Source organism: Pseudomonas sp. Z4-7 (genome assembly GCF_051131965.1).
In the GTDB taxonomy this organism is placed as follows: domain Bacteria; phylum Pseudomonadota; class Gammaproteobacteria; order Pseudomonadales; family Pseudomonadaceae; genus Aquipseudomonas.
On sequence record NZ_CP071642.1, the window covers coordinates 2,539,306 to 2,594,555 of the forward strand.

Genomic DNA, 55,250 nt, shown 5'->3' on the forward strand with positions numbered 1-55,250 from the left:
GTCTGAGATCATCTGGGTAAACGCCTTTTAAAAATAATGCGACCCCGGCCCTTGGTTGCGTTCAGCTTCCGTTTTTTCCTCGACCATTCTGCTAACGCTCTTGAATGCTGTCGTCAGGTCCAGTGTTTTGTCAGCATCCGTGGTGCTGGCCTCTTTACCTATCGGCTAAGCAACAATCGCCGCATCGTCGATTACCTTCGGTGTGCCCAACTGCTTGTCCTGCGCTCTGGCTCGCTCAACCTATGCCATCGTACGGGCTCGACGTTGGCCCGCTCCAATCTTTGCTGCAGCTGCAAGGCACGGTTAGCAGCGCCTTGCCTACTAATTGCCCGGTTTAAATCTCCGCTAGGCATTTCAGTGGCGCACGTAGTTTAGGCTGCTCTTCCGTCTCCTAGTAGCCGACGCCAAGGGAAACGGAGGTGGTATTTTCTCCTTACGGCTCCGATTGCCGCTGGCTTGATTGTTAAGATCGGCCTATATGGGAATGCCATCCGTTCGATTTGGAAAAACTTACACTAAGTAGGTTGCGGCCTCCTGAATCTAGGCTCTTGAATTACCAAGGCGCTCATTTTAGTTGGTTTGCAAATCGTTCTACTGCACTGACGACTTGCTTCGCTCCCTCTTGAATTTGCACAATCACTGAGCCAGCTTGGTTGGCAAGCGCTAAGCCCTGCTCTGCTTGTTGCTTGCCACCGGCCATATCCTGCACGGCTTTATTTACTAAATCTTGATTTCTGCTCACAACGCCAACAATTTCCTCCGTAGCAGCACTGGTGCGCCCCGCCAACTGCCGTACCTCATCCGCGACCACCGCAAAGCCACGTCCTTGCTCACCGGCCCTGGCTGCTTCAATTGCTGCATTCAGCGCTAGAAGATTGGTTTGTTGAGCGATGCTGCCTATTGTCTGCACCATTGAGCTGATCAGATGCGATTGCTTACCCAAGTCCTCAATGCTCAGGGATGCGGACTGCATCTCCACCGATATACGGCGCATAATATCAACCGTTTCCCGGACAACCGACGCGCCTTCTTGAGCGGTAGAATCCGTGTTTTGAGAGACTTCGTAAGCGATACTTGCCGCTTCGTTCACTTCGGACTCTCTATCTACTTGTTCCGTGATGACAGTGGCAAACTTAACGAATTTATATAACTTGTTTTGCTCATCATAAACTGGGTTGTAGGAAGCTTCGAGCCATATTGTGCGCCCGTGACTATCAACCCGCTTAAATCGTCCGGCGACAAACTCGCCCTTATTGAGAGTCTCCCAAAATGCGGCGTAGGCCGGTGACGACGCTTCATCGTGCCCGCAGAATATTCGGTGATGTTTACCTTTAATCTGATCTAGGGTGTAACCCACTGCTCGAAGAAAGGACTCATTCGCCGTGAGGATTATGCCGTTGGGGTCAAATTCAATTATTGCGGTAGATCGCGAAAGCGCCTTTATAAAGGCTTCGTTCTCTCGGGCGAGGTTCATTGAATCTGTTATATCTCTACCGAAAAATTTGATGCTTATTAACTTGCCGGCATCATTTTTTACCGGTTGCCATAATCCCCATAACCATACCAAGCTTCCGTCGGCGTGCAGGTAACGATAATTATCGCTGACCGAGTGCCCCTTGTCCACCGCCTCACGTAAATTTCGGTAGCAAGGTAAGTTCACAACATAACCGGGGACAATCTCTCTTAAAGGGCGTTTGATAGAGGAGCTTTCATACCCCAGCGCCTTTAGAAATTTTGAATTTGCGTCCATGATGTTAAAATTTTCATCAAGTGTGAGAGTTAATGTCTCTTCAGTCAAACCGGTGAGTAGCTGTTGAAGTACTGCTAGATGTTGCTTTGCTTCTTGCAATTCTTGCTTTAGATGATTGTTAAACATTTCAGGCTCCTGAGGATTCGCCGGTCGTTTCCAAGGTATCGGCCTCTGCGACGCTAGCTTGACTGAGGCTAGCCGTGGGGGGACAAATACAAGGGAGACTGAGGAAATTTTCCGATGAGTGGATAGACGGCTACCAATAACGTCTGTCCCGGGTGTGACAGGCAATACTCAACGAGGCTGAGCCAGTGGGTTTGGTCGCCTTTGGCTGAACAATTTCTCAGAGAGTCCAGGCATCCGCTTGTGCTCAGAGGTTAAAGGCTGGCCTGAGCGTTTAATCCCCAGCCCGTTCTATCCTGTATTTGCGATTAATTTCTATTCAAACTCAGCGAGGCGGTAGAAATATCAAGGTGCTTCGATGCGACAGTCCGGTTTTTGCGATTGGCAGCCGAACGCAAGAATCACTGAAATTGACGGTCGGAACTTTAATGCAGAGGTTTGTGGGTTTCTGGAATGGCCACACAATCGGAATGATCCTTCGCTTTTGTTTCGGTTAGCAAACCATTAAGCCTTTTGAAGATTACGCGAGCATCTTAATCGTGCCCCACAGGCGGAGCGATTCGATCAGGCCTTCATACTTTAGCCAAATCAAATGCTAATGGGCGAGTTTCTGGCTATGCGGATTTCGTTGGCAGCAACACGGCCTATCGCACACGGTATGGAATTGAAGACGTGCAATATTAGAAGGTGACGATAGTATATGGCGACGTCGAAGCCGCGTCGTGCTCGTACAGTGTAGCTGGGCTCTGCCACCAGTAATACTGGCGGCCCCAGGAGCGTACAGCGCTTATTAACTCAGAGACTCCCTTATGTTGCATTGCGCATCGGCCAGTCTTTATGGAAGGGCAGGACAAGACGTTTGTCGGCGACGTACACGAAGCGGTAATGCTTGCAAAGCTTTTGCCCAACCCTTCGGGGGAACCAATGAAATTTGTCGATATCAGCATGCCGGTACAGGATAAAGCCGGACGCTTTATCGGCGTACTGGCCACCCACCTTTCCTGGCAATGGCCCGCAGAAATAGGCCGAACCATGTTCGAGCCTCTGAAAAATAGCCTTCCGGGTTTAGAGTTTCTGGTTGTTAGCAAAGACGGGACTGTCCTGCTCGGCCCCAAGCACCTGATCGGCAAGCCAAGTGAGGCCGGCATAGCTCATAACAGTCAGACCCGATGGTCGGTGAATAAATGGCAGGATGGAAAAACCTATGTGGTGGGATCGGCTGAAAGCAAAGGACTTGATGGTTACCCTGGTTTGGGCTGGACTGTTTTAACGCGTCAGCCGGCAGAAGTCGCCTTTGCTGAGGCAAACGGACTCCGCGCAGAAATACTGCTTTGGGGGAGCATGTTGTCCATCGCTGTGATTGGATGGTTTGTGGCTAGTGTCATCACTGGACCGCTAAACCGAATAGCTGAGGCTGCTACGCTTCTCTCCGAAGGGGCCGATGTAGACATTCCGCTGGTGAAGGGGAGTATTGAAGTAGAGAAGCTGAGCATGGTCATTTCGACACTTGGTTGAAAGCCTGACGCAAAAGAAGGGGCAATTGGCGCTCATTAAGGGGGTAGCCTATCGCGATATGGTGACAGGTTTGCCTAATCGCGCCGCGTTGGAAAACTACGTCAAGAATATAGAAAGTGAGCCTGGTCAGCGTCCTGCTTTTGGCGTGTTATGCCTGGATCTGGATGGTTTCAAACCAGTGAACGATCGTTTTGGACATGCCGTTGGGGATGCCCTGCTTCATGCTGTTGGGCTACGGCTCTTAGCAACCGTGCGCGATGGCGACATTGCGGTACGCCACGGCGGTGACGAGTTCGTGCTGCTGCGGTTGAGGGCGGGCGAATCACTGGTAAACGTGCAGAGCGCAGCTCAACGCATCATTATAAAGCTCGCGGAACCGGTCCAGCTAGCAGGCGAGGTGATCAGGGTAGGCTGTAGCATCGGGGGAGCGCTGTGGACCGAGGGCGACCTCGCTGACGCATTGGGTAAGGCCGATGAAGCGTTGTATGGAGCTAAGCGGGTTGCAAATCCCAAGCGCAGTTTCATGAGTCCGCAGGATATAAAAATGCCTTAGCCAGCGAGACTGAGCTGTAAAGGTCTAAGGTAATAGTACTTCGCGTTCGACGATTGATTCCAAAAATACCGTGGCATCGTGAGCCAGATTTTAATGCGCACCTATCTGCCAGGCTTAATCCACAGCGTCCAGCAGTTAATCGTCCAAATCGATGTCTTGTGATAGGAGCTTCCCTACAATGACGACATTCAGTCAGCGTAGGTTCGCGATTAGCTCCCGTAGAACGGCGCTGTGTGAATTAAGCTCCTCTCTCGCAAGCTCGTATTCGTCCACCGCCTTGCTGCGCCCGTTGCATTTGCTGCGCTCCGCCAGCTGGTCCAGCAGCGTTTGCTTTTCATGAAGCGCTCGTATGGCCACCCAAAGAGCATCTTCCATTGTCTTGTTCTGGGATTGGAACAGCGCTGCAGCGGTGTAGCTATGACCGGTATGGCAACGATACCGCGGTGGCGAAGCCCCTATCTCCCACAGTGCGCCCCCGCATTCGGGGCAAGACATTCCTGATGCGGCGCCTACCTGAGATACGTAAGCGGGCGGTGAACACATCTTGCTTTTTATCGTCGTGAGTTGCGGCTCCGGGGTGGGCAAGCAGACCACTCTTCAGGCACGAGAAAATGCCTTAAGATCATCGAAGACTGTAATGGAATATCTCGACTAAAAGGACACGACATTTTATGGAAAACCCCCTTGCTCAAATCAGGGAGCGTTTGAACAATCGCCGATTTACGGTAGCGGGTAACGCCCACGGGCTATCCGGTGCCGGCACAGTATTTCACTACCGTGTCGAAGAAGATTCCATTTGGGGTACTTACCAAGGTGGCCGGATCCGCATGGGTCATCAAGTCGGACGCGTGACTAGCCCCGATACCATTGAGCTTCTTTATCATTGCTTAACTACGGATGGTGAAATTCTTGCTGGCTGGTCTCGTGGCACGGTAGGCGTTGATCACGCAGGACGTACCACTCTGTTGTTCGTATGGGGTTGGTTGTCGGGCGCGACTGGAGGTGGGGAGTCTAGCTACGTTGAGCTTGCCGCGTAGCGGTTAAGCTTTTTGATTACGCTCGCGTCCATCTGTGCGGTAGCAACTCGGAAATCTCACTGGCCTGCTGCGTCGGCAGGCGCGTGAGGACGTCCTTTAAATAGGCATACGGATCATGCCCGTTGAGCCGTGCCGACTGGATCAAGCTCATGAGCGCCGCAGCCCGTTTTCCGCTGCGTAGCGATCCGGCGAAGAGCCGGTTCTTGCGGCCAAGAGCCCATGGTCGGATCTGATTCTCTGCCCAATTATTATCAATGGGTACGGCCCCGTCATCGAGGTAGCGTGACAGCGCTGCCCAGCGTTTCAGGCTGTAATCGAGTGCTCTGCTGATAGCCGAACCTTTGGGCACAACATCACGCTGGGCGATCATCCAGGCATGCAGCCTATCCATCACGGGTACGGCTTTTTCTTGCCGTATTCGGCATCGTAAATCCGGCTCCAGATCGCGTAGTTCGCTCTCGATTTCGTATAGCAACTGGATATAACGCAGGGCCTGCTCGGCGAGCTGGCTTTTGTTCGTGGTGTGCAGTTCGAAGAACTTGCGTCGCGCATGGGCCATGCAGCCGATTTCGGTAACACCAAGTTCGAAACTGGCTTTTGTAGCCGCCAAAATCATCGCAGACCAACTTACCTTTCCAGCCTTGCAGGAAGTTGCGAGCATGCTCACCAGCGCGGCTGGGGCTGAAGACGTAGACGACAGCGGCTGTTTCGCAGAATTGGCTGGTGGCGTAAGCCCAAACATAACAACGGTGGGTTTTCTTCGAGCCAGGAGCAAGCATTTGTACGGGTGTTTCATCCGCGTGCACGACCTGCTGCCCGATCACTACGTCACGCAGGGCATCGACCAGGGGCTGCAACTGCAGGCCCGTAACGCCCACCCATTGAGCCAAAGTCGAGCGTGGAATCGCCAAGCCGGCGCGACCAAAAATCGATTCCTGACGGTAAAGCGGAAGATGATAAGCGAACTTCGCGGTCATGACGTGGGCAAGTAATCCGGCAGTCGGGATGCCCTTGTCGATGACCTACGCCGGTACGGGTGCCTGGATCAGCGTTTCGCAGTCATCGCAAACCCACTTGCCACGAATATGGCGTTCAACGGTAAACACGCCCGGCGTGTAGTCCAGCTTTTCGCTGACATCTTCACCGATGCGCTTGAGTGCGCAGCCGCATGGGCAGTGGGTGTTGTCCGGTTCGTGGTGGATCAGCGTGCGTGGGAACTCTGACGGCAATGCCGCGCGCTTGGGCTTTTGCTTTTTCTCGGTCGCTGCTGGCGCTATTTGCAAGGCTTGAAGCTCGGCCTCAATCGCCGCGATATCGGTATCGATCAGGTCATCCAGCAGGCTGGCCTGCTCAGGATTCATCTGCTCGCTGCGCTTGGCAAACTTCAAACGCTTGAGCTGTGCGATCTCGTGGGTCAGCTTCTCGATCACCGTTTGATCGCGGTTGATCTTCTTGCCCATGGTCTCGACTTGCGACAGCAACTGCGCAGCGAATGCACGCAGTTGGTCGGGAGTCATTTGGTCGAGATTGGGCGAGGACGTCATGCCGTGGATTTTACCAAAGCAGGCCACTTGCGACAGTCAGCCAAGACGCTAATTACAGTTTTTTAAAGCAGCGTAATTGCACCGCCGGCTCCAACACGTTGCCAAGGTAGCCCGAGCACTAAGGCCTGAAGTTGTTCGGTATCCAACTGCATTTCGCTGCCTTGTCGAAGGCTTGGCCAGTGAAACTTGCCCTGGTTCAAGCGACGTGCGGCCAACCAAACACCAATCCCATCGTGTACCAGCACTTTCATGCGATTGGCCCGGCGATTGGCAAACAAATAAGCGCAGTGCGGCTTCGCCGCACCGAAGACCGCAATCACCCTGGCCAGTGCGGTCTCAGTACCAGCGCGCATGTCCATGGGCTCGGTGGCGAGCCAGATGGAGTCGATGCGGATCATCGCAGCAGATCTCGCAGAAAGATGGCACAGGCATCGGCGCTTTCGGTCGGCCAGTTCACTTTCATGGTGCCGCGCGGGAGTGGGATTTCGAGGCAGATAGTCGATGACGCGGCTTGCGAATTTGCTCCGGCTAACTGCAAGGGCAGCGGAATGAAAGCAGATTGCAGTGCCATGGCTTTCTGCGTTTGCACTCGAATCCGTTTATGGACGAGGTTCGCGTTGAGGCTGTGGCTCAGCGCAACGCTGGCAATCGAGGCCCCGGGCTGGGAACAGTCTTGAATGACCTGGGCCTTGAAGGACTTGGAGTAAGAACGGCGTTGTGGCTGCATGAAAGACCCGCTTAAAAGGCTAGAAATGGTGTCCACTTAAAGGTGGACACCATCGCCTTTGGCGTCAGGGTCAGGAAGGTGTGTTGTAAGCGTCCTGGGAAGTCACATTGCGATGGCCTAGTTGCAACCCTTTTAGGGTGAGGTCACTGCCTCGTCCACACCATAGTCTGAACAGTAATATGCGGATGACTTTCCAATGGCTCCCATTCATCCAGGAAGACAAACCCCTGTTTCAAATAGAAGCTTGAGGCTCTAACGTTTTCAGGAGAGACATCCAGAAAAACGCTGTCAAAACCACTCTCAATGGATCGAGCCTTTACGATATCCACCAGTTCTTTTGCGATGCCAGACCCCCGAGCTGCGGGCTCAACCCACATCCCAATCAAATTGAAGCGCTCTGACTCACTGACTGCGGCACCGACCATCCCGACAGGCCTGCCTTCCTCGAACGCCAGCCAGAACTCGGTTCCCGTAGATGAGGCTCTTTGTTTCCACTGGTCGCAGTCATAGTCAGCAGCAGTCTTGTAACTGACGCCAAAGGCTGTTGGCGTATCCAGAAGCGCGGCAAGCCTGACGCGCTTGAGTAGCATCCAGTCGTTCTCGCTTGTTGCTCGAATTCGCATATCTGTCCTTAGTATCGTTTGTCCGTGAGGGTAATCGTCCAACTTTTGGGGTGCAGACCAAATTAGGTGGACACCATTGCCTCTGGCGTCGGGGTCAGCAAGGTGAGTTGGCCGGACGCTTACGGTGTGTTGGCCGGACGCATATAAAACATCCGGCTTCGGCTTGGTCATTGCTGGCGTCGGCGTGGTCTCCGGCGATATCGGTACCAGTGCTCTCTATATACTGAAAGAGGTCTTTTCCGGTCACTTTGGTATACAAGCTAATCACGGCGGGGTGCTGGGCATCGCTCAGAGCGTATTACTTAGTGTCCGGATGAGGTTGCGCGAGGCTTCGCGTTGCAGGTATTGGCTATGGAAACCTGGCACAGTGCAAAGGCGATTACAGATGCGATCGGCTACGACAGTTCTAGGGAGTCGCTCTGGTGGGCAGCGATCAGCTAGGAGCAATCGTCGCTGATCCCCCTGAGGGTGCTGATTGATTGCGTCACTCACGTGGTGCGAAAAAAGTCTGGGTCTAGTACAAGCTCGCGGAGCGGCTTCAAACGGTTTTCTGCGTCCTTGGCTTGGGAACGGGAACGCTCGGCATCTTTCTTAGAACCTTGCGCTTCTGCCAGGTCGCCCATTTGACGAAGCAGCATAATTCTTTCTTCAACCGCCCTGAGCGCGTCCCAGAGCCCGGTATCAATCGCGGCGTTAACTTCAGCGATTAGGGTCTTGATCGAAAACGCATGGCCCGTATGGCAGCGAAACCTGACAATCGATCCTTCTTCTATCTGCACCAAAACTCCATGACAATCGGGGCATGTATAGCTCGAAATATTCCCTATACTCATGACGCCAGCTTCCAAGCCGTTGCCATTTTCACTGATGCTCGTCTCGATCAGATGGCGCTCGTTTAAGGGCCTTGTGGCCAGTTGCTTGATCGGCAATCTAACCCGCGTTGCTATCTGATTCGCCAGCTCAGTGAGCGTGCCTACAAAGTCTGTTTCGACGTGCTCTATTGCACTACGGGGCATGGAATCATAAGTAGCTTCAGAAGGATCCTGCACGAGTGCCGTACCGTTTTTGTCCTTTATCGCCCAAAGTCCCGCTGTTCCGTCGTCCAGCGCTCCGGTCAGTATCACTCCGATCACCCTGGAGTCATAAGCCACCGACGCTGAGCGAAAGAGTACATCGATAGCCGGACGAACTCTGCATTCCTTCGGTCCGCGAGTAAGGCGGACCCCCTCCTTCGTCACAAGCAGATGGTGATCAGCGCTGGCGACGTAGACGGTTGAGGTTTTGAGCGGTTGATTGGCTTGGACCGAAATGACCTTCATGCTGGTTTCACGAGCAAGTATCCTGCCTAGCTCACTCGGCGAGTGCGGAGGAATATGTAGCACTACCAAAAAAGCCGCTGGCAAGTCAGAGGGTAAGGAGCGAAATAGACTCCTTAATGCTTCGACTCCACCGGCGGAAGCCCCAATAACGATAATATTCCGACAGTGGCTATCGAGTTGCATAGATACACACCTCCCTCTCTAAAAGCGAAACGCAAGATTACGAGCCGCACCATGATCAAAGGTTTAGCTCCTAACAAATGGGTGAGCGTTCGATTGACGCGCGACTAGCGATCAGTGTTTCTTCCGAAATACGGCCCTCGCCTGGTCCCAGGCTTTTTTGCCTTCAAGGCATTTCGCATCAGCTGCTGCGCGCGCGTTTTGAAACGCGATCATGGCTTCAGGCGAATCTGTGGCATGGGTTAGCAGTTCATAAGCGATCGCGTTGAGACGATCAGCCTCTCGAAACAGCTCGTTTGTGCGGTCGGTGGCTTCATGCCAAGCGGAAATAATGGCGTTATTTCTCATGATCGTCCTCGCGTGTCATCCGGTCTTTAAATGGAAAGAGAGGAGCGCCTTTTAGTTTTTTGGAGCTTACGTTTATGGACGCAATTTTTGCTTGGTGCAAATGAATTCGGATGGCGGCGGGCGTCAAGGTCGTGGGCGTGCTGCAAGTATTGACCGCCCCACGCATGATCGTGTCCCAATCGATGAGCGCGATCCCGACCATCGAGCTAGAGGACAACGCCGCTTGGGAGTTGCTGATCCAACTGGTTCAGAAGGGGGGCCATCCACTGATTGCCAAGCGCTTCGGCCATACCCTGGAACAGGAGGAAACGCACCTGGCCGGTGCGCAACTTCATCAAGCAAGATCTTCTTGCGTAAGTGAGCTGAGCCTTGCTTACCACATGGCGCCACCCTAGTTTATCCGGGGTGGGACCACTGGCTCGAACTTCTAAAGGACAACCGCCCGTGAGTGAAACCTACTTGAAAATGAACTGAAAACCTGGCGGCTGTTGCTCGAAGACGACGCCTATCGTCCGGAGTTTCCCGAGGATTACCACGCCAGATGATTCGGCGCGCCGATGAACGGCTGTTGCAGGAGTTCATCAGGCTGGACCGCTGTTTCGAGTTGCTCGCGGACATGACAGCGAAGGGGGGCGGGCGACACGACTTTGACGTCCGCGGCATTGCTCATCAGGAATAATCTCAGCTCCTGAGTGTCGGGCAATTCACACCGCAGCAACCATCTGTTTGTGTGTCGGTCATGGTCTTTCCCCTGGAGAGGACCCAGCATGAGGCCAACGGGCACAATACGCTCCGCCAATCTTGCTCTCTTGAGCGCCCCGTCCGGTCGTTATTTACCGGCCAGTGACAAGCCGTGCGTTACGTCTTGGCCGGCGAGTCGACCAGCCTCCAAGCCCCCAGGAAATAAAACACGCCACCGGCAACAATGAAGAGGGCGAGCATGTAGAAGATGCAGTGAGGCGGTTGCGTCGCCAATACCAGGCCACACAGCACCGGTCCGGAGGCGGCGCCGAGGTTGCCAAGATTTTGCGCAGCGTAGTACATGCCTCGCAAGTGGTCGGGCGCGATGTTGTCGATGAACATGTATTCAGCGGGGAGGACGATGATCTCTCCGAGCGTGAACACCGCCATGGCAATCACCCAGAGCACGAGGGTATCGGCCAGGGCAAAGCCGGCCAACCCAAGGATGAACAGACTCAGCCCCGCCGCCAGCCACAGGTTCAGATGATGTTGAGAGACTCTTCGGCCAATGGCGTATTCCAGGCTGATCACCATCAGCGCATTGGTCGTCACAATGGCGCTGATGGTGCGATAGGTGAACTCTGCTGATGTCGTGACCACCAGGTACTGTGAGAGATAGGCCGTGAACTGGCCGAAGACCACCGCGCTGAGCAGACCGCCGAGGGTGAAGCACACTAAGCGGTAATCCCGGAGCAGAAGCTTGCCTACGGCCAGGAAAGGCACAGGTTTGTAGCTCACATCAACGACCGTCAGGCCTCTGTCGCCCCAGACGAAATAGACCAGGCAGAATCCGGCGCCCAGCATGCCGGACAACAGGAATGGCAAGCTGATGTCCAGCTTGGCCATGCCCGCCCCCAGAAACGGCCCAACGGCATAACCGATGTTGGTCAGCGTGTATTTGATTGCGAACGCTTCGCTGCGCTCGGCGATTGCAAGCACGCTGCCAAACCTTGCCTTGACCGCGATGTCGATGACGGCATAAGCCAGGTTGACCAGTATCAGGCAACCATAGAACAGCCAGAGCTCGCGAGCCAGAAACGTCCCGAGAAACCCCACCGTGAACAGTGCGCTGCATCCCAGGATGAGTCGGTGGCTGGGCATGTTGTCCACCAGGAAGCCGCCGTAGAGGCTCAACAGGGAACCGATGATCAATGTGCTGCCTATCACCCGATGTCGGCGACGTTCAATCCAAAGCTGTCCGACAGGTAGATGACCAGATAGGGCAGCGTGATTGCCCGGGCCAGCGTCAAGATGAGTGACGCTGAAAGCAGCAAATTGACTGACGTGGGATAGCGTTTAAGGGTGGTGAGCATCCTTGCCTCATTCGAGCGGAATTTCATGCACAGCGTTTATTGCGCAGTGATTAGGCGGCTGCCAAGCTTACTGAGGATTTCAATTCTGATTTATGATGTTTTTTCTTGCATTGAGTGAATTAGGATCATGAATCAAGGATGTCCATGTTTTCCTCCGAACGATTGAAGGGCATCAATGTATTCGTCTGCGTCGCTGAATCCGGCAGCTTCAAGGCTGCTGCTGAACGGATGAGCCTCACGGGTTCTGCCATCAGTAAAAGCGTTGCTCGCCTGGAAAGCCGGCTCGGCGTCCGACTGTTCGACCGTACGACCCGACGTGTTTCGCTGACCGATGCAGGGGGGGCCCTTTTTCGCACATGCACAAGCGTGCTTGCCGACCTCGAAGAAGCCGAGCTGTCGCTACAGGCTGAAAACGCCGAGCCCCGTGGCAGGGGCCGGATCGACCTTCAGGAAGATGTGAACATCGCTATCCGTTTGGGCGGCGCAGAGGTATGGCCGGACACGTTGGGGCATCGGTACCTGGGTAGCGAATGGCATATTTTCTGCGCATCACCTGCGCATCTCGCCAGGCATGGCACGCCCCTGACGGACCTTGATCTGGAACAGCACCGGTGCATCGCCTACGGATGGCGGGATGGAAATGTCAGCCCTTGGAATTTCGCCGGGCGCCACAGGGGCGAAACGGCCAGGATGCAGGTGGCTCCAACGCCGGTGGTGGGCGATGGCGAGGGCTTGGTGGTTGCGGTGTTGGCGGGCTGCGGTATCGTCCAGTTGCCGTCCTGGTTGGTCCCACGGCAATTGGACGAAGGAACATTAGTTGAAGTACTGCCCCAGTTGGCAACTGATGGGATGGCGATCAATCTTGCCTGCAAAAAAAGCCGCGAGGCGCTGCCCAAGGTCGCTGTTTTATTGGACTTACTGACGGCCAATTTGACTCAGGCGGTAGGAGGGCGGGCGCAACGGTTATAAAGTCTTTTGCCCGTGGTGCCACGAACCAGTCGGCAACGAGTCATGACAGCAGACGCACAGCTTGTTGCCATCGAGATCTCGAAAGTAGGCACCGTGATAATTGGGATGGTGGTGGGATCTCAAGCCGGGTTCCCCCCTCACATGTCCCGCCCAATGCCACAGATTTCTCTCGATCATTTGCCTATAATCCGTTTTGTCTGCGAGAAGGTAGTTCGGGATTGTGTCGACGGATTGTGCCGTGCGGGGCGCCCCTTGGGTGGAACAGCGCATGCTGGCCCCGGCCCTTTAACCTCGTAGCGAGGCAGTACCTCGTCCAGCGTCTAAATCTGATGAGTGGTGCCTCAAGGATTCAATGGGAGCTTCTTAGCGCAAGCTCCTAGCTTCCCCGACACCTGGCGATAGCGGTTAGTTGCCTTATTATTGGGTGCCATAACCTGTTAACTGCCTCTGCCTCTTGCCGTTTTCTCTAGCATGTCGACATCATTGGCCCCCAAGAGCGTAATCGTTAATGCCTGATCGTAAAGCAAGCCTTCTCATCGCTACCGCTGCCGCGAGTATTGTTATGGCCGTCACCGCGGCCGTGGGCCCCGCCACGTTGTTCTGGACAAATGAGACGCGCCTGGAGCGTAACGTTGTCGAGGCGCAGATAGATCGTATCCGCAACGTTCAGAGCTTGTTGGTTGATGCTGAGACCGGTGAGCGCGGTTACGTGTTGACGGAAAAGGAAGTCTTTCTACAACCTTACTATATCGCCGTATCCCAACTGCCTCCGGCCCTCAAGAGCCTGCGCGCATCCTATCAAGGCGATCCAGCGGAAGAGGTTGGGCGCGTTGAAGAATTCATCCGCCACGCTGAGTTGAAAATGGCGCATTTGGATCGTGTGGTGAAGCTGGAAAGCCCCCACGGAAATGACGCGGCAGAGACGGAGATTGCCGCTGGCAGTGGTAAGGCCCTGATGGACACTGTGCGCACCATCAGTGCGGAACTAATCAGTGACGAAGCAGAGGAACTGGCGGCGCTCGAACGTCAACTTTTGAGCAACATCCGCTGGGCCGTCGCGATTTCCATCGTAAGTTTTATCGTGACCTTGGGCTTGGGTCGCTTTATCTATATATCCATGCGACGTAGCGTCCGACGTCAATCGGAGTCGGCCGCAGCGGCCATCCTCGTCAGCAATCAACTTAACCAGAGCCTGGAGCGGTTGGAACGGCGCAACGGGGAGATAGGCCTTCTCGCTGAAATGGCGAGATTGGTGCAGACGGAGTTGACTCAAACGGAAACGCTCCAACTAGCCAGCACGTACTGTCAGCGATTAATACCTGCGAGTGAAGGGGAGTTTTTTCTCTATCGCAACTCGGCGGATGTCCTTCAGCAAGCGGCGTCGTGGGGTCAAGCTGAAGGGAAGAATGCTGATGTCATGCTCAGCCCCAAGGATTGCTGGGCAATCCGGCGAGGGCGATGGCATTTGACTGAGCATCACCACGATCTTTCCTGTCGCCATTACCCACCGGCGTCGGGCACCGACCAAGTGACCGATTGCTGTTTGCCCTTAATGGCGTACGGCGAAATTCTCGGGCTGTTGCATATCCGTCAAGTTGGATTGCGGGACTTGTCCGAAGAGCGGTTACAGATTGCTGAGGCTGTGGCGGAACAAACGGCTCTGGCGTTGGCGAATGGCCGGATGCGCCAAGTATTGGAAACTCAGTCCATCAAGGATCCGCTGACAGGGTTGTATAACCGGCGCTTCATGGACGAGGCGCTAAAGCGCGAGCTGGCGCGCTCTGAGCGCAACGGGTCCCCCCTGAGTGTCGTCATGCTAGACCTCGATAACTTCAAGCATCTGAATGACTCCTACGGCCATCCCGCAGGCGACTCTGTGCTTCGTGCGGTTTCCGCTTTGCTTCTGCAATCGTTGAGATCCTCCGATATCGCGTGTCGATTTGGCGGAGAGGAACTGATTGTGATTCTTCCAGAATGTTCCTCAGAGAGCGCTACGTCACGTGCTGAGACCATACGAGCATCTCTTGAAGGGTTGAGTCTTACGGATCACGGTCAGACATTCACAGTGACTGCTTCGTTCGGGGTCGCTTCTACAGAAACCAGCGGGTTGGACCAAGGCTCTCTTTTGAAGGCGGCTGACTCAGCGCTTTACGCAGCCAAGCGGTTGGGGAAAAACAGAGTTGAATGCTGGCCTCTGGTGAAGCATGAGCGCTAGAAGTTTCGATGGGATGCAGCAGGCTGATCGCTGCTCGTCGCCCGATCAGAAGCACTAGCGATGACTGGTTGGCTGCCGCAGATATCGCAAAGGTGTCGCAGTTGAGTACCCGCAACCCGAGCGCCCGAAAACTCCAGGCAGATATGGACTACAACCCCCCCATTGAAGCCGCAAAAAACGAGTCGTCTTCAGTCGGTTGCGCCTGGACTTTCCCGAGGATTATCGCGACACGCTGATTCGGCGCGCCGATGAATTGGTGTTGCAACAATTTATCAGCCTGGAGGATTGGCAACTGCTCAAGGATGCGGCCGACCAGGCTTATCAACTGACGGTGGAAATGCTGGCGCGCAATCAGCGCGATTGTCTCAACCTAGCCTCGTTGTGCCTGCTTGGGAGGGGAGGGACGGGGGAGCGAAAGGAAAGCGTAGGGTCGTCTACCCTCGTTCAACGTATGAAAAAGTGAGCGGCTAAGGCTCGGTGTGAGGGGGCGTCGTGGGCGCCAATCAGGCGCAAATGTAACTGCTGATATGCATGGCATTAGCGGCGCGGACGATGCAATCGTGACCTCCGAGCTAGCCGGATTTCGCCGATGGGTTCTGGATCATTTGACAGGATGATTGTCCAGAGCCAAGGCACCCTTCCTATTGGCTATGGGTCGCATGAGTTGGCGCAGCCCGGCATCACTCCTCTTGGCCTTGATACTCCCCAAAAACAAGTCCAGAATTGAGTCTTTTCCTGCTTCGGCAAGAAAGGAAACCCCTTAGATTTCAATGGGTCGGACATCAGATACGAGTCTCGTTTCCCGCTCCAAGATTCAGAAAAAGCCACTCAGATGAGTGGCTTTTTTTTTTGTGCCTGAGAAATGTCTGCAAGCTGCTTTCGGCCAAAAGCTGCCGTTCGAGAAATGCAGCGTCTGACTCAATTACAGACATCGATTCACGGGCCACTGGAATAAATGAGCACAGCTATGAATGCTACGAATGGAGATAGCAAAATCAGTCCGCCGACGACAACTGCCCAGCCCCAGGCAAAACCACTCTCCCCCTTAAAGCGGCCGCCACTCAGCAAACCCAGCACAAAAACACCAATGCGATGAGCTATAAAATCGATAACGAAGTCCATTCCCCTTTCTCCTTGTCGGTTTTCTCAGGAACGTCAGAACGTCTTCTTCTGGCCGATAGCCCCATAATGACAGGCAGAGCTCGACCAAAAGAGCGCTAGCCCTCGAAGAAGCCTTCTAAAGGCTCCAACCGCTTACTCGTTTCCATGCGCACATTGCGCAGGCACGGTTTCCAAGTATGACGCGTACAGCGGCTCCGAAAGATAGCCGATCATAATCGAGCAACAGCGGGCGCCGTTTGAGCTAATCACTGCTGCTGCCCATAAGGATCCATCGTTGCTCCAAAGTATGGATATCGAACGCAAAATCCCAAAACACTGGGTAGGCTGGGTGCCCTTTTGCAAGCCAGAATGAGGTTACGTTTTCGGCCTGATTGAGATTCACTGATTGGAACAAGGCTTCGGCTAAAGAGATGATTTCCGAGCGATTAGTCAACAGATACAGTGGCCCATAACCGCCATCGCCCGCGTGAAGCAACAACTCCAGTGCCTGGCTTCTGGCATCCTCCACAGACACTGAGGTCGTATTACCAACGACACAGTCTTTGGAAACAGAACTACGAAGGGCCTCTTCGAGAGTTTGGTTTATACCAAGAGGGCCGTAGGTATTTATCCAGACGGTATAGTTGTATCCCTCCAAGAGATGTTCGAGCCTGAGAACATCATCTGGTCTGGTGTCTATCACTATTTTCATGCTGGAACCACAGGGGCGGCCTTGGGTGAGTACGCAGTTTACTGGGACCAATCCGGCGTGTTCGTGGTTGGTCTCTCCTGGGCCGAAAGCCGTCGTTTAAACGTTTGAGTTCAGCACCAAACAGGCTGCATGCCAAGTCTGGTATAGCCCCATACACGAGGCGTTTCGCCTTCGATCGAAAACGGGAGGTTGTGTTTTCTTAGCGTGGACAGCAACCAATCGAGCGAAACCGCTCTGAGTTCGATCCACTCGATTTCCGCTACCGGATGGATGTGGTAATGCCAATCGCCATCCCAGTCTGTGCAATAGCCACTCGGCGCTAAAACACTGTGCAGTCTGAATTCTGGTTGCATTTGCGGTGAGCGAAGCATTGCCTCGATCAGCTCGGCCCATTTGGTCTTATTCATCACTGACAAAATTGTGCCGGCAGCCAACAGCTTGTGAAGCTTCACTTTAGCAGCATCGTCGGGCTCGGGAAGTTGCTGCTTAAAATTCGTGCCCCTCATTGACTCGGCGGTTCCTTCTGCAGTTTGTCGAACGTCTCCAGCGCTGCGCGGAACTCCTCCAGGGAAAAGCTTACCGGCTGGTTTTCCGCGTTCCAGCGAGTAGAAATACCCACTTCCAGCTTGCCGGAAGCGCTCCAGCCGAAACGCCGCCAATGCACGGTGTCGCCGTCGATAACCTGTTCGACCATCAGCACGGTGCAGTCGAAGTCCATATCATCGCTGCACACCAGCAGTGGTACAAGGGTGGAGCTGCCGTCCTCGCCGGGAATGAAGCGACGCCTGGCGAGGGCATCTTCTTCCTCATCCATTAACCACATTAAGGAAAGCCCAAGCAGGGCGACACTGGCGTCATTCAGGTGGGAGGCCAACCATTGCTCGATGGCCACATCGTCAATGGTCAACCACGCGCAAGTGCTGCGGGAGAAGGCCGCTTGATGGTAAGCGGCGTGGATGCGGTGATGCATGAACGAATCCGTCTGTTAATAAAGGAAGCCTAGCGAGCTATTGTGCCTATTTTTAATGCGCTCATGGGTAGCAATAATTTGGTTTTGAGCAGCCGTTATTTGCCACAAGCGTCGGGCCAATCTCGCAGAGAGATCGGGGGCAGACCACGGTTATAAGATTGTGGTCTGGCCCCGATTTTCACAAAGTATTCGACCCAGAGGAACTGACATTATTTTTTACGGCAAAAGACTTTCGGCATTTGCCATGGCTGGACCTTGTTTGACGAGTGACCGCTTAGCATTAACCTTCTGAGAGGCAGCTTCTGGCCGATTCTGTTGAAAAAGTCGGTCCTTCCAGACTGACGGGCAGCAATTGGCCGATTGCTGTCTATTGGGACGGGCAAAAAACCAAAGCGGATATTGGGACGTGTGAGTGTTGGCCGGGACTGGCTCGGTTCCTAGTGAAGGCACATTCAGCGCATCCAAGCACGAAGAGCTTCGAACTCGGTTGGGTTCGGATGGCGTAGTCGGGCGGCTAACGATTCCTCTTCTTCTTGAGAGATGAAGGCTTTGACAATTTTCGACATGCCTCGAGGGCCAGCCTGGTAATTCATGGCGACACACTGTCGACTAAACAGGGCCCCAAGAAGCGCATAGTCTGCGGGTAGTAAAGCCGTTTCGATCAATGCCACTTCACTTTTCAGTGCGATACTGTAGTCCGTTTGAGGCGGTAGCCAAGATAGGTCCGCAGCGACGCGCACGTATTCCCTTGTCACGAACGACGAGATATCGGCATGGGCAAGTGGAGACGGCTGAGCAAAATGAAGTACCTGAGCGATCCCCGAAGTCCCGTTGTCCAATCGAACCAGGCAGTAGGGCTCACCGCCGCCTGTAGCCGCAAAGGGAAGAAAGGTTCGACCCTGCTGGTCATCAGGGTTAAGCCACTCATTGATTTCTCGTTCTGCTTCTTCGGCATCAAGCCAATGAAAATCTACAAGGCTACTCAGTGCAGCCTTTGAAGGGGGTGTATGCGCTATTCCCATGAGTGCTGCGAGGTGTTCTGGAAATTCAATGTCAATTCTGTGTGCAAGATTTTGAAAGGCTTCGACGACTGCAACAGCTTGTCCATAATCCAAAGTCGAAAAATCTCCATATCTGATAGCAGCGCAATCGAAGTCTGGAATTTAAATCATCGGCCTCGATTTCCAGGCTTGACCTACTGTTCATGTGAGCCGCTATTGTCGGTGCGCTCGCAGAATCCTACAAAGCTACAGCTAGAGGCGCAAGCACCCTAAATCCACTCGATATCTGGCTGTCGCGAGGGCCGTAATCGACCCAGAGCAGATGCCCAGACATTCAAACCAAACGAGTAGATAATCGACTGCTATTCCAGCCATTTCCAGTGCGTATGAACAACGAATCTTCCCAACGCGAATCTACCGGCAGTACAGCAAATAACCTTGCGCAGGCCCACGGTGTCCGGCCCCTGTCCGTTGATGGCTATCATCAAACGGTAGAACTGTGCGGTCGCGTCGCCTGCGGCTGGCTGTTCCGCTACAGAATCATTTGCAGCTTGGACATCCCAGCGCATGACCAAGAGTCATTCGCTGGCGCTGTAGGTTGCTTGGTTGCTGACGACGGAGAGATACGTGATCTCTCAGGTCCGATGTTCATGGACATGCTTAAAATGCTGGCATAGCTCGCGGGACCACGTTGGCCGACCTCTGCCCTTGATACGACTAGCGACATTAAGCACGATGGCCCGACCCAACTCCGCCGCCTCATGGCACCCGAAAACTTTCGAATCCGAAATAGAGATAGGCCGCACATAGAGGGTTCCCAGTGATGTGGAAACCGCCGCCTTCTCAGGCACTAGATCATCGAGCGAAAGCCGTCTAGGTCGCGCGCCAGTTGCAGCTTCAGCTTTATCTTTCGCTCCGAATTGAGTCTCATCAGCGATCCACTTAAAGGCCTCTGCTTCCTTGCAGCGTCCGCCCCATCCTCAGTTTGACGAATCCGCGGACGCTCTGGAAGCGTTCCATAGTGAAGGACTACAATCGGCCAAAAGCTACCGCCCAGAAAGCTGATGCTGAGCGGTCACTCGTCAAACAAGGTCCAGCCATGGCAAATGCCGACAAAGTCTTTTGCCGTAAAAAATAATGTTAGCTCCTCTGGGTCAAATTCTTTGTGGAGCCAATGCCTGGGAATTGGGCCTCTCGTTATCACGTATTCCAAGCGGTATTTTTGAACAGGGCCAAAACTGAAGGAGTGTGAATTCAACTCAAACCTGTCACCTCTGTTGAGCGCCCACAGCTTTTTAACGAGGCAGCCATCAAGCAACACCTCTCCTGCTATCTCAATGAGATACCTTGAATGAAGTTTCTTTTGAAGCCTAACGCTTCTGGCCATACATCAACCTATCTATGAGCAGCTGGGACATCAGCATGATAATACTGGAACATGATGAGGACCGCTTCGGGTTGGTTCCGGTATTTCGGGACCGGCTACAATCAAATTAAATCTCGGACGCGGCTTTTACAGCGCCGACATAGGACGCTGAGCTGAATGTAAATGGCCCAACGTTAAGTATTATGCGAGGTTCTTCATATCCATTTTCGTAAGCAAATTCCTCCCAAATAATCTCGCTACGACACCTGCGAATTTGCACTGAGTAGGCTCCGCATCCGATGTCGCCACACTCTGGGCAGATGTAAATCAACACCCGATATGGCTCCACCTCTGACTGACCGCATCGAAGGAGGCTATCGGAAAAAAGGAGATTTTGTTCTGAAAAACCCGATACGAAACCGCTCATGAAGTCAGAGTGGCCACCATCAGCGGTCGCTAGAATTTCTAATAAAGAACTGTCGTCAATTCGAAAATCGGAAAAGCAACGCTCAACAGTGGTACAGCCGTTTGATGAACCTCCAAGGCGAACTGTGCTTTTAGACGTCAGAGTGCTGAGCTGCATGGTGTGTTCCTTGCGAAAAAAATCACGATTAGACACATTGGGCGTGAACCAGGCAATACCAGAGGTCACCAGCGAATGTCTGCTCATGGCCGTGAATGACCGCTTACGAACGGCCGCTTTTGGCCGATTGTAGCCATTCACTACCAATAGCCAGCCCATCGCAGCAAGTCCTCAATAAGCCGTCTAGACTCCATGCGCACTCATTCACTCTCAACCCAGCGCAGGTCGCCGAAGCCTCCTGCCTTGAAGGAGTCCGCCATGCGATATCGCATTTTCGGCAATACCGGCCTGCGGGTCTCTTCGCTCGCGCTGGGTACTGGCAATTTCGGTAAAGGATGGGGTTACGGGGCCGAGGTGGACGAGGCCCGTAAAATCTACGACGGTTACCGTGAGGCTGGGGGCAATTTCATCGATACGGCCGATCAATACCAATTTGGCCAATCGGAATCCATGCTCGGCGATTTCATGGCGACCGAGCGCGATGAAGTGGTGCTGGCTACCAAGTTCTCGCTGGGTGATTCAGCCGGTGCCGGCGTCCTGCGCGCCGGCAACAGCCGCAAAGCCATGCGCAGCTCGGTGGAAGCCAGCCTCAAGCGTCTCAAGACGGATCACATTGATCTTTTGTGGGTGCACATGCCCGATGGCGTAACGCCTATCGACGAAATTGTGCGGGGGCTGGACGACCTGATCCGCTCTGGCAAAGTGCTCTACAGCGGACTGTCGAACTTCCCGGCTTGGCGTGTGGCAACGGCCGCCACCCTGGCCGATCTTCGAGGCTGGTCGGCGATATCGGCGTTGCAATTGGAGCACAGCCTGGTGGAGCGCTCGGCCGAACGCGAACTCCTGCCGATGGCCGCGGCATTCAATCTCGGAACCGTCGGATGGTCGCCGCTAGGCGGTGGTTTACTGACCGGTAAATACCGCAAAGGAGAAACAGGTCGCGCCCAGGGTTTGGGGGCGGTGATCCACGATGAGGACAGCGAGCGCAAGACCTCGACGGTTGATGCCGTGTTAGCGATCGCCGAAGAGACCGGCCACACACCGGGTCAGATCGCAATCGCCTGGGTGTTGGCCAAGGGAACACTGCCGATCATTGGCCCACGCACGCCGGAGCAGATGGCCGATAACCTGGCGTCAGTGGAGGTTCAGCTGACGGCGGATCAACTGGCACAGCTGGACGCTGCCAGCGCCATGCCCCTTGGATTCCCGCACGATAAGGTGGCTGCTTCAGCGCCTTCGCTTGCTGGCGGTAAGGCAGAGCTCATTGATGCAACGAACCGGGTTGTTCGATGAGTGGAGTTTCCAGGCAGTTCGCCCATTTGCCCGCAAACCGGTAGAGGGGCATGAATGCTTCCGATAGCTCCAAGCCAAGTGGCGTGAGGCTGTAGCCGCCGTCGACTCGCTCGACAATGCCCGCGTCGCGCAGCTCGTGGATTCTGCTTTGCAGCACGGTGGGAGAGATGTCTCCCGCCGCACTTCTCAGAGCCCTGGAACTCATCGCGCCATGGCGCAGTTCCCACAGGACCCTCAGCGCCCATTTTTGTCCGAGTAAGTCCAGGAGCGCCATGATTGGCCGGCGTCCCCTGAGTATTGATGAAGCGCACCGCTGGTTATCACTCATCGTTATTGCCCTTGTTTGCTACACATTCAGTAGCGACTATCCTTGCTACACATTCGATAGCGGAGGATACGCGATGCCACGAATCAAAGCACTCAATGAACCCTACCCAGCCGATGTCAGGGCGGATTTCGACAAGATAATGGGCGTAGGAGTACCGCCACTCGCTCTATTCTCGACCATCGCAAGCAGCGATCGCGCATGGCGGAAATTCAAGGCAGGTTCGCTGCTGGATGGCGCGTTGCTGACACTTCGCCAGAGAGAATTGGTCATCAATAGGGTGTGTGCTCGCACAGGGTGTGAGTACGAGTGGGGGGTGCATGTGATGGCCTTCGCGAAGGCCGCCGGGCTCTCCAGGGAAGAGATTGCCGGCACGTTGGAATATCCGCTTCGCCCAGGGCAGTGGAAGGAGGAAGAGGCCGCGCTATTGACCGCGGTCGATGCGCTTCATGATCGAGCGACTTTAAGCGATGAAGCGTTCTTTAACCTCAGAAAACACTTCGACGACGATCAGATCCTGGAGGTTCTGATGCTCGCGGGCTTTTACCGTACGGTTTCCTACATTGCGAATGGCCTCGCATTGCCGCTGGAGCAAAATGCAGCGAGCTTCAGTGAATATCGCAAAGGTGAGACAGCTGGGCATTGATTGCTTCTGGTCGAAGTTTTTCGGTCACTGACGCACCCCTGTGATAGCGGTGGGGCAGCTTGCACCAATGTTGAACGTTCTGACGCCATCGCGAGCAAGCTCGCTCCCACAGTGGATCGGGGGGAGGTCGGATCAGCACGTCGCATCGCAGCGGCTTGACCTTGAAGTTGGCTTTAGGCTTAAAGTCGACTTCAAGGGCAACGGATTTTTCAGGGGGCGTTATGAGAATAGGCGAACTGGCGAAAATCAGCGGGTTGGCGCCGTCACGCATCCGGTTCTACGAAGCCAGCGGTCTGATCAAGTCCGTCGGCCGCAAAGCCAATGGCTATCGGGATTACGCACCAGATACCGAGTGGGTTCTGGAACTCATTACCGGCGCACAGGCGGCCGGTTTCTCATTGGAGGAAATCCGCCAACTGATGCCGATGAATGCCGGCGGTTGGCAACACGATGAGTTGCTCAGTGGACTCAAGCAGAAGGTTGAGGAGATCGGCGTATTGCAGCAACGGCTGGCCCAGAACAAGGCGCAACTTTTGCTCGTCATCAAGGGCATCGAGGGTAAGCCCGAAGGCATGGCGTGTGCGGACAACGCGCAGTTACTGATCAATCGACTGCGTGAAGAAGGCGTTGTCCATTCTGCAGGCAAGCGTGCGACAGCGTCCTCCAAGAGAAAAAATACCCGTCAGGCTTCCGGGGCCTGACGGGCGTAAAAATTTCGATCCCGTCAAAAGCACGCAAAAAGAAAAAGCGATTGACCTTAAAGTGGACTTCAATCTTAAGGTGCCTCATACCCAGCTGAGGACCGCTCCATGAACGTGTTCGACACCCTGATGCTCCCCAACGGTTCGACCATCAAGAACCGAATCGCCAAAGCCGCCATGGAAGAAAACATGGCGGACGCCGACCAGGCGCCCTCCGAAGAACTGATGCGTCTTTACCAGGCGTGGGCCGACGGCGGTGCCGGCCTGCTCATCACCGGCAACGTGATGGTCGACGGCCGCGCCATGGCCGGACCGGGTGGCGTGGTGTTGCAGGATGATCAGCCGTTGGACAAGTTCAAGCGCTGGGCGCGTATTGGCCGATCCGGCGGTGCGCAGTTCTGGTTGCAGATCAACCACCCAGGTCGGCAGATGCAGGCCAACCTTGGGCAAAAAACCTGGGCGCCGTCAGCCGTGCCGTTGGCACTGGGCAACATGTCCAAGCGTTTCGCCACGCCTTACGCCATGCCCCCTGGTTTGATTGAAGAGGTCATCCAGCGTTTTGCGAACACTGCACGCCTTGGCGAACAGGCCGGGTTCACCGGCGTGGAAATCCACGCCGCCCATGGTTATTTGTTGAGTCAGTTCCTTTCGCCGCTGACCAATCAAAGGACGGACGAGTGGGGCGGCTCTCTGGAAAACCGGGCGCGGTTGTTGCTCGAAGTCGTCAAGGCGGTCAGGGCTGTGGTTTCGGCGGAATTCGCAGTAGCAGTCAAACTCAATTCCGCCGATTTCCAGCGCGGAGGGTTCACGGCCGATGACGCCAAAAGAGTGGTTGGGCTGCTCAACGACCTGGGGGTGGACCTGGTGGAATTATCTGGCGGCAGTTACGAAGTCCCCGCCATGCAGGGTGAGACGCGTGATGGGCATACCTTGGCCCGGGAAGCTTATTTCCTCGAGTTTGCCCGTGAAATCCAGACCGTCGCCAAAATGCCGGTGATGGTCACCGGTGGCATACGTCGACGTCCGGTTGCCGAAAGCGTCGTGCAAAGCGGTGTGGACATGGTGGGCATCGGTACGGCGTTGGCCATTGATCCTTACCTGCCGCGTGACTGGCTGCAGGGCAAAGACAACGCCCCGCAATTGCCGCCGATCACTTGGAAAAACAAGACCCTTGCGGCCTTGGCGAACATGGCGGTGGTGAAGTTTCAATTGCACAAACTGAGTCGGGCCAAACAGCCCGATCCGAGCGTGTCGCCGTTGCGTGCGCTGATCCTGCAGCAGCTCGCCCTGGCATTTCGCACGCGTCAGTATCGGCGTTGGGTGGAGAAGCGTTCGATGTGAGTTGATGTTTGTTGAAGGCTTGATGAGCCAAGTTTGCCTAAGGCCTATCGCGTGAGTAGAATGCGATTAATTATCAATCATGTACTTGCCGGGATTCCGATGCGCAGCGATGAAACGCTAGGTAATGCAGATCTAGGGCTGCTCTATCGAACCCACCACTCGTGGTTACACGGCTGGCTTGTCCGACGCATCGGATGTCGCGATAACGCAGCAGATTTGGCGCAGGACACCTTTGTACGTCTGCTCAAATCCCGCCAGTCCAGCCCCTTGCGCGAACCACGCGCCTATTTGAGCAGTATCGCCCGCGGACTGATGATCGATCAGTATCGTCGTCGTGAACTCGAACGTGCCTACCTGGAAAGCGTCACGTTACTGCCTCAGCACGAGGTCCCCTCGGAAGAAAGCCGGCTGTTGATTCTTGATGCGCTCGAGCGCATAGACCGCATGCTCGGTATGCTAAAACCCAGAGTTCGCCAGGCATTTTTATTTGCCCGACTCGACGGTCTGACCTGCGCGCAAATAGCCGAAAAGCTGGGTGTTTCCCGTGCGACAGTGGAACGCGACCTGGCCACGGCCCTGCAGCACTGCTATCGCTTGCGTTATGTCGAGGCATGAGCCGCAGGCGCTCGATCCGGCCATTGTCGAGCAGGCGATCCAATGGCTGGTGCGCCTTCGCTTCAATCAAGCCGATGAACAAACACAGCGCACTTTCGAGCACTGGCTGCAGCAGTGCCCGGAGCATGTGTTGGCGTGGCAGCGTGTGGAAACGCTCGGGGATGAATTTTCAGGCGTGCCAGCTCAATTGGCCCGACAAACCCTTGAGGGTACCCATCATGGAATGCGGCGGCGGGAAAGCCTGAAGCTACTGGGCCTATTGGCTACTGTAAGCACGTCAGCCTGGCTCGGCCGGGACTATACGCCCGTACCCGCCATGCTTGCGCAGCAGCGCAGCAGTACCGGCGAGCAACGACGCTTCCAACTCGATGATGGCAGCCTGATCCAGCTCAATAGCGATAGCGCCGTCGACAGCGATTTCGACGCCCAGCGACGCCTGATAATCCTGCGACGTGGTGAAATCATCGTGAATGTCGGCGCGGATCGACACTCGCCTCAAGCGCGACCGTTCTGGGTGCAGTCACGTGACGGGATCATGCGCGCTCAGAGTTCCCGCTTCCTGGCACGCGAGCTGGATGATGGCACTCTGGTCTCGGCTCAGGAAGGATCAGTCACGGTTTTCCCCGGCTCCAGTCAAACTCCTGCGAGCCGCAGCGTCCAGGCAGGAAGCCAGCTGCTGTTCTCATCAAGTGGCACCCGAATGTTCAGGGACAACGGCCTGGATCTATGGAGCTGGGGGGACGGGGTGATCAGTGCGCGCAATATGCGCCTCAATGATTTCATCGTGGAGTTGTCGCGTTATCGCCCCGGGGTGCTGCGCTGCGCCGAAGAGGTCGCTGATCTTCGCGTTTCCGGCACCTTCCAGCTCGCCGACAACGATCAGGTCCTGGCATTGGTCGCGCAATCACTGCACTTGAACATTGATTATCGGACCCGTTATTGGGTGACCGTGACCGCTGCCACCTGAGCCCATCAAAAAATTTGTGCTAGCTGAAAAATAATGAGGTAGCTTCTCATTCTCGTTCGACCTCTAAGGAAGGCCGGAATACAGGCCAGTCTGCCGATGTCCTTTCTTGGAGCGAGAAAATGAGTTCGTCCCCTGTTTCACAGCGCCATCCATTAAATCGTGCCTTGCACGCTGCGATTTTGGGTTTGATCGTAAGCAGCTATGCATTGCCATCGCTGGCGCAAACATCGAGCGCTGACCACAGCAACCCAGTCAAGCAGTGGAACATCGCTGCCGGCCCACTGGCGCCAGCGCTTGACCGCTTTGCGCGCGAGGCTGGCATCAGTCTTTCCTTCGACGCGTCAAGTGTCGCGAACCGCACCACTGCTGGCGTGAATGGCACGCTCGATACGTCGGCAGCGCTGTCATCGTTGCTGCAGGGGAGCGAATTGCAAATCGAACAGCAAGGCCCGAATGCCTATCTACTGCTCCCTCAACCAAAGCCCGCTGGCCCGCTGGAGCTCGACGCAACGGACGTCGAGGAATACCGCCTTGCACCCCTCATCATCAATGCAAAGGTCAGGGTCAGTGCCGACGACGACGCCAATTCGGTAGTCGCCAAGGAGCTCTGGGTTGGCGGCAAGGTGGCAACCAGCATTCTCAATACACCGGCATCGGTGTCGGTTGTTACCAACAAGGAAATGGAGCAACGCAGCGTCAGCACCACGGAAGAGGCGCTGCAATACACGCCGGGCGTGATCAGTGATTTCTATGGCACGGATGACCGCAACGACTATTTCCAGATCCGGGGCTTCCAGGCCACCACCTACCGTGACGGCTTGACCTTGAGTTCGATGCGCGGCGTACGCGAAGATCCGTTCGCTTATGAACGCATAGAGATTCTGCGTGGCGCCAACTCCACGCTGTTTGGCCCAGCGGACCCGGGCGGTTCGGTGAATTTCGTGACCAAACAGCCGCGCTTCGAGCAGTTTGGCCAAGGCTACGTGACCTACGGTTCGTTTGACCATGTGGAGACAGGCATCGATGTAGGGGATGCGCTGAATGACGAGAAAACCTTGGCTGGCCGCTTTACTGCCAAAGGCCAGAACAGCGACCGCGAGTACGACCACTCACAGGACGATAACCGGTTGGTGATGGGTGGCCTCACCTGGGCACCCACGGATTACACGTCAGCCACCGTGATTCTGGACTATCTGAAAACTGAAAGTTCGCCCAACAGTGGCGGCTATCCGCTGGACAAAGAGTACGACCGCAGCAAGTTTTATGGTGAGCCCAGCTACAACTTTCACGATGTCGAGCGCACCAGCCTCAGCGGTAACGTCACCCATGACTTCGACAACGGCTTCGTACTGCGCAGCAATCTGCGTTACAGCAAATTGACCGATGATTTTGGCTACGTTTACCTCAGCGACAGCGCTGCACGTGTCGGTACTACCGTCGACCGGTATCTGTTTGGAACGGACACTGAGGCCGACCAGTTCAACGGCAATCTGATGCTGCAATACGATGCCCGCTTCGAGAACATCGACAGCAGCAGCCTGGTGGGCGTGGAGTACCTCGATTCGACCACCAAGGAAAGCTCGGTCTACGCCATGACGACCCCGATTGACATCAAAAATCCTGTGTTTACTGGCGTCCCAGGCTCAATCACGCCGTATGCCGTCAACAAGCGAGACGCGACCACCAAGGCCGTATTCCTTCAGCAGAACCTGTCGTTCTACGAGCGTTTCATCGTCACCGCGGGTATGCGCAACGACTCGATGGACCTTACCAGCAAAGGCTTGCAATCCACTGAGAAGGACAACTTCTCCGAAACCTCCTACCGAGGTGCGTTGACTTATATCGTCAACGACGAGGTGTCCACCTATGTGAGCATGGTGGAATCCGTCTCGCCGCCGCAGGTTGGCGTAACCCCGCAGACGGGCACGCAGTACGAAGTGGGCGTGAAGTATGCGCCGATGGGAATGGACGCACTGTTCTCCGCAGCCGTCTATGACCTGACCCAGGAAAACGTCACCATCGCTGTGGTGCTGCCGAGCGGCATCATCGAGCAACAGACGGTGGGCGAATCGCGGGCGCGTGGCCTCGACCTGGAGGCCAAGGCGCAGGTGACGCAGAACATCAGCCTGATAGGCGGCTATTCCTATATGGAGTCCGAGGTACTGCGCGGTTCGTTGTACGACGGCAGCTCCCTGAAAGGTAATGAGTTCTCCACGGCGCCCAAGCATTCCGCTTCGCTCTGGAGTTATTACGACGTGCCCGGTACTGATGTCAGCGTCGGCTTGGGTGCGCGCTACGTAGGCTCTTATTACTTCGATGCAGCCAACTCCGGCAAAAGCGATGGCACGACGCTGTTCGACGCCGCCTTCAACTACAAGATCGCCAAGGGCACCGACCTTGCGGTGAACGTCAGCAACCTGCTGGATGAGCAGCACGTGGTCGGTTCCGGCACAGCGAACTTCTACAACCCGGGTCGCGAGATTACCGCCAAGGTGAGTTACAACTGGTAAACAGGCGTGTAAGGCCTTCAGTCGCGATTGCGGTATTGGACGGGTACCCACTCATACCTGCCGGCTTCGCGCCTGATGTGGCCTATGCCCGGAAATGGCAAGTGAGCCACTGCTGACAACCGTTGCTCACTCGCGGCAGCCTCGAATTGTTGTAGCCGCTGGGCGCGAGCGGCGTTCTGATTGACGTCGAAGGTTATTGTCACCTCCGGCCGCGAGAACTGGATGAGGCCGACATGCATGATGTCGCCCCAGAAATCGATGCTCTCGCCTTCGCTTGTGACCCGAAAAAAGCTGTGGCCCGGCGTATGTCCCGGCGTGGGAATGGCGGTGATTCCCGGGAGGATTTCGGATTCGGCTGCGAATGGCTTCAGCTTGCCTTCGCGCTGGTACGGGCCAACCGTTTTCAGCGCTTGCTCCAGATAAGCCGGCGGTAACCCCTTGTCCAGGTTGGCGCGGTCCAGGAAGAAGTCGACATCGGCCTGGCCGACGTGGATGGTCGCATTGGGAAATATCATCTGGCCGCCGCGTGTCAGGCCGCCGGAATGATCGGTATGGATGTGGGTAATCAGCACATCGGTGATCTGTGCCGGCTGGTAGCCCGCAGCCGCCAGGCTTTCGGGTAGCTTGCCGCCAACGTTACCGAACAATTCACCGGCACCGGTATCGATCAGTACTACATGTGAACCAGTATCGACGAGGTAGGCATTGATAGACGTCTCCAGCGGGTTGCGAGCAAACCCGCGTTGCAGCATTGCGTCGATCTGCTTTGGGCTTATGCCTCTAAGCAGCGGATGTAGATCGAGAGGCAGCGTCCCGTCGCTGAGTGCGGTGATGCGGAACTTGCCCAGATTGAAGGCGTAGATGCCTGCGAGTGCGGGTTTATGGGACGGTGCCGTCGTTGCGGTCGATGCTTGTGACGCTTGCGCTGCGGTGGGCGACGGTGAGTAGGTTGCACCCGTGACTAGGGCGGCTGTCAGTAGGGGCGCAAGATGGAACCGCGCGTGGTTATGCATGATGAGTACCTTTGTGAGTATGACCATCAGTGATCGCTGCGATAAAGGTAGATAAAGCGCGTCCAGTGTGAGGCACCGCCTACGCCTTAGCCGCTCAATAGCCAGTACCGGCTGTATCTACGACATGCTTAGGCTTCATAGCGAAATATTATATGCGTGACGCATGCATTTTGCCAATCGCTGATATATGCTTCGAGCACATATCGGCAATCGGAGAATCCCATGCAGCACATCACGAGCGTCACCAGCAGCCAGGCTGCTCTCACTTCCAGTATTTCGAGACTCGAGAACGTAAATCGGGCAATTGTCTTGTCCGGCGTTGTTCTTCCCCTGCTAATGATTGGTCTACTCAAGTTCACGCAGATCGAAGTGCAGGTACTTATACCCCTGATCAGTGGCACCCCGTGGCTGGCCTGGCTTTATCCAGTTCTTGGCGAAGCCGGTACCTCGTACTTATTAGGTGTAGTCGAGATACTGACTGCATTGCTGCTCATCGCTTCACCCTGGTCTGCTCGAGCAGCTATCGCAGGTGGGTTGTTAGCATCGCTGACCTTCTTTACGACCATTTCCATGATGTTGGTATTGCCAATATGGGAGGCCGGATCGGGAGGTTTTCCATGGCTGAACTTCCTGGGCACATTCCTGATAAAAGACGTTGCGTTGTTAGGGGTGAGCCTGGTGATCCTCACCGAGGGGCTGCAGCGTATGTTGCCCACTCTAGCGGCTAATCAAAATAGGGTTCCAATACACTCTCAATCCAAGTCATGAAGGCCCGGACGCGTTGGGAAAGGTTACGCCGATGCGCGACTACGAGCGACGCCGACAGCGGCTCTGGTCGTAGATCGGGCAGAATTTCCACCAGATCGCCGCTTTTGATGTGGTGCGCAAGGGCCAGATAACCGGCCTGAATCAGTCCAATCCCCGCCAGGCCCGCAGCATGATAGGTTTGCACGTTATTCACTTGCATCGCCCCTGGCAACGCAAGTGATGCGTAGCTGTCTCCCTCCGGATATTCCCAACCAGCGAGTCGCGCGCCGAGTGTCGGCGTGTAGTGAACCATCTGGTGACCCTGGATGAGGAGGTCATCGAGTGTTTGCGGTATGCCGTACTTTGCCAGATAGCCTGGACTCGCCACGTTCATCATGCGCAGTTTGCCGAGCGAGCGGGCGATCAGTCTGTCGTCCATGATCGGCCCGAGACGAATCACGCAATCAAACCCTTCTTGAACCAGATCGACACGGCGATCCGTGCTGGATAGTTCCAGCTCCAACTCAGGATTGGCCTTGAGTAGTTGCGGCAGAGCGGGAATCACGACGGTCTTTGCCAACTCAGTCGGCATATCTACGCGCAATCTCCCCCTCAGAGGGGCGCCGCTGTTCGCGAACATGGACTGCACGTCCTGAGCTTCGGCCAGCAGGTCACGAGCACGTGCATAAAAACTACGACCGTCTTCGGTCAATTGCACGCTGCGTGTTGTTCTGTGCAGGAGGGTCGCGCCCATGTCCCGTTCCAGCTCACGAATCACCGTCGACACCCGTCCCTTCTGGATTCCCAGGCTTTCAGCGGCACGCGTGAAGCTCATCATTTCCGCAACGCGGGCAAAAATCAAAAGTGCCTGAAGATTGGGCATTGTTCACCGATTGGATAACAGTGTGTTCGGATTCGGATGGTTTATAACTAATTTTGGACTCAGTAGAGTAACTCTCAGGTTGTCAACAACTCCAGAACTTGTAAGGGAGCACTCATGAACTCAACTTCCACGCCAATCCGAACGGTCATCATTTATCACTCAGGCTATGGCCACACCGTACGAATGGCAGCTGCCGTCGCCGAAGGCGCTGGCACCGACTCTGTATTGGTTGCAATCGACCCCGAGGGCAATATTCCCGAGGATGCCTGGCAAACACTCGCAGACGCAGACGCAATCGTCTTCGGTTCGCCTACCTACATGGGCGGCCCTAGCTGGCAGTTCAAGAAATTCGCGGACGCCTCTTCCAAGCCCTGGTTCGAAGGCGCATGGCAAAACAAGATTTTTGGCGGCTTCACCAACAGCGCGAGCATCAACGGCGACAAGCTCAATACTCTTGAGTATTTCTTCCTGCTCTCTGGGCAGCACGCCGGGATCTGGGTTGGTCTGGACATCAAACAAGCGAACGTCAAGGCGTCGAAACGCGACGATTTGAACCGCATGGGTTCTTATATCGCGCCCATGGCACAGACGCCGGCGGATGCCTCTCCTGACGAGATGTCATCGGGAGATCTGGAGACCGCGCGTCTGTATGGCGCGCGCGTCGCATTGATTGCCGGACAGTTCCGAGCCGGTAAATCTCAGTCTGTCTGATGTCCACTCGCGCCGACGATACTGGCCCGCTGCTGTGCTCATTTTCATCCATCGATCTCGAAGGAGAAGTCATGAAATACAAGCGACTTGGCCGTACGGGCCTGTATGTATCCGAGCTGTGCCTGGGCACGATGACGCTCGGTGGTAATGCCAACGCGAGTATGTGGGCTGCAATCGGCGCGGTTGAACAGGGCGAAGCCAACAAGTTGATCGCCCACGCTCTGGCGCAAGGGATCAACTTCATAGACACCGGCGATATTTATTCTTTCGGTCAATCGGAGCGCATGCCAGTTCTTGCGCCCAAGAACCCATGGTCTGATTTGGTTTTCAGCCCAATTGTTTGGATATAGCGCAAGGCCTGCTCGGCGAGCGTGCTCTTGTTGGCAGCGTGCAACTCGAAGAACTTGCGCCGCGCATGGGCCACACAGCCGATGTCGGTCACCCCGAGTTCGAAGCTGGCTTTGTAGCCACCAGAATCATCACAGACCAACTTGCCCTTCCAGTCTTAGAGATGGCTAGTGCAGGGATTTTCATTCAACGCATCTGCGACTGGACAATTCGTGCAAGACGCAGGGTCGCACAATCTACATACCGAATAGCCTTGATCGAGATCATTCACCAGGCCGTTGAGTAGCTTTTCGGTTATCCGTCCGAGGAGTTCGCGCTCATCCGGATCAAGCACTTCCAATACACGAGCTATACGTTCCTGGCGGACCGCTAGCACGGCAGCACAGTTCGCATTTCCTGCGGTAGTAAGGTGGAGCGCAACGGCACGCCGATCAGCGTCTGCTTGTCTACGTTCCACTACACCCTGGGTGACCAGCCTATCAACCAGGCGCACAGCTCCAGGATGAGACAATCCCAAGGCTCGCCTCAAACGCTCTATGGACATGCCTGGCTCGTGACCGAGCAAGGCAATAGCCGCAGCTGCCGGACCAACTTCCGGAGCTTGGTCTTGAGTGCCTTGGTGGATAGAGTCAGAAATCGCCAGCGACAGCGCCCCAACTATGTTTTCGAGTTTCATATCTTTCATGGGCTAAATATGTGTGCATCGCGCATGGAATGCAAGATTTTCAGATGAGAAGGGCCCGTCTTGGGGGAAAGCCACAGGTTCTTTCTTATCAGTAGCTCCATTGCTCAGCGACTTTTAGCTATCGCATCGACATTCTTGTGTCCAAGGACCAGCCTGGCCTTCGCATCGCCTTCTACGATGAAAAAAAATAGAACGGTCAGTCTTTCAGTTGTGACCGTCGGTTTTTCAAATTTATTACATCCTTGGAACGCTTCTTCCGGTACGGCCACTCAGGTGTGAGGATGTCGCCGCTCATACCGGGGTCATTCGCATTCATCTATCTGCCGATGCCAAGGGGACAAAGCCATGGATACGATTAATGTAGGTGCAAGCCGCGGGCTGACCCGTGCACCTGATGAGATACAGCAGGAAACAACACCGCGGGCCTCTCACTCTCCGGTCCTCGGCGATATCGGGGTAGCAATGCGCACGCGGCTTCATAACCATTTCGAGGCTCACCTTGAAACACAAGCTGACTCCGATCAACCCGCTGCCCCTGCTTCAAGCGCCCGCAACGCGGAGCTGAACGCCATTCGCGATGACCGTGCCCAACGGCTGGAGGCCGGGGGTTATACCGTCCATGACATGGAGAAGGCGGAAAAAAACGCAGCCAGGGCCGACAGATTGTTTGCGTCCATAAAGTCAGGGATGGGTGGGACGCCCTTTGCGGCGCTGACCGAGGCCGGTAATTTCAAACCGTCGATCCTTCAGGTAGCGGGCCAGCATGCCAATACGGTACGCCAAGCGGCTATAGAGAACGCTATGTCATGCTTGTATGCCGGTATGGCGGATGCTGCCGGTAACAAGACGATCGCGGGCTTCAAGCCTGGTTATTACCTTAAACCCGAGAGCAATACGCTGCATCCGGCGCTTCAAGCATCGGTGGCGGAAAAGCTGCTGGCGTTGGACAAAGGTCCATTGCGTAATGCTTTCGACGAAGCTAATAAATGGCTTACCGGGTTTGCGGTACGTAACACTGCAATGTACGCATCAACGCTTGCCATGACGGCTGCTGGCAAAGAGGAACTGGATGCAATCCTGCAACCCGCCCTACGACCGGTCACGGCTATCATCGTGGGTATTGCAATCGAGCATTACAATGTGAGCCGTGATCGCAGTAACCATTTGGCTGACCCTGCAATGCTCTATGGTCGTCGAGATGCTGTACCGGAAGGGCAGGCTCATAAGCCTATTGATCAAGATACCGAATGGCTGGATGACTTCGAGACTTTAAAGGATCTCGATGCCACTGCCCTGGTCAAGATGGTCTCCGCGCGGCTGGGTGAAGGCGCGGCGACGGCGCTGAATGCGGTCATCAGCGGCGATGCCTTGAAAGAGATAGTAGACCCGGTCAGTGTTGTAGGAAATGGTCTGCTGATTGGCGGTTTTTCTGCAATGGGCGCGGCTACAACCGCCACAGCCAACCTGGCGAAGTCCACGGAGCTGGGAAAAATGGCGGCTACCGCAGCCTCGGAGGGTGTAAAAAACGTATTGGGTACCCTGGCTTTCGGGCTGTGGGCAGCTGGCGCCTCGCTAGGTGGATCCGTGCCGAAAAAAGCCACCGCTGCTGTCGATGCCCATGTACCAAAAGCGGTAGAAGGGGGCGCAGATGCAGCGGGCAGGGTGGCGGTCAAGGGCGGCGAGCTTGCGCTCAAGACATCGCTCACCGGCGCCAGATTTGCCAAGGAGACAGCTGTGTCAGCGACCCACCACACAAAAAATGCAGCTCAAGCGGTAGGGGATGGAGTCACTAGCGTTGCCAGCGCCATTGGCACCACTTCCCAGTCAGCCTGGAATAAAAGCGTTGGAGCCCTGAGGCAACGCTCCGCGGCCACCCCTCAAAGCCAGGCCGCTCAAGGTCAGAGCATACCCATGCAGCCGCTCGCCGGTACGCAGGTCCAGGCGTCTTCCTCAGCACCTGCGCGTCCGACTGCCCAGGATGACGGAGATATCGTCTAGCAGCCTTTCCTTGGCGCTCACTTCAGTTTTTCCTTGATGTCCAGGGACCGGACATTGCTGATGATTACTTACGACCCAAAGCGAACGATCTTCCACGTCTACTTTCTATCTACCTGAATGGCCTCGAATTCGAATTGGCGTTAGCATTTCATTCATCCGGCTTAAAAGCCTGTTTTTTTAGATCAGGGTCACATTGTGGAAAAGCTAAAACGCCTTCAAAGCGGAATCGAAGGGCTCGACGCTCTGCTTAACGGAGGGCTGGTCGCGGGTGCTTCATACATAATTCAAGGTCGTCCAGGTTCGGGCAAGACGATCCTCGCCAATCAGCTTGGATTCCATCACGTGCGTAATGGAGGCCGGGTTTTAGTCGCCACACTGCTGGCCGAGTCGCACGACCGTCTCTTTCAGTTTCTCTCTACCCTGAGCTTTTTCGACTCATCCAAAGTGGGCGCTGAAATCCAGTTCGTCAGCGCATTCGATACGTTGGAAAACGAAGGTCTCGATGAAGTAGTAAAACTGCTTCGGCGTGAGATCAGTCGGCAGAAGGCTACGGTCATGGTCGTCGACGGTTTGCTCAATGCGCGCTCCAAAGCCGATTCGCCTATCGACACCAAGAAATTTATCCTGGAGTTGCAAGGCCACGCAGCGTTTGCCGGATGTACCGTACTGTTCCTCACCAGTTCACGGCTTGACGACGGTAGCCCAGAGCACACGATGGTTGATGGTGTGATCGAAATGGGAGAGGAGCTGTTCGGCACTCGTTCCGTACGACGTATACAACTACGCAAGACGCGAGGCAGCAGCGCGCTGACCGGTCTTCACGAATGTGAAATCACTGATGACGGCCTGGTTGTCTATCCGCGTCTCGAGAGCCTGTACAGCCGTCCTTCCTCTTCCGACAGTGCGGACATGACGCGCATCGCCAGTGGGATTGATTCGCTCGACGATATATTGGGCGGAGGACTGCACAGCTCCAGTGTGTCTCTGGTCATGGGACCCTCCGGGATCGGCAAGACCACGCTGGGTCTCAAATTCCTGGCCAAGTCCACACCTGATGCCCCAGGCTTGCATTTTGGGTTCTATGAGAGCCCACAGCGGCTGCGCTTGAAAGGATCCTCACTGGGCATCGACATCGAAGCCATGGAGGAGAGCGGGGCGTTGAGCATTGTCTGGCAGCCAACCACCGAAGGGCTGCTGGATGGACTCGGCTCAAGACTGCTGAGCATCGTCAAGGAAAAGGGTATCAAACGCCTGTTCATCGACAGTCTGAGCGGGATGACACGCGTTTCGACAAATCCGGGACGGATTACCGATTTCTACAGTGCGCTCATGAATGAGCTGCGCTCCAGAGGCGTTACGGTATTTGCATCCTGGGAAATGCGCGACCTGTTCGGTTCTGAGGTCAGCTCACCGAACTCCGACCTGTCGAGCATCGTCGACAACCTGATGCTGATGCGTTTCTTTGAGAATCGCGCTGAACTAAGCAGGACGCTTTCCATTCTTAAGGTACGAGATAGCTCCTATGACCCCTCGCGATTCGAGGTGGTGATTCGTGATCAAGATGTTTTCCTGAAAAAGGCTTTGAGGAATGAACCTTCAGTTGCCACTGAGTCCTTGCCTGGTTCGATTTCATAAGTCTTTGAGCAGGTTGAAAAATTAACATGACCACCATCCTGGTCGTCGACGACGAGTATCTGATCGCTGACATCCTCAGCTTCGCGCTGGAGGATGAAGGCTTCATGGTCGTAAAAGCCAGCAATGGTCGAAAGGGACTCGAAGTTCTCGAAAGGGAGCGTCCAGCGTTGATTGTTACCGACTTCATGATGCCCGTCATGGACGGCTTGGAGTTCGCCACGGCTGTGCGAGCACTTCCGTCCGTCAATCATTTGCCAATCATCCTCATGAGCGGTGCTCAGGCGCACATAGGTATGCAGAGATCGGATTTGTTTGATGCAGTCCTGCCAAAGCCATTCGAGATAGGCGCCATCATCGCAGAAGTGAAAAAGCTCTTGTCTGCGCAGTAGTTCGTTCCGGTAGGCGTCACGAGAGCGAGTCTATCGAGTGCCCACCGATGCCCAGCGTGATCAGCGCGGGCTGCATGATTTGAGGAGGGTACTAGAGGACTTTCACGGCCCGGCCGATGAACTGCACCGGCCCTGTGGGTTTTCCGGTCGGCGAGCCATTGACACTTTCAAGAGTCAGTTCAAAAAGTTGATGGGGCTCCAACGGCGGTAACTTATCGAGCGGGACCGACAGCGTTTGTCCAGGCCGGACCAAACCCAGGGATACCGGCGCTTTCCAGTCATCCGCCTTGGTCCAGAATTGCAATGCTTTATCGCTGGGGACCTGAGCCACCGCCAGCGGTATAAGTTGAATTTCCTTGGAGTCGGTCGCTTGAATGACCCATCCAGGTGCCTGGTTTTGCGGCGCTACCAGCACCACCAGGTAAGTGGTTGGGCTGACCGCGGTCGTGCGCGTCAGTAGCAGCGTTCCCAGCAGCAATGTTGCAACGATGCCTGCCCCGGCGAGCCCGCGCCATAACGGAAGAAAATTCCACAATGATCTCGACCGTGGGGCATTCGGCGCTCGCTGGCCATGACTGTCCAGGCTGTTCTGGATACGCCTCCAGACTAGGGGCCCAGGTGTTTGCGGTTCTGCCTGCTCAGTCAAGGCAGCCAGGCGCTGCTCCCAGGCATCGACCGCGTCGCGCAGGGCGGGTTCTTGCGCGAGACGCTGTCGAACCTGCTTGCGCTGATTGGCCGGCAATGTCCCCAACACATATTCGCTCGCCAGTTCTTCGATGTTTTCGGGAAGATCATCCTCTGCGCTCGTCGTCATCCCATGCACTCCCGCAACGCCACCAGACTACGTTTGATCCACGCCTTTACGGTTCCCAGCGGTGCGCCCACTTTTTTCGATATTTCGGAATGTGAATAACCGTCCACGTACGCATGAAGTATGCAGTTGCGCCGGGCCGGCTCCAATCGTTCAAGGCAGGTATAGATACGACCTGAACGAGTCAGGTACTCAAACGTGTCGCTGTTTGGCGCGTCAACGGACGCCAAAGCGTCCGAGGCCATTTCACTGTGCTCGTCGAGCTGAATTTGCCTGGCGTTGTCACGCACGACATTGAGGGCCAGATGTCGGGTTATGCTGAATATCCAGCCACGGGCCGAGCCTCTGGTCGGGTCGAAACTGGCGGCGCGAGTCCATATTTTGATGAAGACGTCATGGAGGATATCTTCCGCCAACGCCTTATGGCGCACGATTCGCTGAGCAACGCCCATCACGCGTGCGCTTTCCTGATCGTATAAGGCGCGCAACGCCTGTTGGTCGCCTTGGGCGCAGGCCGCAAGGTGGGCTTCATAGTCGAAGTAAGGTTCGGGCAAGGACAGGTTTCCAGCCATTGGCAGCAACATGACCCCAAGCCCGGAGGCAAGGGGGTATTCATGGGAGAAGAGTAGCCGACTTTGCCCTGACCACTGGCCGTCGAGCGTGATCTATTGGGCAGCCCAGAATATATAGTCGGCTTGATACTTCACTACCTCACGCTTGCCTTTGTTGGCGCTGGAGCATTCGGCCATCGGCGCTACGCCACCCTTCACGGCCAGCCGCTGGATGTAACTGACCCCGCTCATTGCGCCTTTCCCTTCGGCGGGGTTGGCCTTGACCAACTGCAAGGGGAGGTCTTTGGGGCTGACCGATGCGACCGCCAATTGGGTTCCGGTGATTTTGGAACCGTCGTTGGCTTGCCATGTTGCAGGTGGTCCGAAATAAGTGCCGATAGCCTTGCCTCTTCGGTCGTTCAGCAGCGCTTTCGGGCCGATGAAGAACCATTCTGTCTGCCCTGTGGCATTGGCCTTGTCACGGCATTCATAAGTGATTTCTCCGACTCCTGCAGTTTCGAGCGCGACCTTGTGCCCGGCCGGGACCTTGATGCTTTCAGGCAAGCCTGCTTGCGCGTAAGCAGCAGGCATCGCGACGAACAGGCAACTGGCAGTCAATGCAGTACCGACAATGCGGAACAATCGTTTAGCGTTCATACAAGCTTCTCCTGAGGATTTGATCAGCGCAGCGGTTCATGGCCGCTACATGTACTACCCTCTGGAACGCGGACTGGATGCACTTGGCTGAATAAAAATATCAACGGCCGTTTCAGCGGGGCTCGCAGGGCCGGCAGTCGGTCATGTCGGGCCTGCCTGTTCAGGTTTTTGCTGCGCGGTCGATACCTAGGTAAATGGGCGATCAGTGCGTGACTGCCGATGCCGCCATCAGGAGTCTCGTCACCAGGACGATTCACCCTCGTTTTTAATGGAATGGGCATGTCCAGGAATAACCCGCTTTTTGCACTGCTGTTACTGTTCGCGTGCCCTGTCGGGTGGGCGGGGGTGACCAAGCTTGATGTGGCGGTGCACGAAGGCACAGGCCAGCGGCTGCCCGACGCGGTGGTCACGCTGCAAGGCCCGATAGGTGCGCCGTTGGCGCCTCCCGCCGCCAATATGGATCAGCGCAACCAGCAATTTGCGCCCCATGTGCTGGCGGTGCACACCGGCACCCCGATCAAATTCCCCAACAGCGACAACATCCGCCATCAGGTCTACTCGTTTTCGCCGGCGAAGCGCTTTGAGTTGCGCTTGTACGAGGGCTCCCCCTCCGAGCCGGTGCTGTTCGATAAGCCCGGCGTGGTGGTATTGGGCTGCAACATCCATGACCGGATGCTCGGCTACGTCTTTGTCACCGACGATCCGCGTTTTGCCGTCAGCGATGCCCAAGGCAATGTGGTGCTGAACGATTTGCCAGTCGGCGACTACCGCGTGACGCTTTGGCATCCCCGGCTCAAGGGGATGCAACCGATCGATGCCGGTTCTGTGAAACTTCCTGCGGCCGGCCTCAAGCAGAACTACACCCTGACGCTGGAGCCTTTACCTGAGCAGCCCGCAACCGCTCCGGCTTCGAGTGCCTTCGGCGATACATTCAAGCGAGCGGCTCGTGAAGCTGCGCAATAGTTTCCAGGCGCAAGTCGCAGCGGTGATGATCCTGTTGTCGCTGGGGGTGATCGGCGTGTTGTATTTCAGCGTCAATGCGGCGACCCGTTCTGCGGTGCGTAGCCAGTCCGAGGCGCAGTTGGACGTCGGTACGCGCGTCTTCGAGCGGCTGCTGGAAGTGCAGGGCCGACGCTTGGCCGATGGCGTGCAGTTATTGGCAGCCGACTTCGGCTTTCGCGAAGCGGTGGCCAGCCGGGATGCTGCAACCATCCGTTCAGTGCTGGTCAACCATGGCAAGCGCATCAATGCCAGCGACATGATTCTGCTGAGCATGGACGGCGAGGTGCTCGCCAGTACCCTCGACAACATGCCGGAAGGTTCATTGTTCCAGTACGATGGCGCGCTGCGCCTGGCACAACGTGCGCGCCAGGCCATGGTAATCGTACCGTTGCAGGGTAAACCGCATCTGTTGGTGGAAACGCCCGTACTCGCACCTCTGCCTGTTGCCAGGGTGGTGATGGGTTTCAGCATGGACAAGGCCTTTGCCGATGAGTTGCGCTCACTTACCAACCTTGAGGTTTCGTTTCTTGCCGTTGATCAACAACGGCCTGGTGAGCTTGTCAGCACGCAACCAGACGTTCTGCGCGGGCCTGTCTCCAGCTTGATGCTCAACTCGTCCAACCGCAACAGCGCGGTACTGACGGAGCACCTGGATCGCAATTTCCTCAGTCAGTTTTTGCTGCTGGCTGACGGTTCGAACGAATACGATGGGCAAGTAATAGCACTCTTGCAGAGTCCGCTGGACGTGGCCATGCAAGCGTTTGCTCCGCTGGACGAAAAAATCCTGGCGATTACCCTGGTCGCACTGATCGCCTCGTTGGTCGGCGCTTTGCTGTTGGCACGAGGTGTGTCGCGTCCGGTCAAGTCACTGGCCCTCGCGGCGGAGCGCATCGGTCAAGGCGATTACCAGACCCCCGTGGTATTGGAGCGGGAGGATGAACTCGGGGTGTTGGCCAAAGCCGTCAATTCGATGCAAAGCGGCATTGCCGAGCGGGAGCAGCAGCTGGCGCACAACGCCCTCCATGACCCCGTCACTGGCTTGCCCAACCGCGCATTGGCCATGGAGCGCCTGGGCAGTGCAATTGCCGCCAACCGGTCGATCGCCCTGATCTGCATGGGCATCCATAACCTGCGGGCCATCAACGAAACGGTCGACCCCGAAACGGTCGACCGGCTGCTCCGTCAGACCGGCCAGCAAACCCAAGCCCTGTTGCACCCTGGCGACACCGTGGCGCATCTGATCGCCGAGGAGTTCCTGGTTCTGCTCGATGGGATGGACAGCGATGCGGCGGTCGCCTTGGCGGACAGGTTGCAGCAAGTATTGCTCAAGCCCCAGCACATCAACGGCCACGACCTGGCCCTGGACTGCAGGCTTGGAATAGCGGCCTACCCGGCGGATGGGCAAAGCGCGCAGACCCTGCTGGAACGCGCCTCCATCGCCATGAAAGACGCGGCGCAGATGCCGGGTCATCTACAGATTTATCAGCACGGGCGTGATTTGGCTCACCGCCGCCAGATCGCCCTGATTCGAGACTTGCGCCACGCGGCGAACAACGGTGAGCTGCTCCTGCATTACCAGCCCAAGATGGACATTCTGAAGAGTCATGTCCGCCAGGCTGAAGGCCTGTTGCGCTGGCAGCATCCGCAACTGGGCCCGATCTCTCCAGCCGAATTCATTCCCTTGGCAGAACGGACCGGAAGCATTCAGGCGCTGACCCATTGGGTGATCAACGAGGGCATGCGCCAGCTGTCGGAGTGGAATGGGCGAGGGTTACGCTTGCAACTGTCATTGAATATATCCGCCGAAGACCTGATCAGCGACGATCTGCCTGTTCGGGTGGTGGCGTTGCTGCGCACGCATCGGCTACCAGCCGAGCAGCTGGTGTTTGAAGTCACCGAAAGCGCTGTCATGCGCGAGCCCGAGCGGGCCTTGAAGAACCTCCATCTGTTGCGCGATTGCGGCATCAGTCTGTCGGTGGATGACTTCGGTACCGGCTATTCGTCCTTGGCGCACCTCAAGCGACTGCCGGTGCAAGAGTTGAAAATCGACCAGTCGTTCGTCCGAGACCTGCATGACACCAGCGAAGATGCGGTAATTGTCCGCTCGACCATCGAAATGAGTCATAACCTGGGGCTCAAGGTAGTTGCCGAAGGCGTTGAATATGAACACAGCCTGAGATTACTCGAGCGTTGGCATTGCGATACCGCGCAGGGCTACCTGATCAGCCGACCGCTGACCGCCGCGGCGTTCGAGGCCTGGGTGGCGTTGCCTTTGAATCTTCATTCTTCGCTGGTTCATTGAACATCATGAGTTCACGTTTGTGGCTATCGATCGCCTGTTGCACAGGACTCGCCCTTCAGGTCGTTTCTGCCGACGGCGGGCGTTTGATCGCGACCGGTGGCGCCAGCAGCCTGGAGGGTGCCGCCGGCGGCGGGATCACGCCGTGGGCAGTGCTGGCCGGTTACGGCGAAAAAAACGAATGGGGGGCGACTGCGTTCGCGACCTCGGTCAATCTGCCGGATTATCGGCTGGATGTCGCCGGGCTGGCCGTGGCCTACGACAACCGGGTCGAGCTGTCGTTTGCCCGGCAGCGTTTCGACCTGGGTTCGCTGGTGAACAAGCTGAACCTGCCCGACGATAACCTCGGCCAAGACATCTTTGCCATGAAGGTGCGTTTGTTCGGTGACGTGATCTACGACGATTTGCCGCAGGTTTCCCTTGGTCTGGAGTACAAACACCAGAACAACTTCCTGATCCCGAGCCTGGTCGGCGCCAGGCGGGACAGCGACATCGAAGGCTATCTGGCTGCCAGTCGGTTATTCATGGGCGGGGCGTTTGGCTACAACCTGCTGCTCAATGGCAGCCTGCGCTACAGCCGTGCCAATGAGCTGGGGTTGCTCGGGTTCGGCGGTGACCGTCGCGACACTCGTAGCGTGCTGAAGGAGGGCTCCCTGGCGGTGCTGCTCAATCCGCGCTGGGCACTGGGCGTCGAGTATCGGCAGAAACCGGACAACCTGTCCTTTGCCGGGGAAAGTGACTGGGCTGATCTGTTCGTCGGTTACTTTCCCAATAAACATCTGTCGGTGGTGCTGGCCTACGCGCGGCTGGGCGAAATCGCGACGCTCGACCGCCAGAACGGCACATATCTTTCGGTGCAGGGGAGTTTTTGATGCGCATTGTCCTGCTGGTGCTGATCGGGCTGTTGAGCGCCTGCACACAACCCTTGTCCAGGGACGACTCGCTCTATCAAGACCTCGGCGCACAGGCCGGGATCACCCGGATCGTCGAGGGCATGCTGCTGAACATCGCGCGTGATGAACGTATCGTAGAGCGCTTTCGCAAGATTGATATCGAGCGGCTGCGCGACAAATTGATCGAGCAATTTTGCCTAGAAACCGGCGGCCCCTGCACCTACACCGGTGACAGCATGGCCGAGAGTCACAAGGGGCAGAACATCAGCCGCAGTGATTTTAATGCCTTGGTTGAAGACCTGATTGCTGCAATGGATGAACAGCGTGTTCCGGTGCCGGTGCAAAATCGGCTGATCGCACGGCTGGCACCGATGCGCGGCGAGATCATCGAGAAGTAAGGGATTCAATCCGTGTTTTAAGCCAGACCTGTCTTGGGCTTTCGTCAGACGCTGGGAACGACCCGCTGCGCCTGTAAGTCTACCTGTATCTACTCATTGGCAAGGTACAGCGCAATGGATAAGACAATCACCGTGGATCAGCTGGCTACCACCGACCTTGGACCATTCAACGAGATATGGCTCGGTGGGACTCATACTCAGCTATGCCTATGGCGTGGTGCCCAGGTTTTCACCCACGAAATGCTCAGCGAGGGCACCCACGATCAGAATGTCCGGCGCCTGTGCTTGCAGTTGGTCAACCCTGACGATCAGGCCGCCGTGGCCAGCGTTGAGCTGATCGCCCGCGAACGGCTGAACAAGATCGGGAAGGAGGGCGAATTTTATCCGGCTGAGGAAGCGGACACCTATCAATAGTCACCCTGCAAGCTCGGCGTCATTAAATGTTCTGCGCACGTTCGTCCGGCAGGCGCTTCCTGCGACCGGTGAGCATGGATAACGGCAAGTTGTCGCGGACCTGGATACTTTCAAAAACGGCTGCCAGCACATGCACACACACCAGACCGAGCAGCGTGTTGGCGGCGGTTTCGTGCAGTTGCAACGGCCAATCGGCGCCCCAGAGGGCATCGACTTCCTGCATCAGGAAGCCGCTGATGCCGATAGTCAGCAATGCCAGCAACATCGACAACATCACCAGCGCGCCAATTGGCGAATGGCCCAGGCGGTGTTGTGGCCGACCGTTGAGCAGCGAGCGCACGTGAGTACCCAGACGTTCTGGCGTGGGCCAGAAGTCCGCCCACCGTGCGCTGCGTGGTCCGACAAATCCCCAAACCGTTCGTACCAGCAGCCAGGCCATGGCGTAATAGCCCAGCCAGACGTGCCAGCCGTCGCCTGCTTCGTTGAAGAAGTAGTTGGCGACAAAGACCCCGGCGATAGACAGATGAAACAGTCTCACCAACGGGTCCCACAGGCGTAAGGATTCGCCTGGCATCAGCCTTTTATCTCGGTCTTCACGGCTTTGCCGGTGACCGGGTCATGGTAGATTTCGACCTTGCGCTTGTCCTTGTCGAAGCCGTAGATCTCGTAGCAGTTGCCATCGGTCACCTTGAACTTGCTGATCTCGTAGCCTTCGGCCTTGAGCTTGTCCTGGAAGGCTTTTTCGTCTTGCCATTGCGAACGCTCCGCGGTGGTGCATTGCGGACCGGCGACAGCCAGGGGGCTGGCGATAATCAGGGACAACAGGAGAATTTTGCGCATGGAAAAGCTCTCAGTGGAGGTGGGAAGTTGAACAGTGCGAAACCAACCTTAGGGTAGCCTTAGTTGGCAACGAGCCGTAACATTTGTGCTGAAATGCGGCCTCGACCTGTTGCAACAACTGCGCGCCGAGCAGCACGATTTACCGGTGCTGGTCCTCACCGCCCGCGACGGCACCGCCGAACGCATCGCTGGGCTCGACGCTGGCGCCGACGACTACCTGGTGAAACCCTTCGACGTCGAAGAACTCAAGGCCCGCGCGCGCGCCTTGCTGCGCCGCAGCCAGGGCCGCGCGCAACCGATGCTTGAACACGGCGTCAGACTTGACCCGGCCACTCAGCAGGTGCGCTACCAGGATGCGGACGTCATCGTCACCCCCATGGAATACCAACTGCTCCACCAACTGATGGTGCGCCCCGGCAAAGTGGTGACCCGCGAGCGTCTGTCCCGCGCGCTGTATGGGACCAATGCCCTCAACTTTTCTCCCCCAGGGAGCGAGGTGGCTGTGGTGGTGCGCAAGGACGAGGCGGGCAGGGTCTGCTTGAGGGTTGAAGACGCTGGCCCGGGGATCGATGAAGGGGAAATCGGAAGGCTGTTCGAGCGCTTTTACAGTCGCGGCAATGCCAATGGCGCGGGCCTGGGATTGGCCATCGTGCAGATGGTGACAAACAAGATTGGCTGCACGTTACGCCTTTACAACCTGGCGGGCGGTGGCGTTTGTGCGGAACTTTGTCTGAACCGTGACCTTGCAAGCCCGACCTCCAACGTTTGACTCAAGGGTTGGCTTCGCAGCATGCGGGCGTAGAAGTGTCAGGTGCGTATCAAGAACCGATGCCAGTCATGGCATCGGTTTTTGTCTCACGCTCAGGCGTGCCAGCGCCTAGGCCAAGCGCGTGTGGGCCAACTCATCGATCAAGTGCCGCTGAAACGCCGCGAGCGCCTCCTTCGGTTGCTGCAGTTGGATAAATTCCAGCATGGGATCGGTGACGGCAGTCCTCACGCCCGCCAGTTCCTCAAGGGTCGCCAGCCCGCAAAACGGTACATACGCTTCTGAGTATCCACCTTCGTGGACCAGCACGAGACGGCCCTGGCACAAGCGCTCGGCGGCTTTACGCACGAGGCAGGTCATCTGCCGGAACGAGTCGCTGTGCAACAGCATGCGGGCCAGCGGGTCGACGGCGTTGGCGTCGTAGCCGCAGGCGATAATGATCAATTCGGGCTCGAAGCGCTCCAGTGCCGGGATCACGATGCGTTCCATCGCGTACAGGTAAGCCTCATGGCCGCTGCCAGGCGGCAGCGGAATATTGATATTCGCACCCAACCCCGCGCCACGGCCGCGATCAGCCTCACCGCCGTAACCCGCCGGGAAACAACCGTCCTGGTGCAGTGAGATAGTCAGCACGTCACCACGCTCTTCGAAGATGGATTGTGTGCCGTTGCCATGGTGTACATCCCAGTCGATCACCGCGACGTTGCCCAGGCCACGGCGGGCTTTTGCGGCTTCAATGGCGATGGCAATGTTGGCCAGGAAGCAAAAGCCCATGGCGCTGCCGGCGAGGCAGTGATGGCCTGGCGGGCGCGACAGGGCGTACGCGTTATCGACTTCCCCGACGAGCACGGCATCGACCGCGGCGATGGCCAACCCGGCAGAGAGCTTGGCTATTTCATAACTACCAGGCCCGATGGGCGCGTGCGGCCCCAACTCACCGCCCCCGGCATCGCTCATCATCTTGAAGCGTTGCAGGTAACCGGGTGTATGCACCCGCAGCAGATCTTCATCGGTCGCCGCGTTGGCGCTGCGTACCTGCAAATGGCGGGTCAGGCCGGAAACGTCCAGCAGGCTCTTCAGACGGCGTTTGGTTTCCGGCGATTCAGCGTGGCCCGCAGCGGCAGGTGGTTGTACCCATCCTCCCACCGGCAAGGTCAAGGCATGCAACCCGGCGCTGTGCCAGAGGCTGAGTTCATCGAAGAAAAATGCACTTTTTCGGCTCATCGTCTTTCCATTTTCTTTAGGGTAATAAGGCCACTCATGCGTTTGGGCGGCTGCCGAGCATCAACGCCAGGGAGAGCAAGCTGATGCACGTTCCGCCGATCAGCAGCGATTGGAAGCCGCCGCTGGCTTCGATCAGCCGGCCCGCCACTGTCGGGCCGATAGCCAGGCCACCGCCGATCACCAGGTTGGAGGCGTTCATCAGTTTTCCGGAGCGGTCGAGGTCGGCCAGGCAGGCCAGAATCAGCGGCAGGATGAAGGTCCAGGTGAACTTGAACAGCAGCGCCGCCACGGCAAATCGCATTATTTCGGGTTGACCTCGCAGCAACAGCACTGAGCCGGCCATCAGCGCGTAACCCAGCAGCAACAGCAGCAAGCGCGGCAATCGGTCGCCAATCAGGGAGGCACAGCCCGCTCCGACAATGCCCATCACCGTGGCGAGCGCCAGAACCTTGCCACTGGACTCGGCGGAGATACCTGCCTGGGTGGCGATGGAGCCGATAAAGGTCCACACACCGCCCAGGCAAATGTAGAAGCTCAAGACCCCCAGAATGCCCAGCGCGGCTTTCCACAGCGAGGCGATGGCGACATGCTCGGCGGTTGTTTTAGCCGATGGGCTGCCTTGCGGAAAATAGCGGGCCAGTGGCAAAAAGACCGTCATCAACCCTGCGAGGATCACGTAGCACGCCGATAGCCCGAAGTGTTCGAAGAGCCGAGGCAGGATGCTCAAACCGATCGCCCCGACGACCAGTTGCCCCAGCACCCATAACCCATAGACTCGACCGGGATTGACTGTTGACGCGGCGCTGGACAGGCAGATGATCATCAACGAACCGCCCGCCAGGGCACTGCAAAAGCGTAATGCCAGGAGTATCGAGTAGTCGGCAGCAAGCACTGATAAAAGGTTTGCTGCAATGAACACGACACCCGCCAGCAATGCGGCGCGGCGCCAGTCGATACGTTTCAGCCACCACAGGGCTGGCAGGGTGGCCAGGCTCATGGCGCCAAGTTCGGTGGAGAAAAGATCGCCGATCTGTGACGGGCTCAATTGCCATTGAGCCGCCAGTTGCGCCGCGATGGCCGGTGCGGTCATGAGAATGGTCGGGGTGATGGCGGCGAACAGCACGATGGCTGCCAGCAGCGCCCGTTCAGATGATGCGCGCAAACGCCCATCCACCAGCGGTTGGGTCTGAGTGTTCATGGGGAAACTCCGGTGAATGAATTCAGAACACATGGACCAGACGCAGCAGCGCGTCGGTGCCGTGATAGCCGTTATCGGTAGCAACGTTCTGCGAAAGGCCGAACATCACCTGGTTCTGTTTATCCAGCCAGTGGCCGACTTCGAAGCCCACCTGGGTGTAGCGCTTGTGGGTGTCATCGATGCGCTGGTCGTTGATCCGCAGCTCGCCGCCATCGGCGTGGATCAGTCGCAATGCACCGTAGGTGCTTTGCGTAAAGTCGTAGGACGCGAAGGCCTGCAGGCGATACAGCGGGTCCTGTTTCAGCTCGCTGCCAAAGTAATCGTCGTTCTTGCCGTAGAGCTGGGCTTCGAGGTTCGCCTCCAATACCCATTTTTCGCCGATGCCCTGGGTGTAATTGTAAACGAAGGTCGCGCCCCAGCGATTGGCACCGGGTGAGACATCAGGACTGTCGTCGTGGTATTCGCCAATCGGCAGAGTGATCAGGGTCAGCAAGCCGCTATAGGTGCGTGAGGCGGGGTCATTGATGATGAACAGCGTGCCGCCGACCTGAGGGTCGCCAAAGCCGCTTTCCCCGGTGTGTTGGCTGGCACCTGGCAGGCGTGCGTTGATGTCGGCAAAGGGCACGATGAACTGCGGAGTGCACAGGGTGCCGCAGACGTCGGTGAAAAATACCTGACGGTAAGCCATGGCGTTGACCTTGAGGTCGGCCTTGCCGGTGCTGTCGGCCGGGCCGTGAAAGTCGTCAGCGCGGCTCGCCGGCAAATACACCACGCCCAGGTTGGTGCCTGAAGGCGCGCCGAAAAAATCCCGGGCATTGAGGTCGGCGGCGCTGGCGTGCAGGCTCGACAAGCCACCGATCAGGGCTAGTGCGGCATTGCGCGTGAAAGTCTTGGTCATTGGCATTGCATCTCTTCTTTGAGTTGTTGTGCGGCGAATGGCTCGCCTGTCGATGGCAGAGGGGCAAAAAAAGGACAAAGGCGTCCCGTGGCCGTCAAAACGACAGCGAAAAATTCAGCGCAAGTCAGCGGTGCGGATCAGTCGGGTGGGGCATGCAGTAGATGGGCGATACGGGCCTTGTCCTTGACTCCGAGCTTGCTGTAGATCGCCCGGATGTGGTGGCGCACGGTGTTGGGGGACATGCCCAGGTCGCGGGCTACTTCCTTGTAGGTCTTGCCTTCGCCGAAACCCTGGGCCACGGCGTTTTCCCGTGGGCTCAGTTGCATCAGCACCGTGCGGCTGCGAGCGGCCAGCAGGAGCAGGTCGCCGACCGCCGATGCCTCGATCTGCAAGTGCTTGCCTTCATAGCCGTCAGCGTTCATCGCCACCGGCAGGCAAGGGCCGGTCCAGTCCGGCCACTCGCTCAACAATAAGTCGACGAAGCCACGTTCCGCGCAGTGCAGGGTGCCGCGTTGGTCGCACACGGCGAGCGCGAGGTTGCGCGGATGCGTGAGGGCCTCGCGCATCGCCACCAGGGTGCGAATCTGATTGGCGGATACCGCCGCCACCAGGTGCAACATGAGATTGTTCAGCAACAGGCAGTCTTGCTCGGTGAAGCGTGCCGCGTCTGGGGCGCGATAGAGTGCGAGGTGGTCGCTGAGGTGGGTTTGCGGGTCGATGTACACCACGCACAGCAACTCGCCGATGGCGTACGTCTGGCCGAGCCAGTTAAGCCCGGAGCCGCTGGCTGGGTTGCGCATGTCGACGATGACCGCTCGCCCCGGAACATCGTGGGCCCTGGCGACAGTCACATCGATATGGCGAATCGACTGCCAGTCGGACAGGTAGCTGCGGGGCAGTTCATGTAGATAGGAGCTGTGTTCTTCAGGCAGTCCGTCAACCAACGCGCCGCGGCCCCACCAGGCGCTGTCGAAGGGCAACAGCTGGCTGATGCAGCTCAGCGCCGCTTCGTGGAAATGCTCGATGTCCTTGTCCTGCGCCAGGCGCTGGAGCTCCAGTGTCATTGCGCTGAAGGCCTCAAGGAGGCAGGCGTGACCATGATCATGACGGCTCATTCGTATGTACCTCTATGCGACGTTCTTATTGTTTTCGTCACGAAGTCATTGAGGGCCGGAACGTCGTTTGGACGTGGGCAGGGCCTGGGAGCGATTATTGGCCCACTAAAGCAAGACTGCCATCCTACAGATGCATGATAGTGCCTGGCGGGAGCTCTTCCTCTACTGGCAATTTAGTGAACTTTTACCCTGCGAATTTTTCCACTGCTCAGAGGTTATGCGAGGGCATGACGCTCGGATGAATCTTGCGAAAAAAACTCCCCTGGCAGAGCCTTCAATGACAGTAAACCCGTCACAACCCAAGCCCTCTTTGCGCCGTGCCATCACGGGGCCGATGCTGTTTCTGTTCATCCTGGGCGATGTACTGGGCGCTGGCGTTTATGCCCTTGCGGGTACCATCGCCGGAGAGGTAGGCGGGGCGATCTGGGTGCCGTTGTTGATCGCGTTGTTCTTCGCCATGTTGACGGCAGGTTCGTACGCCGAACTTGTCTCGAAATATCCTCACGCGGGCGCGGCGTCGGTGTTTGCCGAAAAGGCTTTTAAATCACCGCTGATATCGTTCCTGGTCGGTTTTTGCATGCTCGCCGCGGCGGTGACCAGCGCTGCCGGTCTCTCGCTGGCCTTCGCGGGGGACTATCTTGGCGCATTCATCCAGGTATCACCCCACGTTGCTGCCCTGATCTTTTTGTTGCTCATTGCCCTCCTGAATGCACGAGGGATCAAGGAATCTCTGGGGGCGAATCTGCTGATGACCGTGATCGAGCTGTCAGGGCTGATGTTGGTCATCGTTGCTGCGGGTTACTTTTTCAGTTCTGGCGAAGCTGAACTGGCAAGGGCGCTGGAGTTCAAGCCTGGGGTCAGTCCGATGCTGGCGGTGTTAGGCGCGGCCTTGCTCGCGTTCTATTCGTTCGTGGGTTTTGAGACGTCCGCCAATCTTGCGGAAGAGATCAAGGATGTTCGCAAGGTATACCCACGGGCGTTGTTCGCGGCGCTGATTACCGCAGGGGTGGTTTACATGGCTGTTGGGGTCGCCGCGTCCTCAGTGTTGCCAACGGAGAAACTGCTCGCCACATCGGCCCCATTACTGGAAGTGGTTCGGGCTTCCGGGCTCGACATTTCGCCGCGCCTGTTCGCCTTTATCGCGCTCATCGCGGTGGCCAACGGAGCGCTGCTGACCATGATCATGGCCAGTCGACTCACTTATGGGATGGCCCATCTGGGGCTGTTGCCGGATGTCCTGGGACGGGTCCTGCCGCATAGGCGCACACCGTGGGCGGCGATTATTGCAACGACGCTCGTAGCCATCGCACTGACGCTGACAGGAACGTTGGCGACCTTGGCGCAAACCGTGGTGCTGCTTTTACTGTTCGTGTTCCTCAGCACCAACATGGCCGTGCTGGTGTTACGCAAGGACAAGGTTGCGGAAGAACATTTTCAGGTTCCCACCTGGGTACCCTGGCTGGCGATCCTGTCTTGCCTCGTATTGCTGAGTCAGCAAGACATCGGTACGTGGCTGCGAGGCGGGGCACTTATCCTGGTGGGGATGCTGCTGTATGTCTTTGCCCGAATGGCTGTGCCGGCTGTTGTAAAACCACACTAGACAACGGCCGCACCGCAAGCAGACGCGCCTAGTGCAGGAGTGGATCACCTACACCGATTGCGGACGAGGCTCCGATTCACGCGCTCTTGGCCACAGCAGCGCGGCCAGGCCAATGGCATAGACCACTGCAAACAACACGTAGGCGATTCGGCTGGAAAACAGCTGTGGCGTCTCTGTTGGCAGTGGCGATACACCGAGCCCGAACAGAATAACGAAGGTGATCAGCCCGCCGCCGAATATCTTGCCAGTGGCGTTGCCGATGGAGGCTTTGCCGCCAAACAGCAGGCTTACCAGCAACAGGATCAGCGCCACCAGCCACAGGGTCGGGCGCAGTTCAAACAGCGTGAAGGCCACGGACGCCGCCATTCCGCCTAGCAGGTTGACCAGCACCAGGCCAAGGGCTGTGCGGCTGCTCATGCCCAGGGAAAACTGGCTAAGCAACGAGGCCACCGTGATCGGGACGACGATCGCCGTGGCCAGCCTTGGGTCGCTCAGGCACAGGGCAACCATGGTCAGCAGAATTGTCGCGCTGGCCATGGCCTGGCGAATCACCAGCGTCTGCTCGTGCGGCTGTGCGGCTGCCTGCGTGGCATGTTCACCAGCAGGGTCGGGCAGCAGCGCATGGGCGCCCCAGGCCAGCAGCAAACCCAGGCCGACCGCCTTGACCAGTACCAGCACAATGGACTCGCCCAGATCGCTCTGCGCGATATCGAGCATCGGCACCACAATGGCGATCACCAGCATCAGCGCTGGTCCCGCGCCGCCAGGTTGCCGGCCTTGCGCGGTAAAACAGGCGAGATAAAACAGCCAAAGCAGCGGCAGCATTATCCATGGACGCTCACCGAACATGCCCGTCACACCCACCAGCAGCGCGCCGGTGAGCATACTTACCAGCAACGTAATCAACCCTTGAGACAGCGCTGGCGCGCGGCGGCTGGCCAACAGGAACTGGATGGCGAACAAGGGCGCGAGAAACGGCAGGACGTCGCCCAGGACCAGACCCGCGCACAAGCCCACGGTCACTGCCAGGGCGACACGCAGTCCCTGGCGTTTGATCCGCAGGAGCTCGACTTCGGCCTGCCCGTCAATTGACATAGTTCAGCCAGGCGCCCAGGCGTGTCATGAATGCCCCCAGTGCGTTAGTCATGGGGTTGTCATCGGTATAGATCACCACGCTCACCTGCGAGCCGTAACGCGGGCCTATCGGGTGCGGTTCCTCCACTATCAGGCGTACCGGAAAGCGCTGCGGGTCGCGCACCCAACCACTCTGGTTGCGCACCGAGGGCAGGGCCGAGTTGCTGCTGCCCTGTTGCGCGACACCCCAGCCGACGCTTTCAACACGGCCTTTGAACACACGGCCCGGCAATACATCGAACACCAGTTCCGCCGGATCGTCGGCCTGCACATGTTCCAGGCTGTTTTCCTTGAACGCGGCAGACACCCATACCGTGCCCCTGTCGATGAAGGTCAGTGCCGGTTGGCCGGCGCTGACGACCTGACCGACCGCGAGCTGGAGATGGGTGATCACGCCGTCGGCGGGTGCGATGACTTCGGTGCGCACCAGATCGAGCCGGGCTTTTTCCAGCGCGGCCAGGGCTTGCTTGAACTGCGGGTTGTCGTTGCCTTTGGGCCCCAGTTGCTGGCGCGCCCGTTCCAGGTCGGCCTGGGCCTTGCTCACGGCCGCCTCGGCGGAGCCCAGCGAGGCTTTCGCTTCATCCTGGCGGGCGGCGGCAAACACGCCACGCTCAACCAGTTGATTCACCCGTCGGGCTTGCTCGCGAATGTTGTCGCGCTGCGCTCGCGCCGACACCAGCTGCGCCTGGGCGGCATCCACCGAGGCGGTGCTGGCGCCCACTGCCTGGCCGGCTTCCTCCAGCCGTGCCTCTGCCTCGCTGACGACAAGTCTGTAAGGCTGCGGGTCGATACGAAACAGCACCTGGCCGGTCTTCACCCGGGCATTGTCGAGCACCGTTATCTCTGTCACACGGCCACCCACCTCGGCGGCCATTTCCACCACATAGGCTTGCACCACGGCTTGTGACGTCGAGGGCGTTTGGCGCTCCATGAAAATCGAGAGGGTGAACAGCACGGCGATCAACACTGCAACGCCCAGGGCAATGCGCCTTAGCGGATTGGCTGGCGCAGGCTTTTCAGGAAGCGGTTCGGTTTGTAACTCAGGCTCGACGGAACTGGGCGAATCGGGCATATCGGCACCTGCAAGTCATGGCCATCCAAAAAACAGCTGACAGAGCGCCGGGGGCGGCGACCCTGGCATCGGATCAGACCGCGTCGGCAGCGGTATTGACCCGTGCGGTGCGGATAAACAACGCGCGCAATTTCTCCCAGAAATTGCCCCCCAAGACGAAGAAGCTGCCGATCAACAGGACATCGCCAAGCAGTTGCAACGCCCAGCTGTTGGGGCGAAAGCCGGGCGCGAAGGCATCGATATAAGGTTCAAGAAAAGAGCACAGCAACGGCAGGCAGAACATCACCAGGCCAATACGGTGGCGAGTGACGCTGACCTCCTGCTCGGCACTGGGTACAAGGCCCGACACATAACCGAACACCTTCTGCTTGAGCTCTTGAAAACCTGCCTTGCCCATCACCGCGATGACCAGCAGCAACAGCACCTTGTTGATGATGAACAGCGCGCCGGTGATCGCCGCAATGGTGGAGCGGGGTACATCCGCAGCCGCCGCCAGCGGCACCAGCAACCATAACGCGAGCATCAGGCAAAGAATCGCGATGCCTGCCTTGAAGCGCCATTTCGCGGACTTTGACGTGGTCGGAGGCTGTACCGTGCTCATGCTGCCTTACCTTTCTTTGAGTTGTTATGGCTTATGGTCTGGAGCGAAACTGAGCTTAGCAGCTGGATTGTCAACGCATTCAGCGCTGTCGGTATTTTCTGCGCAGGGGCCGAATCTGTTCATGCGTGAGATACAGCTCAACCTCACATCCGATGATGCTCCAGCAGAAAGTCCACAAACACCCGTACCCGCGCCGGCATCGCCGCCCCCCCCACGAAGACGGCATGGATCGGCTCCCGGTCTCCGGGGTTCCAGTCATCCAGCAGCGATACCAGATCGC

The 55,250-nt window shown here is 56.8% G+C and carries 58 protein-coding genes and 6 pseudogenes (1 of these 64 running past the window's edge); 29 read left to right on the forward strand and 35 right to left on the reverse strand.

Annotation, left to right across the window (positions count from 1 at the left end; all coding sequences use genetic code 11):
- Window positions 1–565 precede the first annotated feature (565 nt).
- Both J3P91_RS11675 and J3P91_RS11680 read right to left on the reverse strand, forming a co-directional pair.
- A complete protein-coding gene (locus J3P91_RS11675) occupies window positions 566–1,090 on the reverse strand; it encodes a methyl-accepting chemotaxis protein (RefSeq protein WP_434605086.1) in 525 nt (174 codons plus the stop codon).
- Window positions 1,091–1,153: 63 nt separating this feature from the next.
- Window positions 1,154–1,876, reverse strand: a pseudogene (locus J3P91_RS11680) (PAS domain-containing protein); the annotation flags it as partial.
- An 834-nt stretch (window positions 1,877–2,710) separates the two neighbouring features.
- Here J3P91_RS11680 and J3P91_RS11685 point away from each other — a divergent pair.
- The 3 genes from J3P91_RS11685 to J3P91_RS11695 all read left to right on the forward strand — a co-directional run bounded on the left by J3P91_RS11685 (window position 2,711) and on the right by J3P91_RS11695 (window position 4,978).
- Complete coding sequence (locus tag J3P91_RS11685) at window positions 2,711–3,388, forward strand: hypothetical protein (RefSeq protein ID WP_434604269.1); 678 nt, start codon at window positions 2,711–2,713, stop codon at window positions 3,386–3,388.
- Window positions 3,381–3,941, forward strand: a complete 561-nt coding sequence (locus tag J3P91_RS11690) for a GGDEF domain-containing protein (protein WP_434604271.1) — start codon at window positions 3,381–3,383, stop codon at window positions 3,939–3,941. The genes J3P91_RS11685 and J3P91_RS11690 overlap by 8 nt, the downstream gene beginning before the upstream one ends.
- A gap of 671 nt (window positions 3,942–4,612) precedes the next feature.
- Window positions 4,613–4,978, forward strand: coding sequence for a hypothetical protein (locus tag J3P91_RS11695; RefSeq protein ID WP_434604274.1), 366 nt, complete (start codon window positions 4,613–4,615; stop codon window positions 4,976–4,978).
- Between the two features lie 16 nt (window positions 4,979–4,994).
- Here J3P91_RS11695 and tnpC read toward each other — a convergent pair.
- The 4 genes and pseudogenes from tnpC to J3P91_RS11715 form a co-directional block, all read right to left on the reverse strand.
- Window positions 4,995–6,522: pseudogene (gene tnpC / locus J3P91_RS11700) on the reverse strand (IS66 family transposase).
- A gap of 62 nt (window positions 6,523–6,584) precedes the next feature.
- Window positions 6,585–6,920, reverse strand: coding sequence for an IS66 family insertion sequence element accessory protein TnpB (gene tnpB / locus J3P91_RS11705; RefSeq protein WP_434604276.1), 336 nt, complete (start codon window positions 6,918–6,920; stop codon window positions 6,585–6,587).
- Complete coding sequence (gene tnpA / locus J3P91_RS11710) at window positions 6,917–7,249, reverse strand: IS66-like element accessory protein TnpA (RefSeq protein ID WP_434604277.1); 333 nt, start codon at window positions 7,247–7,249, stop codon at window positions 6,917–6,919. Before tnpA ends, tnpB begins: the two co-directional genes overlap by 4 nt.
- 143 nt (window positions 7,250–7,392) lie before the next feature.
- The gene (locus J3P91_RS11715) at window positions 7,393–7,872 is read right to left on the reverse strand and encodes a GNAT family N-acetyltransferase (protein ID WP_434604280.1); all 480 of its coding nucleotides are present in this window, start codon (window positions 7,870–7,872) and stop codon (window positions 7,393–7,395) included.
- A 184-nt stretch (window positions 7,873–8,056) separates the two neighbouring features.
- Here J3P91_RS11715 and J3P91_RS11720 point away from each other — a divergent pair, with 184 nt between their 5' ends.
- Window positions 8,057–8,329: a hypothetical protein gene (locus J3P91_RS11720; protein ID WP_434605088.1), complete on the forward strand. Its 273-nt coding sequence runs from the start codon at window positions 8,057–8,059 to the stop codon at window positions 8,327–8,329.
- A 31-nt stretch (window positions 8,330–8,360) separates the two neighbouring features.
- Here the strand turns inward: J3P91_RS11720 and J3P91_RS11725 are convergent, their stop codons facing one another.
- Window positions 8,361–9,374 carry a chemotaxis protein CheB gene (locus tag J3P91_RS11725; RefSeq protein WP_434604282.1) on the reverse strand — a complete coding sequence of 338 codons (1,014 nt, stop codon included), beginning with the start codon at window positions 9,372–9,374 and terminating at the stop codon, window positions 8,361–8,363.
- Between the two features lie 111 nt (window positions 9,375–9,485).
- Window positions 9,486–9,719, reverse strand: coding sequence for a hypothetical protein (locus tag J3P91_RS11730; protein ID WP_434575618.1), 234 nt, complete (start codon window positions 9,717–9,719; stop codon window positions 9,486–9,488).
- A gap of 110 nt (window positions 9,720–9,829) precedes the next feature.
- Between J3P91_RS11730 and J3P91_RS11735 the strand changes: the two genes are divergently transcribed.
- Window positions 9,830–10,114, forward strand: coding sequence for a hypothetical protein (locus J3P91_RS11735; protein WP_434575620.1), 285 nt, complete (start codon window positions 9,830–9,832; stop codon window positions 10,112–10,114).
- Between the two features lie 134 nt (window positions 10,115–10,248).
- Here J3P91_RS11735 and J3P91_RS11740 read toward each other — a convergent pair whose 3' ends face one another.
- Window positions 10,249–10,488 carry a WYL domain-containing protein gene (locus J3P91_RS11740; protein ID WP_434605090.1) on the reverse strand — a complete coding sequence of 80 codons (240 nt, stop codon included), beginning with the start codon at window positions 10,486–10,488 and terminating at the stop codon, window positions 10,249–10,251.
- Between the two features lie 89 nt (window positions 10,489–10,577).
- A pseudogene (locus tag J3P91_RS11745) lies at window positions 10,578–11,773 on the reverse strand (MFS transporter).
- Between the two features lie 144 nt (window positions 11,774–11,917).
- Between J3P91_RS11745 and J3P91_RS11750 the strand changes: the two are divergent.
- The 3 genes from J3P91_RS11750 to J3P91_RS11760 all read left to right on the forward strand — a co-directional run bounded on the left by J3P91_RS11750 (window position 11,918) and on the right by J3P91_RS11760 (window position 15,420).
- Window positions 11,918–12,742, forward strand: a complete 825-nt coding sequence (locus J3P91_RS11750) for a LysR family transcriptional regulator (RefSeq protein WP_434604284.1) — start codon at window positions 11,918–11,920, stop codon at window positions 12,740–12,742.
- 508 nt (window positions 12,743–13,250) lie between these two features.
- Window positions 13,251–14,957, forward strand: coding sequence for a sensor domain-containing diguanylate cyclase (locus J3P91_RS11755; protein WP_434604287.1), 1,707 nt, complete (start codon window positions 13,251–13,253; stop codon window positions 14,955–14,957).
- 196 nt (window positions 14,958–15,153) lie between these two features.
- Window positions 15,154–15,420: a hypothetical protein gene (locus J3P91_RS11760; protein WP_434604290.1), complete on the forward strand. Its 267-nt coding sequence runs from the start codon at window positions 15,154–15,156 to the stop codon at window positions 15,418–15,420.
- 473 nt (window positions 15,421–15,893) lie between these two features.
- Here the strand turns inward: J3P91_RS11760 and J3P91_RS11765 are convergent, their stop codons facing one another.
- The 7 genes from J3P91_RS11765 to J3P91_RS11795 all read right to left on the reverse strand — a co-directional run bounded on the left by J3P91_RS11765 (window position 15,894) and on the right by J3P91_RS11795 (window position 20,849).
- Entirely contained in the window at window positions 15,894–16,079 is a 186-nt protein-coding gene (locus tag J3P91_RS11765; protein WP_434604293.1) for a hypothetical protein, read from the reverse strand.
- 241 nt (window positions 16,080–16,320) lie between these two features.
- Entirely contained in the window at window positions 16,321–16,770 is a 450-nt protein-coding gene (locus tag J3P91_RS11770; protein WP_434604295.1) for a hypothetical protein, read from the reverse strand.
- Between the two features lie 110 nt (window positions 16,771–16,880).
- On the reverse strand, window positions 16,881–17,276 hold the full coding sequence (locus J3P91_RS11775) for a DUF6678 family protein (protein ID WP_434604298.1): 396 nt from the start codon (window positions 17,274–17,276) through the stop codon (window positions 16,881–16,883).
- Window positions 17,273–17,740, reverse strand: a complete 468-nt coding sequence (locus J3P91_RS11780) for a hypothetical protein (protein WP_153838023.1) — start codon at window positions 17,738–17,740, stop codon at window positions 17,273–17,275. The genes J3P91_RS11775 and J3P91_RS11780 overlap by 4 nt, the downstream gene beginning before the upstream one ends.
- 452 nt (window positions 17,741–18,192) lie before the next feature.
- Window positions 18,193–18,855 (reverse strand): hypothetical protein, encoded by a 663-nt coding sequence (locus J3P91_RS11785; RefSeq protein ID WP_434604301.1) that lies wholly within the window; start codon window positions 18,853–18,855, stop codon window positions 18,193–18,195.
- A 961-nt stretch (window positions 18,856–19,816) separates the two neighbouring features.
- Window positions 19,817–20,128: a hypothetical protein gene (locus J3P91_RS11790; RefSeq protein ID WP_434604303.1), complete on the reverse strand. Its 312-nt coding sequence runs from the start codon at window positions 20,126–20,128 to the stop codon at window positions 19,817–19,819.
- 106 nt (window positions 20,129–20,234) lie between these two features.
- Window positions 20,235–20,849 carry a hypothetical protein gene (locus tag J3P91_RS11795; RefSeq protein ID WP_434604306.1) on the reverse strand — a complete coding sequence of 205 codons (615 nt, stop codon included), beginning with the start codon at window positions 20,847–20,849 and terminating at the stop codon, window positions 20,235–20,237.
- Between the two features lie 99 nt (window positions 20,850–20,948).
- Here J3P91_RS11795 and J3P91_RS11800 point away from each other — a divergent pair, with 99 nt between their 5' ends.
- Entirely contained in the window at window positions 20,949–21,983 is a 1,035-nt protein-coding gene (locus tag J3P91_RS11800) for an aldo/keto reductase (RefSeq protein ID WP_434568864.1), read from the forward strand.
- On the opposite strand, the gene J3P91_RS11805 is transcribed toward J3P91_RS11800, so the two are convergent.
- A complete protein-coding gene (locus J3P91_RS11805; RefSeq protein WP_434604308.1) occupies window positions 21,952–22,257 on the reverse strand; it encodes a winged helix-turn-helix transcriptional regulator in 306 nt (101 codons plus the stop codon). The two genes, J3P91_RS11800 and J3P91_RS11805, sit on opposite strands and share 32 nt — an antisense overlap.
- Between J3P91_RS11805 and J3P91_RS11810 the strand changes: the two genes are divergently transcribed.
- From J3P91_RS11810 to J3P91_RS11835, 6 genes are all read left to right on the forward strand, one after another.
- Window positions 22,256–22,954, forward strand: a complete 699-nt coding sequence (locus tag J3P91_RS11810) for a carboxymuconolactone decarboxylase family protein (RefSeq protein WP_434604310.1) — start codon at window positions 22,256–22,258, stop codon at window positions 22,952–22,954. The genes J3P91_RS11805 and J3P91_RS11810 overlap by 2 nt on opposite strands.
- Window positions 22,955–23,175: 221 nt before the next feature.
- The gene (locus J3P91_RS11815) at window positions 23,176–23,655 is read left to right on the forward strand and encodes a MerR family transcriptional regulator (protein ID WP_434604312.1); all 480 of its coding nucleotides are present in this window, start codon (window positions 23,176–23,178) and stop codon (window positions 23,653–23,655) included.
- A gap of 108 nt (window positions 23,656–23,763) precedes the next feature.
- On the forward strand, window positions 23,764–24,996 hold the full coding sequence (locus J3P91_RS11820; protein ID WP_434604314.1) for an NADH:flavin oxidoreductase/NADH oxidase family protein: 1,233 nt from the start codon (window positions 23,764–23,766) through the stop codon (window positions 24,994–24,996).
- 99 nt (window positions 24,997–25,095) lie between these two features.
- Window positions 25,096–25,611 (forward strand): sigma-70 family RNA polymerase sigma factor, encoded by a 516-nt coding sequence (locus J3P91_RS11825; protein ID WP_434605091.1) that lies wholly within the window; start codon window positions 25,096–25,098, stop codon window positions 25,609–25,611.
- A complete protein-coding gene (locus tag J3P91_RS11830) occupies window positions 25,598–26,578 on the forward strand; it encodes a FecR domain-containing protein (protein WP_434605093.1) in 981 nt (326 codons plus the stop codon). The genes J3P91_RS11825 and J3P91_RS11830 overlap by 14 nt, the downstream gene beginning before the upstream one ends.
- A 119-nt stretch (window positions 26,579–26,697) precedes the next feature.
- Window positions 26,698–29,088, forward strand: coding sequence for a TonB-dependent siderophore receptor (locus tag J3P91_RS11835; RefSeq protein ID WP_434604316.1), 2,391 nt, complete (start codon window positions 26,698–26,700; stop codon window positions 29,086–29,088).
- A gap of 17 nt (window positions 29,089–29,105) precedes the next feature.
- Here the strand turns inward: J3P91_RS11835 and J3P91_RS11840 are convergent, their stop codons facing one another.
- Window positions 29,106–30,101: an MBL fold metallo-hydrolase gene (locus J3P91_RS11840; RefSeq protein WP_434604318.1), complete on the reverse strand. Its 996-nt coding sequence runs from the start codon at window positions 30,099–30,101 to the stop codon at window positions 29,106–29,108.
- A gap of 222 nt (window positions 30,102–30,323) precedes the next feature.
- On the opposite strand from J3P91_RS11840, the gene J3P91_RS11845 reads away from it, so the two are divergent.
- Window positions 30,324–30,869: a YkgB family protein gene (locus J3P91_RS11845; RefSeq protein ID WP_434604320.1), complete on the forward strand. Its 546-nt coding sequence runs from the start codon at window positions 30,324–30,326 to the stop codon at window positions 30,867–30,869.
- On the opposite strand, the gene J3P91_RS11850 is transcribed toward J3P91_RS11845, so the two are convergent.
- Window positions 30,826–31,731, reverse strand: a complete 906-nt coding sequence (locus tag J3P91_RS11850) for a LysR family transcriptional regulator (protein ID WP_434568855.1) — start codon at window positions 31,729–31,731, stop codon at window positions 30,826–30,828. The two genes, J3P91_RS11845 and J3P91_RS11850, sit on opposite strands and share 44 nt — an antisense overlap.
- Before the next feature lie 114 nt (window positions 31,732–31,845).
- Here J3P91_RS11850 and J3P91_RS11855 point away from each other — a divergent pair, with 114 nt between their 5' ends.
- Entirely contained in the window at window positions 31,846–32,442 is a 597-nt protein-coding gene (locus J3P91_RS11855) for a flavodoxin family protein (RefSeq protein WP_434604321.1), read from the forward strand.
- Window positions 32,443–32,603: 161 nt separating this feature from the next.
- Window positions 32,604–32,792: an aldo/keto reductase gene (locus tag J3P91_RS11860; protein ID WP_434605095.1), complete on the forward strand. Its 189-nt coding sequence runs from the start codon at window positions 32,604–32,606 to the stop codon at window positions 32,790–32,792.
- On the opposite strand, the pseudogene J3P91_RS11865 reads toward J3P91_RS11860, so the two are convergent.
- A pseudogene (locus J3P91_RS11865) lies at window positions 32,777–32,944 on the reverse strand (IS66 family transposase); the annotation flags it as partial. The gene J3P91_RS11860 and the pseudogene J3P91_RS11865 sit on opposite strands and share 16 nt — an antisense overlap.
- A gap of 3 nt (window positions 32,945–32,947) precedes the next feature.
- The gene (locus J3P91_RS11870; protein ID WP_434604323.1) at window positions 32,948–33,475 is read right to left on the reverse strand and encodes a MarR family winged helix-turn-helix transcriptional regulator; all 528 of its coding nucleotides are present in this window, start codon (window positions 33,473–33,475) and stop codon (window positions 32,948–32,950) included.
- 345 nt (window positions 33,476–33,820) lie between these two features.
- Here J3P91_RS11870 and J3P91_RS11875 point away from each other — a divergent pair, with 345 nt between their 5' ends.
- From J3P91_RS11875 to J3P91_RS11885, 3 genes are all read left to right on the forward strand, one after another.
- A complete protein-coding gene (locus J3P91_RS11875) occupies window positions 33,821–35,473 on the forward strand; it encodes a RopAA-2 (protein WP_434604325.1) in 1,653 nt (550 codons plus the stop codon).
- A 192-nt stretch (window positions 35,474–35,665) separates the two neighbouring features.
- Window positions 35,666–37,108: an ATPase domain-containing protein gene (locus J3P91_RS11880; protein ID WP_434605097.1), complete on the forward strand. Its 1,443-nt coding sequence runs from the start codon at window positions 35,666–35,668 to the stop codon at window positions 37,106–37,108.
- Between the two features lie 26 nt (window positions 37,109–37,134).
- Window positions 37,135–37,497: a response regulator gene (locus tag J3P91_RS11885; protein ID WP_305495236.1), complete on the forward strand. Its 363-nt coding sequence runs from the start codon at window positions 37,135–37,137 to the stop codon at window positions 37,495–37,497.
- 91 nt (window positions 37,498–37,588) lie between these two features.
- On the opposite strand, the gene J3P91_RS11890 is transcribed toward J3P91_RS11885, so the two are convergent.
- The 3 genes from J3P91_RS11890 to J3P91_RS11900 form a co-directional block, all read right to left on the reverse strand.
- Window positions 37,589–38,311, reverse strand: coding sequence for an anti-sigma factor (locus J3P91_RS11890; RefSeq protein ID WP_434568851.1), 723 nt, complete (start codon window positions 38,309–38,311; stop codon window positions 37,589–37,591).
- Window positions 38,308–38,862 (reverse strand): sigma-70 family RNA polymerase sigma factor, encoded by a 555-nt coding sequence (locus J3P91_RS11895; protein ID WP_434604327.1) that lies wholly within the window; start codon window positions 38,860–38,862, stop codon window positions 38,308–38,310. Before J3P91_RS11895 ends, J3P91_RS11890 begins: the two co-directional genes overlap by 4 nt.
- Window positions 38,863–38,973: 111 nt before the next feature.
- A complete protein-coding gene (locus J3P91_RS11900; protein ID WP_434604329.1) occupies window positions 38,974–39,516 on the reverse strand; it encodes a DUF3455 domain-containing protein in 543 nt (180 codons plus the stop codon).
- A 279-nt stretch (window positions 39,517–39,795) separates the two neighbouring features.
- Here J3P91_RS11900 and J3P91_RS11905 point away from each other — a divergent pair, with 279 nt between their 5' ends.
- From J3P91_RS11905 to J3P91_RS11925, 5 genes are all read left to right on the forward strand, one after another.
- A complete protein-coding gene (locus J3P91_RS11905) occupies window positions 39,796–40,479 on the forward strand; it encodes a methylamine utilization protein (protein WP_434604331.1) in 684 nt (227 codons plus the stop codon).
- Window positions 40,463–42,820, forward strand: coding sequence for an EAL domain-containing protein (locus J3P91_RS11910; RefSeq protein ID WP_434604333.1), 2,358 nt, complete (start codon window positions 40,463–40,465; stop codon window positions 42,818–42,820). The genes J3P91_RS11905 and J3P91_RS11910 overlap by 17 nt, the downstream gene beginning before the upstream one ends.
- A gap of 5 nt (window positions 42,821–42,825) precedes the next feature.
- Window positions 42,826–43,689, forward strand: coding sequence for a DUF3034 family protein (locus J3P91_RS11915; RefSeq protein ID WP_434604335.1), 864 nt, complete (start codon window positions 42,826–42,828; stop codon window positions 43,687–43,689).
- Window positions 43,689–44,108: a group I truncated hemoglobin gene (locus J3P91_RS11920; RefSeq protein WP_434604337.1), complete on the forward strand. Its 420-nt coding sequence runs from the start codon at window positions 43,689–43,691 to the stop codon at window positions 44,106–44,108. Before J3P91_RS11915 ends, J3P91_RS11920 begins: the two co-directional genes overlap by 1 nt.
- A gap of 114 nt (window positions 44,109–44,222) precedes the next feature.
- Window positions 44,223–44,522 (forward strand): hypothetical protein, encoded by a 300-nt coding sequence (locus J3P91_RS11925; protein ID WP_434604339.1) that lies wholly within the window; start codon window positions 44,223–44,225, stop codon window positions 44,520–44,522.
- Between the two features lie 22 nt (window positions 44,523–44,544).
- Here the strand turns inward: J3P91_RS11925 and J3P91_RS11930 are convergent, their stop codons facing one another.
- Window positions 44,545–45,096 (reverse strand): cytochrome b/b6 domain-containing protein, encoded by a 552-nt coding sequence (locus tag J3P91_RS11930; RefSeq protein ID WP_434604342.1) that lies wholly within the window; start codon window positions 45,094–45,096, stop codon window positions 44,545–44,547.
- On the reverse strand, window positions 45,096–45,362 hold the full coding sequence (locus J3P91_RS11935) for a PepSY domain-containing protein (protein ID WP_048722823.1): 267 nt from the start codon (window positions 45,360–45,362) through the stop codon (window positions 45,096–45,098). The genes J3P91_RS11930 and J3P91_RS11935 overlap by 1 nt, the downstream gene beginning before the upstream one ends.
- Window positions 45,363–45,459: 97 nt before the next feature.
- Here J3P91_RS11935 and J3P91_RS11940 point away from each other — a divergent pair.
- Together J3P91_RS11940 and J3P91_RS11945 are read left to right on the forward strand one after the other, a co-directional pair.
- Window positions 45,460–45,822: pseudogene (locus J3P91_RS11940) on the forward strand (response regulator); the annotation flags it as partial.
- Between the two features lie 60 nt (window positions 45,823–45,882).
- Window positions 45,883–46,131 (forward strand): annotated as a pseudogene (locus tag J3P91_RS11945) (sensor histidine kinase); the annotation flags it as partial.
- 108 nt (window positions 46,132–46,239) lie between these two features.
- Here J3P91_RS11945 and J3P91_RS11950 read toward each other — a convergent pair.
- The 4 genes from J3P91_RS11950 to J3P91_RS11965 all read right to left on the reverse strand — a co-directional run bounded on the left by J3P91_RS11950 (window position 46,240) and on the right by J3P91_RS11965 (window position 50,563).
- Window positions 46,240–47,352: a class II histone deacetylase gene (locus J3P91_RS11950; RefSeq protein ID WP_434604344.1), complete on the reverse strand. Its 1,113-nt coding sequence runs from the start codon at window positions 47,350–47,352 to the stop codon at window positions 46,240–46,242.
- Window positions 47,353–47,386: 34 nt separating this feature from the next.
- On the reverse strand, window positions 47,387–48,550 hold the full coding sequence (locus tag J3P91_RS11955) for an MFS transporter (RefSeq protein ID WP_434604346.1): 1,164 nt from the start codon (window positions 48,548–48,550) through the stop codon (window positions 47,387–47,389).
- A 22-nt stretch (window positions 48,551–48,572) separates the two neighbouring features.
- Window positions 48,573–49,454, reverse strand: coding sequence for a transporter (locus J3P91_RS11960; protein WP_434604348.1), 882 nt, complete (start codon window positions 49,452–49,454; stop codon window positions 48,573–48,575).
- Between the two features lie 131 nt (window positions 49,455–49,585).
- Window positions 49,586–50,563, reverse strand: coding sequence for a helix-turn-helix transcriptional regulator (locus tag J3P91_RS11965; protein WP_434568840.1), 978 nt, complete (start codon window positions 50,561–50,563; stop codon window positions 49,586–49,588).
- A 277-nt stretch (window positions 50,564–50,840) separates the two neighbouring features.
- Here J3P91_RS11965 and J3P91_RS11970 point away from each other — a divergent pair, with 277 nt between their 5' ends.
- Window positions 50,841–52,163 carry an APC family permease gene (locus J3P91_RS11970; protein WP_434605099.1) on the forward strand — a complete coding sequence of 441 codons (1,323 nt, stop codon included), beginning with the start codon at window positions 50,841–50,843 and terminating at the stop codon, window positions 52,161–52,163.
- Window positions 52,164–52,211: 48 nt separating this feature from the next.
- Here the strand turns inward: J3P91_RS11970 and J3P91_RS11975 are convergent, their stop codons facing one another.
- From J3P91_RS11975 to J3P91_RS11990, 4 genes are all read right to left on the reverse strand, one after another.
- Window positions 52,212–53,258 (reverse strand): DUF2955 domain-containing protein, encoded by a 1,047-nt coding sequence (locus J3P91_RS11975; RefSeq protein ID WP_434604350.1) that lies wholly within the window; start codon window positions 53,256–53,258, stop codon window positions 52,212–52,214.
- Window positions 53,248–54,369, reverse strand: coding sequence for an HlyD family secretion protein (locus tag J3P91_RS11980; RefSeq protein WP_434604352.1), 1,122 nt, complete (start codon window positions 54,367–54,369; stop codon window positions 53,248–53,250). Before J3P91_RS11980 ends, J3P91_RS11975 begins: the two co-directional genes overlap by 11 nt.
- A 73-nt stretch (window positions 54,370–54,442) precedes the next feature.
- A complete protein-coding gene (locus J3P91_RS11985) occupies window positions 54,443–54,970 on the reverse strand; it encodes a transporter suffix domain-containing protein (RefSeq protein ID WP_434604355.1) in 528 nt (175 codons plus the stop codon).
- Between the two features lie 143 nt (window positions 54,971–55,113).
- On the reverse strand, window positions 55,114–55,250 hold the final stretch of the coding sequence (locus tag J3P91_RS11990; RefSeq protein WP_434604358.1) for a LysR family transcriptional regulator. Its footprint extends 757 nt past the window's final position; only the last 137 of its 894 coding nucleotides appear in the window; the start codon falls outside the window, past its right edge — the gene reads right to left on this strand; the stop codon is at window positions 55,114–55,116.

Coding starts and splice junctions, on each gene's coding strand:
- J3P91_RS11820 (WP_434604314.1), top strand. CDS start 23,764: ATGAACGTGTTCGACACCCTGATGCTCCCCAACGGTTCGACCATCAAG.
- J3P91_RS11765 (WP_434604293.1), bottom strand. CDS start 16,079: ATGGACTTCGTTATCGATTTTATAGCTCATCGCATTGGTGTTTTTGTG.
- J3P91_RS11975 (WP_434604350.1), bottom strand. CDS start 53,258: ATGTCAATTGACGGGCAGGCCGAAGTCGAGCTCCTGCGGATCAAACGC.
- J3P91_RS11780 (WP_153838023.1), bottom strand. CDS start 17,740: ATGCATCACCGCATCCACGCCGCTTACCATCAAGCGGCCTTCTCCCGC.
- J3P91_RS11900 (WP_434604329.1), bottom strand. CDS start 39,516: ATGAACGCTAAACGATTGTTCCGCATTGTCGGTACTGCATTGACTGCC.
- J3P91_RS11735 (WP_434575620.1), top strand. CDS start 9,830: ATGGCGGCGGGCGTCAAGGTCGTGGGCGTGCTGCAAGTATTGACCGCC.
- J3P91_RS11980 (WP_434604352.1), bottom strand. CDS start 54,369: ATGCCCGATTCGCCCAGTTCCGTCGAGCCTGAGTTACAAACCGAACCG.
- J3P91_RS11750 (WP_434604284.1), top strand. CDS start 11,918: ATGTTTTCCTCCGAACGATTGAAGGGCATCAATGTATTCGTCTGCGTC.
- J3P91_RS11870 (WP_434604323.1), bottom strand. CDS start 33,475: ATGAAAGATATGAAACTCGAAAACATAGTTGGGGCGCTGTCGCTGGCG.
- J3P91_RS11805 (WP_434604308.1), bottom strand. CDS start 22,257: ATGGCGCTCCTGGACTTACTCGGACAAAAATGGGCGCTGAGGGTCCTG.
- J3P91_RS11930 (WP_434604342.1), bottom strand. CDS start 45,096: ATGCCAGGCGAATCCTTACGCCTGTGGGACCCGTTGGTGAGACTGTTT.
- J3P91_RS11830 (WP_434605093.1), top strand. CDS start 25,598: ATGTCGAGGCATGAGCCGCAGGCGCTCGATCCGGCCATTGTCGAGCAG.
- J3P91_RS11935 (WP_048722823.1), bottom strand. CDS start 45,362: ATGCGCAAAATTCTCCTGTTGTCCCTGATTATCGCCAGCCCCCTGGCT.
- J3P91_RS11985 (WP_434604355.1), bottom strand. CDS start 54,970: ATGAGCACGGTACAGCCTCCGACCACGTCAAAGTCCGCGAAATGGCGC.
- J3P91_RS11695 (WP_434604274.1), top strand. CDS start 4,613: ATGGAAAACCCCCTTGCTCAAATCAGGGAGCGTTTGAACAATCGCCGA.
- J3P91_RS11835 (WP_434604316.1), top strand. CDS start 26,698: ATGAGTTCGTCCCCTGTTTCACAGCGCCATCCATTAAATCGTGCCTTG.
- J3P91_RS11725 (WP_434604282.1), bottom strand. CDS start 9,374: ATGCAACTCGATAGCCACTGTCGGAATATTATCGTTATTGGGGCTTCC.
- J3P91_RS11920 (WP_434604337.1), top strand. CDS start 43,689: ATGCGCATTGTCCTGCTGGTGCTGATCGGGCTGTTGAGCGCCTGCACA.
- J3P91_RS11955 (WP_434604346.1), bottom strand. CDS start 48,550: ATGAACACTCAGACCCAACCGCTGGTGGATGGGCGTTTGCGCGCATCA.
- J3P91_RS11845 (WP_434604320.1), top strand. CDS start 30,324: ATGCAGCACATCACGAGCGTCACCAGCAGCCAGGCTGCTCTCACTTCC.
- J3P91_RS11730 (WP_434575618.1), bottom strand. CDS start 9,719: ATGAGAAATAACGCCATTATTTCCGCTTGGCATGAAGCCACCGACCGC.
- J3P91_RS11740 (WP_434605090.1), bottom strand. CDS start 10,488: ATGCTGGGTCCTCTCCAGGGGAAAGACCATGACCGACACACAAACAGA.
- J3P91_RS11960 (WP_434604348.1), bottom strand. CDS start 49,454: ATGCCAATGACCAAGACTTTCACGCGCAATGCCGCACTAGCCCTGATC.
- J3P91_RS11885 (WP_305495236.1), top strand. CDS start 37,135: ATGACCACCATCCTGGTCGTCGACGACGAGTATCTGATCGCTGACATC.
- J3P91_RS11970 (WP_434605099.1), top strand. CDS start 50,841: ATGACAGTAAACCCGTCACAACCCAAGCCCTCTTTGCGCCGTGCCATC.
- J3P91_RS11755 (WP_434604287.1), top strand. CDS start 13,251: ATGCCTGATCGTAAAGCAAGCCTTCTCATCGCTACCGCTGCCGCGAGT.
- J3P91_RS11850 (WP_434568855.1), bottom strand. CDS start 31,731: ATGCCCAATCTTCAGGCACTTTTGATTTTTGCCCGCGTTGCGGAAATG.
- J3P91_RS11815 (WP_434604312.1), top strand. CDS start 23,176: ATGAGAATAGGCGAACTGGCGAAAATCAGCGGGTTGGCGCCGTCACGC.
- tnpA (WP_434604277.1), bottom strand. CDS start 7,249: ATGCAGCCACAACGCCGTTCTTACTCCAAGTCCTTCAAGGCCCAGGTC.
- J3P91_RS11875 (WP_434604325.1), top strand. CDS start 33,821: ATGGATACGATTAATGTAGGTGCAAGCCGCGGGCTGACCCGTGCACCT.
- tnpB (WP_434604276.1), bottom strand. CDS start 6,920: ATGATCCGCATCGACTCCATCTGGCTCGCCACCGAGCCCATGGACATG.
- J3P91_RS11715 (WP_434604280.1), bottom strand. CDS start 7,872: ATGCGAATTCGAGCAACAAGCGAGAACGACTGGATGCTACTCAAGCGC.
- J3P91_RS11775 (WP_434604298.1), bottom strand. CDS start 17,276: ATGAGGGGCACGAATTTTAAGCAGCAACTTCCCGAGCCCGACGATGCT.
- J3P91_RS11840 (WP_434604318.1), bottom strand. CDS start 30,101: ATGCATAACCACGCGCGGTTCCATCTTGCGCCCCTACTGACAGCCGCC.
- J3P91_RS11810 (WP_434604310.1), top strand. CDS start 22,256: ATGATTGGCCGGCGTCCCCTGAGTATTGATGAAGCGCACCGCTGGTTA.
- J3P91_RS11860 (WP_434605095.1), top strand. CDS start 32,604: ATGTGGGCTGCAATCGGCGCGGTTGAACAGGGCGAAGCCAACAAGTTG.
- J3P91_RS11965 (WP_434568840.1), bottom strand. CDS start 50,563: ATGAGCCGTCATGATCATGGTCACGCCTGCCTCCTTGAGGCCTTCAGC.
- J3P91_RS11795 (WP_434604306.1), bottom strand. CDS start 20,849: ATGGGCTGGCTATTGGTAGTGAATGGCTACAATCGGCCAAAAGCGGCC.
- J3P91_RS11855 (WP_434604321.1), top strand. CDS start 31,846: ATGAACTCAACTTCCACGCCAATCCGAACGGTCATCATTTATCACTCA.
- J3P91_RS11685 (WP_434604269.1), top strand. CDS start 2,711: ATGGAAGGGCAGGACAAGACGTTTGTCGGCGACGTACACGAAGCGGTA.
- J3P91_RS11915 (WP_434604335.1), top strand. CDS start 42,826: ATGAGTTCACGTTTGTGGCTATCGATCGCCTGTTGCACAGGACTCGCC.
- J3P91_RS11950 (WP_434604344.1), bottom strand. CDS start 47,352: ATGAGCCGAAAAAGTGCATTTTTCTTCGATGAACTCAGCCTCTGGCAC.
- J3P91_RS11790 (WP_434604303.1), bottom strand. CDS start 20,128: ATGGCCAGAAGCGTTAGGCTTCAAAAGAAACTTCATTCAAGGTATCTC.
- J3P91_RS11905 (WP_434604331.1), top strand. CDS start 39,796: ATGTCCAGGAATAACCCGCTTTTTGCACTGCTGTTACTGTTCGCGTGC.
- J3P91_RS11770 (WP_434604295.1), bottom strand. CDS start 16,770: ATGAAAATAGTGATAGACACCAGACCAGATGATGTTCTCAGGCTCGAA.
- J3P91_RS11925 (WP_434604339.1), top strand. CDS start 44,223: ATGGATAAGACAATCACCGTGGATCAGCTGGCTACCACCGACCTTGGA.
- J3P91_RS11890 (WP_434568851.1), bottom strand. CDS start 38,311: ATGACGACGAGCGCAGAGGATGATCTTCCCGAAAACATCGAAGAACTG.
- J3P91_RS11825 (WP_434605091.1), top strand. CDS start 25,096: ATGCGCAGCGATGAAACGCTAGGTAATGCAGATCTAGGGCTGCTCTAT.
- J3P91_RS11800 (WP_434568864.1), top strand. CDS start 20,949: ATGCGATATCGCATTTTCGGCAATACCGGCCTGCGGGTCTCTTCGCTC.